This window comes from Seonamhaeicola sp. S2-3 (genome assembly GCF_001971785.1).
GTDB lineage: Bacteria > Bacteroidota > Bacteroidia > Flavobacteriales > Flavobacteriaceae > Seonamhaeicola.
The window spans coordinates 3,249,264-3,306,934 of sequence record NZ_CP019389.1 but is presented as its reverse complement, the minus strand read 5'-3'; the positions used below and the strand labels follow the sequence as shown (position 1 = coordinate 3,306,934).

56 protein-coding genes (2 of these 56 cut by a window edge) are annotated in these 57,671 nt (G+C 30.8%); 31 read left to right on the top strand and 25 right to left on the bottom strand.

Annotation, left to right across the window (positions count from 1 at the left end; translation table 11 throughout):
• On the bottom strand, positions 1–114 hold the 5' end (the start) of the coding sequence (locus tag BWZ22_RS14455; RefSeq protein ID WP_076701244.1) for a DUF3817 domain-containing protein. 177 nt of this gene lie to the left of the window's left edge; 114 of the gene's 291 nt are visible here — the first part of the coding sequence; it begins with the start codon at positions 112–114; its stop codon lies off the left edge, out of view.
• Between the two features lie 239 nt (positions 115–353).
• Between BWZ22_RS14455 and BWZ22_RS14450 the strand changes: the two genes are divergently transcribed.
• The 3 genes from BWZ22_RS14450 (at position 354) to BWZ22_RS14440 (ending at position 3,531) form a co-directional block, all read left to right on the top strand.
• Complete coding sequence (locus BWZ22_RS14450) at positions 354–2,462, top strand: translation factor GTPase family protein (RefSeq protein ID WP_076701242.1); 2,109 nt, start codon at positions 354–356, stop codon at positions 2,460–2,462.
• Positions 2,463–2,479: 17 nt separating this feature from the next.
• On the top strand, positions 2,480–2,860 hold the full coding sequence (locus BWZ22_RS14445) for a hypothetical protein (RefSeq protein WP_076701241.1): 381 nt from the start codon (positions 2,480–2,482) through the stop codon (positions 2,858–2,860).
• Positions 2,861–2,988: 128 nt separating this feature from the next.
• Positions 2,989–3,531, top strand: a complete 543-nt coding sequence (locus BWZ22_RS14440; RefSeq protein WP_076701239.1) for a DUF4251 domain-containing protein — start codon at positions 2,989–2,991, stop codon at positions 3,529–3,531.
• Positions 3,532–3,548: 17 nt separating this feature from the next.
• Here BWZ22_RS14440 and BWZ22_RS14435 read toward each other — a convergent pair whose 3' ends face one another.
• From BWZ22_RS14435 to BWZ22_RS14425, 3 genes are all read right to left on the bottom strand, one after another.
• The gene (locus BWZ22_RS14435; RefSeq protein ID WP_076701236.1) at positions 3,549–4,169 is read right to left on the bottom strand and encodes a YqaA family protein; all 621 of its coding nucleotides are present in this window, start codon (positions 4,167–4,169) and stop codon (positions 3,549–3,551) included.
• 475 nt (positions 4,170–4,644) lie between these two features.
• Positions 4,645–5,283 (bottom strand): RloB family protein, encoded by a 639-nt coding sequence (locus tag BWZ22_RS14430; protein ID WP_076701234.1) that lies wholly within the window; start codon positions 5,281–5,283, stop codon positions 4,645–4,647.
• Positions 5,270–6,613: an ATP/GTP-binding protein gene (locus tag BWZ22_RS14425; protein ID WP_076701231.1), complete on the bottom strand. Its 1,344-nt coding sequence runs from the start codon at positions 6,611–6,613 to the stop codon at positions 5,270–5,272. The genes BWZ22_RS14430 and BWZ22_RS14425 overlap by 14 nt, the downstream gene beginning before the upstream one ends.
• Positions 6,614–7,094: 481 nt before the next feature.
• Here BWZ22_RS14425 and BWZ22_RS14420 point away from each other — a divergent pair, with 481 nt between their 5' ends.
• The 13 genes from BWZ22_RS14420 (at position 7,095) to BWZ22_RS14360 (ending at position 19,516) form a co-directional block, all read left to right on the top strand.
• Entirely contained in the window at positions 7,095–7,952 is an 858-nt protein-coding gene (locus tag BWZ22_RS14420; protein WP_076701230.1) for an outer membrane beta-barrel protein, read from the top strand.
• A 179-nt stretch (positions 7,953–8,131) separates the two neighbouring features.
• Positions 8,132–8,716: a TetR/AcrR family transcriptional regulator gene (locus BWZ22_RS14415; RefSeq protein ID WP_076701227.1), complete on the top strand. Its 585-nt coding sequence runs from the start codon at positions 8,132–8,134 to the stop codon at positions 8,714–8,716.
• A 1-nt stretch (position 8,717) separates the two neighbouring features.
• Positions 8,718–9,383 (top strand): NAD(P)H-binding protein, encoded by a 666-nt coding sequence (locus tag BWZ22_RS14410; RefSeq protein ID WP_076701225.1) that lies wholly within the window; start codon positions 8,718–8,720, stop codon positions 9,381–9,383.
• Positions 9,384–9,408: 25 nt separating this feature from the next.
• Complete coding sequence (locus BWZ22_RS14405; protein ID WP_076702540.1) at positions 9,409–10,407, top strand: NADP-dependent oxidoreductase; 999 nt, start codon at positions 9,409–9,411, stop codon at positions 10,405–10,407.
• 13 nt (positions 10,408–10,420) lie between these two features.
• Entirely contained in the window at positions 10,421–11,581 is a 1,161-nt protein-coding gene (locus BWZ22_RS14400; protein ID WP_076701222.1) for an iron-containing alcohol dehydrogenase, read from the top strand.
• Between the two features lie 125 nt (positions 11,582–11,706).
• Positions 11,707–12,381 carry a type 1 glutamine amidotransferase domain-containing protein gene (locus BWZ22_RS14395; RefSeq protein WP_076701219.1) on the top strand — a complete coding sequence of 225 codons (675 nt, stop codon included), beginning with the start codon at positions 11,707–11,709 and terminating at the stop codon, positions 12,379–12,381.
• 371 nt (positions 12,382–12,752) lie between these two features.
• Positions 12,753–13,367, top strand: coding sequence for a TetR/AcrR family transcriptional regulator (locus BWZ22_RS14390; RefSeq protein ID WP_076701217.1), 615 nt, complete (start codon positions 12,753–12,755; stop codon positions 13,365–13,367).
• A 1-nt stretch (position 13,368) separates the two neighbouring features.
• Complete coding sequence (locus BWZ22_RS14385; protein ID WP_076701214.1) at positions 13,369–14,613, top strand: TolC family protein; 1,245 nt, start codon at positions 13,369–13,371, stop codon at positions 14,611–14,613.
• A 10-nt stretch (positions 14,614–14,623) separates the two neighbouring features.
• Entirely contained in the window at positions 14,624–15,511 is an 888-nt protein-coding gene (locus BWZ22_RS14380) for an HlyD family secretion protein (RefSeq protein ID WP_076701212.1), read from the top strand.
• 10 nt (positions 15,512–15,521) lie between these two features.
• The gene (locus BWZ22_RS14375) at positions 15,522–16,424 is read left to right on the top strand and encodes an ABC transporter ATP-binding protein (protein ID WP_076701209.1); all 903 of its coding nucleotides are present in this window, start codon (positions 15,522–15,524) and stop codon (positions 16,422–16,424) included.
• A complete protein-coding gene (locus tag BWZ22_RS14370; protein ID WP_076701207.1) occupies positions 16,424–17,149 on the top strand; it encodes an ABC transporter ATP-binding protein in 726 nt (241 codons plus the stop codon). Before BWZ22_RS14375 ends, BWZ22_RS14370 begins: the two co-directional genes overlap by 1 nt.
• A 136-nt stretch (positions 17,150–17,285) precedes the next feature.
• The gene (locus BWZ22_RS14365; RefSeq protein ID WP_076702537.1) at positions 17,286–18,392 is read left to right on the top strand and encodes an ABC transporter permease; all 1,107 of its coding nucleotides are present in this window, start codon (positions 17,286–17,288) and stop codon (positions 18,390–18,392) included.
• Between the two features lie 2 nt (positions 18,393–18,394).
• A complete protein-coding gene (locus tag BWZ22_RS14360) occupies positions 18,395–19,516 on the top strand; it encodes an ABC transporter permease (RefSeq protein WP_076701204.1) in 1,122 nt (373 codons plus the stop codon).
• 61 nt (positions 19,517–19,577) lie between these two features.
• Here BWZ22_RS14360 and BWZ22_RS14355 read toward each other — a convergent pair whose 3' ends face one another.
• Entirely contained in the window at positions 19,578–20,087 is a 510-nt protein-coding gene (locus BWZ22_RS14355; protein WP_076701201.1) for a hypothetical protein, read from the bottom strand.
• Positions 20,088–20,369: 282 nt separating this feature from the next.
• Here BWZ22_RS14355 and BWZ22_RS14350 point away from each other — a divergent pair, with 282 nt between their 5' ends.
• Entirely contained in the window at positions 20,370–21,158 is a 789-nt protein-coding gene (locus BWZ22_RS14350; RefSeq protein WP_076701198.1) for a patatin-like phospholipase family protein, read from the top strand.
• Here the strand turns inward: BWZ22_RS14350 and BWZ22_RS14345 are convergent.
• On the bottom strand, positions 21,155–21,778 hold the full coding sequence (locus tag BWZ22_RS14345) for a hypothetical protein (protein WP_076701196.1): 624 nt from the start codon (positions 21,776–21,778) through the stop codon (positions 21,155–21,157). The genes BWZ22_RS14350 and BWZ22_RS14345 overlap by 4 nt on opposite strands.
• Before the next feature lie 227 nt (positions 21,779–22,005).
• Here BWZ22_RS14345 and BWZ22_RS14340 point away from each other — a divergent pair, with 227 nt between their 5' ends.
• Positions 22,006–22,527: a 5'(3')-deoxyribonucleotidase gene (locus tag BWZ22_RS14340; RefSeq protein ID WP_076701193.1), complete on the top strand. Its 522-nt coding sequence runs from the start codon at positions 22,006–22,008 to the stop codon at positions 22,525–22,527.
• Between the two features lie 3 nt (positions 22,528–22,530).
• Here the strand turns inward: BWZ22_RS14340 and BWZ22_RS14335 are convergent, their stop codons facing one another.
• The 11 genes from BWZ22_RS14335 to nfsB form a co-directional block, all read right to left on the bottom strand.
• A complete protein-coding gene (locus BWZ22_RS14335) occupies positions 22,531–22,794 on the bottom strand; it encodes a YgjV family protein (protein ID WP_076701191.1) in 264 nt (87 codons plus the stop codon).
• On the bottom strand, positions 22,794–23,273 hold the full coding sequence (locus BWZ22_RS14330) for a MarR family transcriptional regulator (RefSeq protein WP_076701188.1): 480 nt from the start codon (positions 23,271–23,273) through the stop codon (positions 22,794–22,796). The genes BWZ22_RS14335 and BWZ22_RS14330 overlap by 1 nt, the downstream gene beginning before the upstream one ends.
• 208 nt (positions 23,274–23,481) lie before the next feature.
• On the bottom strand, positions 23,482–24,336 hold the full coding sequence (locus BWZ22_RS14325; RefSeq protein ID WP_076701185.1) for an NAD(P)H-binding protein: 855 nt from the start codon (positions 24,334–24,336) through the stop codon (positions 23,482–23,484).
• 106 nt (positions 24,337–24,442) lie between these two features.
• Positions 24,443–25,108 carry an aspartate/glutamate racemase family protein gene (locus BWZ22_RS14320; protein ID WP_076701184.1) on the bottom strand — a complete coding sequence of 222 codons (666 nt, stop codon included), beginning with the start codon at positions 25,106–25,108 and terminating at the stop codon, positions 24,443–24,445.
• Entirely contained in the window at positions 25,105–26,058 is a 954-nt protein-coding gene (gene egtD / locus BWZ22_RS14315) for an L-histidine N(alpha)-methyltransferase (RefSeq protein ID WP_076701181.1), read from the bottom strand. The genes BWZ22_RS14320 and egtD overlap by 4 nt, the downstream gene beginning before the upstream one ends.
• On the bottom strand, positions 26,059–27,207 hold the full coding sequence (gene egtB / locus BWZ22_RS14310; RefSeq protein WP_076701179.1) for an ergothioneine biosynthesis protein EgtB: 1,149 nt from the start codon (positions 27,205–27,207) through the stop codon (positions 26,059–26,061).
• 29 nt (positions 27,208–27,236) lie between these two features.
• Positions 27,237–27,434, bottom strand: a complete 198-nt coding sequence (locus BWZ22_RS14305; RefSeq protein WP_076701177.1) for a hypothetical protein — start codon at positions 27,432–27,434, stop codon at positions 27,237–27,239.
• Between the two features lie 91 nt (positions 27,435–27,525).
• Positions 27,526–28,407, bottom strand: coding sequence for an AraC family transcriptional regulator (locus BWZ22_RS14300; RefSeq protein WP_076701174.1), 882 nt, complete (start codon positions 28,405–28,407; stop codon positions 27,526–27,528).
• Positions 28,408–28,543: 136 nt separating this feature from the next.
• Positions 28,544–29,374 carry an SDR family NAD(P)-dependent oxidoreductase gene (locus BWZ22_RS14295; RefSeq protein ID WP_076701173.1) on the bottom strand — a complete coding sequence of 277 codons (831 nt, stop codon included), beginning with the start codon at positions 29,372–29,374 and terminating at the stop codon, positions 28,544–28,546.
• 113 nt (positions 29,375–29,487) lie between these two features.
• Positions 29,488–30,324 (bottom strand): DUF4437 domain-containing protein, encoded by an 837-nt coding sequence (locus tag BWZ22_RS14290; RefSeq protein ID WP_076701170.1) that lies wholly within the window; start codon positions 30,322–30,324, stop codon positions 29,488–29,490.
• Between the two features lie 20 nt (positions 30,325–30,344).
• Positions 30,345–31,004: an oxygen-insensitive NAD(P)H nitroreductase gene (gene nfsB, locus BWZ22_RS14285; protein ID WP_076701168.1), complete on the bottom strand. Its 660-nt coding sequence runs from the start codon at positions 31,002–31,004 to the stop codon at positions 30,345–30,347.
• A 239-nt stretch (positions 31,005–31,243) separates the two neighbouring features.
• Here nfsB and BWZ22_RS14280 point away from each other — a divergent pair, with 239 nt between their 5' ends.
• Positions 31,244–31,576 carry a helix-turn-helix domain-containing protein gene (locus tag BWZ22_RS14280; protein ID WP_076701165.1) on the top strand — a complete coding sequence of 111 codons (333 nt, stop codon included), beginning with the start codon at positions 31,244–31,246 and terminating at the stop codon, positions 31,574–31,576.
• A gap of 1,081 nt (positions 31,577–32,657) precedes the next feature.
• Here the strand turns inward: BWZ22_RS14280 and BWZ22_RS14270 are convergent.
• From BWZ22_RS14270 to BWZ22_RS14255, 4 genes are all read right to left on the bottom strand, one after another.
• The gene (locus BWZ22_RS14270) at positions 32,658–33,662 is read right to left on the bottom strand and encodes a glycosyltransferase family 9 protein (RefSeq protein WP_232225186.1); all 1,005 of its coding nucleotides are present in this window, start codon (positions 33,660–33,662) and stop codon (positions 32,658–32,660) included.
• A gap of 128 nt (positions 33,663–33,790) precedes the next feature.
• On the bottom strand, positions 33,791–35,092 hold the full coding sequence (locus BWZ22_RS14265; protein ID WP_076701159.1) for an MFS transporter: 1,302 nt from the start codon (positions 35,090–35,092) through the stop codon (positions 33,791–33,793).
• Positions 35,085–35,945: a DMT family transporter gene (locus BWZ22_RS14260; protein WP_371326806.1), complete on the bottom strand. Its 861-nt coding sequence runs from the start codon at positions 35,943–35,945 to the stop codon at positions 35,085–35,087. The genes BWZ22_RS14265 and BWZ22_RS14260 overlap by 8 nt, the downstream gene beginning before the upstream one ends.
• Before the next feature lie 26 nt (positions 35,946–35,971).
• Positions 35,972–37,525 (bottom strand): DEAD/DEAH box helicase, encoded by a 1,554-nt coding sequence (locus tag BWZ22_RS14255; protein WP_076701154.1) that lies wholly within the window; start codon positions 37,523–37,525, stop codon positions 35,972–35,974.
• A 303-nt stretch (positions 37,526–37,828) separates the two neighbouring features.
• Between BWZ22_RS14255 and BWZ22_RS14250 the strand changes: the two genes are divergently transcribed.
• Entirely contained in the window at positions 37,829–40,135 is a 2,307-nt protein-coding gene (locus BWZ22_RS14250; protein WP_083692377.1) for a S9 family peptidase, read from the top strand.
• 109 nt (positions 40,136–40,244) lie between these two features.
• Entirely contained in the window at positions 40,245–41,258 is a 1,014-nt protein-coding gene (mgrA, locus tag BWZ22_RS14245; RefSeq protein WP_076701151.1) for an L-glyceraldehyde 3-phosphate reductase, read from the top strand.
• Position 41,259: 1 nt separating this feature from the next.
• Here the strand turns inward: mgrA and BWZ22_RS14240 are convergent, their stop codons facing one another.
• The 3 genes from BWZ22_RS14240 to BWZ22_RS14230 all read right to left on the bottom strand — a co-directional run bounded on the left by BWZ22_RS14240 (position 41,260) and on the right by BWZ22_RS14230 (position 45,340).
• Positions 41,260–41,946: a hypothetical protein gene (locus BWZ22_RS14240; RefSeq protein ID WP_076701148.1), complete on the bottom strand. Its 687-nt coding sequence runs from the start codon at positions 41,944–41,946 to the stop codon at positions 41,260–41,262.
• A gap of 597 nt (positions 41,947–42,543) precedes the next feature.
• Positions 42,544–43,419, bottom strand: a complete 876-nt coding sequence (locus BWZ22_RS14235; protein ID WP_076701146.1) for a sterol desaturase family protein — start codon at positions 43,417–43,419, stop codon at positions 42,544–42,546.
• Position 43,420: 1 nt separating this feature from the next.
• Positions 43,421–45,340, bottom strand: a complete 1,920-nt coding sequence (locus BWZ22_RS14230; protein ID WP_232225276.1) for a thiamine pyrophosphate-dependent enzyme — start codon at positions 45,338–45,340, stop codon at positions 43,421–43,423.
• Positions 45,341–45,555: 215 nt separating this feature from the next.
• Here BWZ22_RS14230 and BWZ22_RS14225 point away from each other — a divergent pair, with 215 nt between their 5' ends.
• From BWZ22_RS14225 to BWZ22_RS14200, 6 genes are all read left to right on the top strand, one after another.
• Positions 45,556–46,506 (top strand): isopenicillin N synthase family oxygenase, encoded by a 951-nt coding sequence (locus BWZ22_RS14225; RefSeq protein ID WP_076701141.1) that lies wholly within the window; start codon positions 45,556–45,558, stop codon positions 46,504–46,506.
• A 73-nt stretch (positions 46,507–46,579) separates the two neighbouring features.
• Positions 46,580–46,909: a translation initiation factor gene (locus BWZ22_RS14220; RefSeq protein ID WP_076701138.1), complete on the top strand. Its 330-nt coding sequence runs from the start codon at positions 46,580–46,582 to the stop codon at positions 46,907–46,909.
• 2 nt (positions 46,910–46,911) lie between these two features.
• Positions 46,912–47,853 carry a DUF1835 domain-containing protein gene (locus BWZ22_RS14215; RefSeq protein WP_076701135.1) on the top strand — a complete coding sequence of 314 codons (942 nt, stop codon included), beginning with the start codon at positions 46,912–46,914 and terminating at the stop codon, positions 47,851–47,853.
• A complete protein-coding gene (locus tag BWZ22_RS14210; RefSeq protein WP_076701133.1) occupies positions 47,843–48,712 on the top strand; it encodes a nucleoside phosphorylase in 870 nt (289 codons plus the stop codon). Before BWZ22_RS14215 ends, BWZ22_RS14210 begins: the two co-directional genes overlap by 11 nt.
• Before the next feature lie 10 nt (positions 48,713–48,722).
• Positions 48,723–49,577, top strand: a complete 855-nt coding sequence (locus BWZ22_RS14205; protein WP_076701130.1) for a substrate-binding domain-containing protein — start codon at positions 48,723–48,725, stop codon at positions 49,575–49,577.
• A 105-nt stretch (positions 49,578–49,682) separates the two neighbouring features.
• Positions 49,683–50,732 carry a TlpA disulfide reductase family protein gene (locus tag BWZ22_RS14200; protein ID WP_076701126.1) on the top strand — a complete coding sequence of 350 codons (1,050 nt, stop codon included), beginning with the start codon at positions 49,683–49,685 and terminating at the stop codon, positions 50,730–50,732.
• Between the two features lie 78 nt (positions 50,733–50,810).
• Here the strand turns inward: BWZ22_RS14200 and BWZ22_RS14195 are convergent, their stop codons facing one another.
• Positions 50,811–52,370, bottom strand: coding sequence for an NAD(P)H-hydrate dehydratase (locus BWZ22_RS14195; RefSeq protein WP_076701123.1), 1,560 nt, complete (start codon positions 52,368–52,370; stop codon positions 50,811–50,813).
• Between the two features lie 343 nt (positions 52,371–52,713).
• Here BWZ22_RS14195 and thrA point away from each other — a divergent pair, with 343 nt between their 5' ends.
• The 4 genes from thrA to BWZ22_RS16520 form a co-directional block, all read left to right on the top strand.
• Positions 52,714–55,158: a bifunctional aspartate kinase/homoserine dehydrogenase I gene (gene thrA / locus BWZ22_RS14185; protein ID WP_076701117.1), complete on the top strand. Its 2,445-nt coding sequence runs from the start codon at positions 52,714–52,716 to the stop codon at positions 55,156–55,158.
• Positions 55,159–55,227: 69 nt separating this feature from the next.
• A complete protein-coding gene (locus BWZ22_RS14180; RefSeq protein WP_076702532.1) occupies positions 55,228–56,151 on the top strand; it encodes a homoserine kinase in 924 nt (307 codons plus the stop codon).
• Positions 56,152–56,154: 3 nt separating this feature from the next.
• Complete coding sequence (gene thrC / locus BWZ22_RS14175; protein ID WP_076701114.1) at positions 56,155–57,447, top strand: threonine synthase; 1,293 nt, start codon at positions 56,155–56,157, stop codon at positions 57,445–57,447.
• Positions 57,448–57,663: 216 nt separating this feature from the next.
• A protein-coding gene (locus BWZ22_RS16520) for an MBL fold metallo-hydrolase (protein ID WP_083692375.1) crosses the window boundary here: on the top strand, positions 57,664–57,671 show its 5' end (the start). 391 nt of this gene lie beyond the right edge of the window; 8 of the gene's 399 nt are visible here — the first part of the coding sequence; it begins with the start codon at positions 57,664–57,666; its stop codon lies beyond the right edge, outside the window.

Sequence of the window (57,671 nt, the reverse complement as noted above, 5' to 3'; positions counted from 1 at the left end):
ATACTGTGGGTCATGTGCTAAGTACTTTATTGGTGTAGCAATAAACAGTAATAGAATATAAGATACTCCTTCTAGAAAAGCCACTATTTTAAAAATATTATTTAATGAAAACATAAATTGAAATTTTTAGCAAAAATAAGGTAGTCTAAGCAAATTACAGGCTTAGTAACTACAATTTTGTAATAACTTTAAGAACTTAGCTAAATTTCATTCTACTAACACCTAACTAGCTGATATTAATCATATTTTTTTACAAATATTGAAGTTAGCTTTATATCATCTATAAAATCTGTAAGAGTTTCTTAAACAGAACGTATAGGTTAATTACCAATTTAAATTAAACCATAAGACGTATGAAAGTATTTGATGATAAGCACATTAAAAATGTAGTTTTTGTGGGTGCACACAATAGTGGCAAAACTACGTTAGCTGAGACTATGCTTTTTGAAGCAGGACTAATTAATAGACGTGGCACTATTGAAGATCAAAATACCGTATCTGACTATCATGACATTGAACACCAGCGGCAGGCATCGGTGTTTGCAACACCCTTGCATACAGAGTGGCGTAATTACAAAATTAATATTATTGACACTCCCGGGTTAGATGATTTTATTGGTGAAATTATTTCATCTATCAGAATGGGAGACACCATAGCCACCGTTATTAACGGAAGAAATGGCGTAGAGGTTGGCACTGAAATTATCTGGAATTACATAGATAAATACAACAAGCCAACCTTATTTATTATAAACCAAATAGATCATCCAGATTGTAATGTTGATGATGCCTTTAACAGTATTAAAACGTTGGTAGGTAATAATGCGGTTCAAATTCAATATCCTATTAAAATTGATGGTGCATTATGCATTATAGATGTACTAAAAATGAAATGCTACAAATTTGGATCAGAAGGAGGGAAGCCCGAAAAAATTCCTATTCCAGATAGCGAAAAAGAAAAAGTTAACCACTTACACAATGAACTTGTTGAAAAAGCGGCAGAAAATGATGAAGAACTTATGGAGCTTTATTTTGATAAAGGCACACTTAACGAAGATGAAATGCGCCAAGGTATAAAAGCTGGTATGCTTAACCACGATTTGTTTCCTGTTTTTTGTATATCGGCATTACAAGACATGGGTAGTGGTCGCCTTATGGGATTTATAGATAATGTAGCCCCTGCAGCAGCCGATTTAAAACCCGTGCAAAGTTTAGAAGGTGAGGAGGTGGTTCCTAAAAAAGAATCGCCAACATCACTGTTTGTTTTTAAAACATTACACCAACCTAATTTAGGACAAATTACATTCTTTAAAGTAAAATCTGGTGAGGTAAATATTAATGATAAGTTTACCAACTCCAGAACCAACGAAACCGAGATTATCAACCAACTTTTTATAATGGACGGTAAAAAAAGAGAGCCTGTAAATAGACTTACAGTTGGTGATATTGGTGCTACACTAAAACTTAAAGACACAGAAACAAACGACACTTTATACAGCGGTAACAAGCCTATTACCATTAAACCAATTCAATATCCAGACCCTCGAATTAACAAATCGGTATCTGCAGAAAATAAAGCAGATGAAGAAAAATTAAGTGAAGCATTAAAACGTATTCATGAGCAAGATCCAACGGTGGTAATAACGTATTCAAAAGAATCTAAAGAACAATTGTTAGGTTGCCAAGGCGAATTACACTTAGCTATAATAGATTGGACATTAAAAAACAATTACAATATTAAAGCCAATTACAGCAAACCAAAAATTAAGTACAGAGAAACCATACAGCGCTCTTCTACTGCAAATTACAGGCATAAAAAACAATCTGGTGGCTCTGGACAATTTGCACAGGTACACCTTAAAATAGAACCTTGGTATGAAGGTATGCCAGAGCCCGAAGGTTTTAATATAAGAGGTAAAGAAGAGGTAGATTTACCCTGGGGAGGTAAACTGGTATTTTACAATTGTATTGTAGGCGGGGTTATTGATGCGCGCTATATTCCATCTATTATGAAAGGCGTTTTAGAAGTTATGGAAGAAGGTCCGCTAACGGGTTCCTTTATTAGAGATGTTCGTGTTATGGTTTACGATGGCAAAATGCACTCGGTAGACTCTAACGATATTTCCTTTAAAATAGCCGGAGCACACGCTTTTAAAGAAGCATTTTTAAATGCAAATCCTAAGTTATTAGAACCTACAAACGAGCTCACCGTAAAAGTTCCTGAAGATATGGTAGGGAATGTGATGACCGATTTACAAAGTAGGCGCTCTATTATTCAGGGCTTTGATAACCTAGATAATTACCAAATACTTAAATGTACCATTCCTGCAGCAGAATTATTTGGATATTCAACAGATTTGCGCTCTTTAACTCAAGGAAAAGCAACATTTAGCTCTAAATTTTCATCCTACCAACCAGTACCTAGTAACATTCAAAAACAACTAGCAAAAGAAGAAGTATAATTTAACGCATAGAAATCATGATAACGAAAGCAAATTATTTAAGCGACCTAAAATTTAATTTAGAAACTTGGAAAAGAGAATTGCGTTTTCATTTTAATGAAATGGACACGTTTCAAGAAAAATTAGAAGAAATAGCAAAACGTGAATTTGGTAAAAGAGCCACCGTTCCTTTAGAAAATTTTCAAAATAGAATTATGATTGAAAAAGATGCTATTTCTAAATTAAAACACCGCATTAGAAATAAAATGGCTAATATTAATAAGACAGATTATAATGAAAATATAGATGGTAAACTTCAAAATGAACAGCATACTCTTAAAGAAGATATGCGTACATACATTAGAATGCATTACGATTTAAAAGAAGAGATGATGGACTATTTTAGAGAATGGTTATAAAAATACCACATTACCCACTAAACTATCCGAAAAGGCTGAAATATTAATTTGTTTCGGCTTTTTCATGTTTTTAACACTTTTAAAGCATTATTTTAATTAATTTTAAAGAACGCACTAAATAAAATAATATGGGAACTAGAATTTTTATAATGCTATTATTTATAGTTTCAATAACAAGTTGCAAATCAGGCAAAATGCCTACGGCCGAAGAGCTAGAAAAGCTAAATACCATAGCAGAAATGGATACTCTAACTATTGAATTTGATTCTGCTTATCCTCTAAGTGCTTCAATAATCAATAATAGTAGTGTTTTGTTACCACAAGACAGTAGAGGAGGAACTATTAATTTAATTGGTAACTACAATCATTTTAAAATATTAGGAGATAGTTTATCTATTAGTTTACCTTATTTTGGTGAAAGACAAATGGGAGGCGGCTATAATTTAGATGATGCTGGTATAAAGTTTGAAGGGAAACCTTTGGTTTCTAAGCAGTCCTTTGATTCAAAAAAGTATAAACAAACGTATTATTTTGAAGTTAAAAAAGGTTCAGAAACATTTCAGATAAACCTTAGTGTTTTTTCAAATTTAAATACAGATTTAAGGGTTACAAGCACGCATAGATCTGCTATTTCATACAGAGGTAATGTGTTACTAAACAAAAAAGAATAAGACTTTAAAACACTTATTTATAGCACGTTAAAAATAACTAAACCATAAATAACAAAGCGTAACAACCGTAAAGAGCCAAACATAACAACACCTCTAAATTTAAAATCTATTATACCTGCTGCAATACAAGAAATTGAAAAGGGTAAGGGTAGTAGAGCACCAGCTACAATTAATAAACCACCCCATTTTTTAGAGTTTTTTAGTTGCTTTTGCATTTTATACTGCAAATAATTATGCACTCTAGGAATTCTGGTGATAGATTTCCCAATAAAATAAGACAATAATCCACCAAAATAAGATAAAAAAGCCAAAGACATTAAGTAAAGCCACGGACGATTTAATTTAGAAGCCCAAGCTATAAAGAGTTCTGGCGGTATTAAACCCATAAAAGTTTCTGAAACAAAAAAGAAAATTAAAACCCCGTAAATAGGCAATGTTTCGGTAAGCCTAACCAAAGCTTCATTAATATTAAAAAATGAATTTAATACGTAAACACCAACAACAATTAGAATAATATATGGTAAAGCCTTTAAAATACTTTTACCAACAAAGCTGTAAAAACCAGTATAACTGTAATACTGATGCAGCAATCGCAAACGCGACTTTGAAGATTTTGTTCTTTCTTTTGATGGTTTCATAATAGGTTTTAAGGCGAATGCAAATATACCGCCAAATTTTAGTAATAAAAAACCATACTCATTTATTTAAAAGTAATTTAACAAGTTATACGGTAGAATAGTTGTTTTAAAAACTTCTATTTTACATAATATAAATTATAGTACATTTATAGCAAATTAACTAATTGCAGATATAATAACACGCTAGTGTTTTATATCGATAGCAATTATGTGAAAGTTAATTTGCGGCATGTATTGCCAATTGTAACAAATTGCCATTACCAAACGGACGATTGTTTTAAAAAATCAAATTGCTTTGGCAATTTATTTTTACTCACAAATTCGTAGCATTAAACCTTGCGAATAATTATCCAATACAGATATCGAAGTATTTTAGCAAAGAACGAGGACCGAACTCGTGATATAGTTTCCCGTATTACAGATTTTCAGTATAAGTCCTTACCACTCGACCATATTTATTTTAAATATTTTAAAATTATACTAGTTTAATAATTCCATTGTCAACTTTTAAAAGACCTACAATCTCTTCTCCTAATTTGTATACTTTGGTAACTCCAATATCTGGAAAATATCCAGCCTCATTTTGGTCTATATTCTTTGCGTTTACTGTTGCAGTTCCAATATTTGGTGCATAATCCTCTAATTTATAGCCCCCCTTTACTTGAGTATTTAATAGTTGTTTCATTTGAGCAGAACTATTTGGATTTACTTTGATATCACTTTTATGATAAAAGAGCCAAACTTCGAAACATTGATTACTTATAGCTATATACCAATTAGAAGTTTGTTGAGTTAATTGAAAAAGAGAATCAATACTTGTTCTATCCCATCTATCCACATCTAAAACAAACCATAATTGATCCTCATATTTTTCATCCCAACCATTTTCATCTATATACTCTGAAGCTCTATCTTTAAGATGATTTGGAGCAGATTCACCTTGATTTTCACCAACAGGAGCAATAGTTTCAATAATTAACTTTTGAGATTGTTTATCAAAATAACTAAAATATTCAGATTCTCTTTCTCCTTCACAAATTATAATAAATTTTCTAGCATCTCTAAAGGGCTCTCCCTTCTTATAGCTTCTATTTGGTCCTTTAATTGGTGGCATATTCTGTCCAATTTAAATCATCAAAATTTGCAAGTATTGGTATTCCTCCAAACCTTCCATCCAAATACCCTTTTCTAATATTCAAATCTGGCCTAATTTTTTTATACTCAGCTAAAGTTTTGAATTCAGTATTCCCTTTTTGTCTGTTTTTTTCTGCAAACCAAATTTCATCTGGTCTTAAAATATTTAAATCTAAAAGATTAGATTCATGAGTCGTGAATATCAATTGGCCATTAATGTTTTTTTCTTTTGATAATTTTGATAAAAATTCTTTAAGTAAATATGGATGAATACTTCTACCTATTTCATCAATTATATAAATACTATTCTCAAAATCTTTTGCAACTAAGTTATATAGCATAGACATAAATTCTATTAACCTTTTTGTTCCATCTGATTCTTCAAAAAATGAGAACAAATTATCCTCACCAAAACCAACATGCTCAACATATAGTCTTTTTATTATAGGTTTATCTTCTTTAAGAGTGGCAATCATATCTATTGCTAAAGGAATATCTTCATCGTCATTGTTCTCTAAATCTTTCGTTAATTTACTAACAATATCTTTATCATCTTCTCCGAAATAATCTTTTAAACTAAACTCTTTTATGTGCAATTTTTTTATGCCAGTATCAAAACTGCGCAACATATCAGTAGTGAATTCCATAAAAGATGGTTCATTTATTAGATTAGAAACTAGGTATTTAGGCTTTGATGTAGGAAAAATAATTTGAAGTCGTAAAATCCACCTGACAACTTTCTCTATTTCGATGGATAAATCTCCCAAATCAACATCTCCAATTAAATTAAGAAACAATTGATTAGCTTCTACCTTTTCTTCATAATGCTCCTTTAAAATTTGATATTTCTTTAATTTTAGAAATTTTTTATTAATATTTATAAGGCTATTACCCTCTTTATTTACTTCTCTATCAAAGATTAGAATATCCTTCTTTCCCATTCCTGAAAAATATAAGTATTCAGTTTTCACCTTGTCTTTTAGAACTTCAAATCCATAAATGTAAACACTTTCCTGAGCAACAAACTCAATTTCAAAATTAGAAGTTTTTTTTTCATTTCCTTTAAATGCAGATAAACCTAATTTTGATAAATCATCACTAATAATGGCGTCTCTAATGTAAACTAGTGCCTCAATTAAGTTTGATTTTCCAGTTGCATTGGCTCCATAAACTGCACATATCTTTAATATGTCTAAATCTTTATGTTTAAAGACGTGATTATCAAATCTTCTATAATCACCAATAAAAGAATTGAATTCAGTTATTTCGTTAAAAGATAGATAATTAGAAACATTGAATCGAAGTAACATTGTATCGTGTTTATCGTTGTTAATTTGTATAAAAGTATGTAAAAATATATAAAACACCTATTCTGTAACGATATTTTCGTTTTTAATTAACATTTTACACACATTCTACTACTATCTTATTTGTCGTTACTTTATCGAAGAAAACTTTTAAAAGAAAAATCAGGAAATGAAACTTTCGTTTTTAACCACAGTATAGTACATTTATATCAAGTTAACGAATTACAAGCTAGTGTTTTTATATGTCATTAACGGTTCATTAAGCTATATTTTAGGAAACAATGTAACTAAAGAAAATCTCTCAAAACACAGAAATACTAAGATAAATAATTATTAAACCCCTAAATAATCCCCCCACTCACCTACTGTTTTAACCAAAATAATTAAGTTAAACTAAACACAAAAAATATTAAATAAAGTACCTTTGTAATTATTGTTATTTGAAGTTTAAATCTTCATTTATTATTAATCGAAATCTTAAAACATGAAGCATTCAATTATTATAGTTTTAACGTTATTTCTAAGCACAACGTTATATGCGCAATTTCAAATCTCTGCAAGTGGTGGTTATGCCATAGGAAGTGCAGGTATGAAATTAGGTGAAACTCAAACCGCTAGCGGAACAGAAAATTCTTATGGTAGTTATGGTGAAGGTTTAAACGCTCAATTACGAGGCATTTATTTCTTTAATGATAAAATTGGTATGGATTTGAGTGTTGGTTATTTACATGGTTCAGATCAAACGGTATCTAAAGTCAATTTAACAGGCTATGAAGTTGATGCTATTGCACGAGCTCGTGCTTTTGGAGCCGCTACATCTCTTGTGTATAAATTCAACCCTAATGTTTATGGTCGTATAGGGGCTTTGGTGAAATTAGGCGGAAAAACCGAAGCTGTTGTATATCAAAAAGCTACGTTTTCGCAAGCTGAAGCAGATGCTTTTGGGGTGCCATTAGGCTCGTATTCTGAAACTAATTATATTGAAGATTATCACGGACAATTCCCTTTAGGGTTTATTGCTGCTATTGGTTATGAATATCCTTTAAATGATAATTTTAGTCTTTTTGCTGAGGCTGAATATTACGGTATAAGTTTAAAACGAAAAGATTCTGAAATTACAGAATTTAATACCAATGTGGTTTTACCAGATGGTACAGTTGCCGTTCAAGGTCTTTATTCTTTAGATAATTTACCAGAAGGAACCAATAGAAATACAACTTATGTAGATGAGCTACCTAGTGGCAATACGGATACATCAAAAGAATTAGCGGTGAAAGTACCCTATTCATCTTTCGGAATTAATTTTGGAGTGATTTACAAATTTAAAAAATCTAGAAGCTAGAATGAGCGCTAAGTTCTTATTAGCATGATTATAAACTCAAAAAAACTCCTATTGTAATGATAGGAGTTTTTTATTGCAATTCATTCTTGATTTCAGCAATCCCAATATTGTATTAAACCTTTGTTAAAAAAAAGAATGAACATTCATTTTTATATAACTTTGTACCAATAATTAATACCATGGCAAAACTTCAAAAAAGCATAGACAAGCGTAACAGATTAATTAAAGCAACCATACAATTGGTTAATAACAATGGGTTTCATGCTACACCAATGAGTAAAATTGCTAAAATGGCCAATGTATCGCCTGCTACAATCTATTTGTATTTTAAAAACAAACAAGATTTAGTCAATCAAACATACATAGAAGTAAAAGCTAAATACACAGCCTATGCTTTTGAAACTTATCAAGATGATATGCCTATTGAAGCTGGTTTTAAACTCATTTGGTATCGTATCGCAGATTTTAAACTTAAAGAATGTGAAAACGCTATGTTTTTGGCACAATGTGACAATACTCCTATAATTGATGAAGCTAGTAGAAAAGAAGGTATTAAACATTTACAACCGCTACTAGATCTTTGGGCTCGTGGCAAAAAGGAAGGCATCATTAAACCTCTATCTGATTATTTGTTATATGCCTATGCAATAAATCCCTTATCATTTTTAATGATTACTCAAAAACGTGGTGATTTTCAGTTAGATGAAACTCATTTAGAAGAAGCGTATCAATCTGCTTGGAGCAGTATAAAAGTATGTAAGTAAAATGAAGAAAACAGCAATCATATTAGGCGCAACAGGATTAACTGGCAGTCATTTACTTAAAAAATTAATTGAAGACAACCGGTATGACAATATCAAATTGTTTTCACGTTCTAAAATAGAAGGCTTACCTGCTAAGGTTTCTCAATATATTGGCAATTTATTAAACTTAGAACAATTTAAGTCTCAGTTTAAAGCTAATGAAGTTTACTGTTGCATAGGTACAACTAAAGCCAAAACGCCAAATAAAGATACCTATAAACAAATAGATTACGGAATTCCTGTAGCTGCTGCAAAACTATCAAAAGCTAATAACATAAATACATTTTTAGTGGTTTCGGCTTTAGGTGCCAATGTAAATAGTACCGTGTTTTATAATAAAACTAAAGGTGAAATGGAACGCGATGTTTTAAAGCAAAATATAAAAAACACTTTCATTTTTAGACCATCATTAATTGGCGGACAACGTAAAGAACATCGTACGCTAGAAAAAATTGGATTAGCCGTTTTTAAAGTAATACAACCTTTATTTATTGGGGGACTTAAAAAATATAAAATCACCGCTTCTGAAGATATTGCTCAGGCCATGATAAATGTAGCCAATAGCACTAGTGTAGCTAATGTTATTATCAATTCTAACGCTATTAAAAAAATATCAAAAAACACTTAAATATAAACTTGAATTAAAAGAAATCATGATAAAAACAATTTTATTAAATAATAGACCCAAAGGAAAGCCTATAGTTTCAAATTTTGAATTTGTTACTGAAGATTCTGAACTTACAATTTCTAAAGGAGAAATTCTTTTAGAAGCCGCTTATGTTTCTGTAGATCCGTATTTAAGAGGACGCATGAGCGATGCTAAATCTTACATCCCTCCTTTTGAGCTAAACCAACCTATTCAATCTGGTGTGGTTGCAAAAGTAGTGGCTTCAAAAAACGAAAAATTTAATACTGGCGATTATGTTTCAGGTATGCTAAATTGGGCAACTCAACAAATTTCAAATGGTGAAGGTTTAAATAAAGTAGATGGCTCTAAAGCACCGTTAAGCGCTTACTTAGGTGTTTTAGGAATGACCGGACTTACCGCCTACTTAGGTTTAACGCAAATAGGAAAACCTAAACCTGGTGAAACCATTGTAGTTTCTGGTGCTGCTGGTGCTGTTGGTAGTGTTGTTGGACAAATAGCTAAAATATTAGGCTTACGAGTTATTGGTATTGCTGGTACTGATGAAAAAGTTGAGATTCTTAAAAGTAAATTCGGCTTTGATGAAGGTATCAATTACAATACCACTAAAGATATGAAAGCTGCTATTGCAGAAGCTGCGCCAAATGGTGTAGATATTTATTTTGATAATGTTGGTGGACCAATATCAGATGCTGTATTGTTTAATATTAATCGTTTTGCTCGTATTATTATTTGTGGTGCTATTTCTGTTTATAATGAAACGGAAATCCCAAAAAGTATGAGTGTACAACCATTTTTAGTTAAAAATAGTGCCTTAATGCAAGGCTTTATTGTTTCTAATTACGCCGATAAATTCCCAGAAGCTATTCAGAAATTATCTGGTTGGTTAACAGATGGAACATTAAAATATAAAGAAACTATAGTAGAAGGTTTTGATAACATTCCAAATGCTTTTATCGATTTATTTGAAGGTAAAAACAAAGGAAAAATGATAGTAAAAATTTAAAAAACAAAACAAGATGAACAATTTTGAATTTAAAAATCCTACAAAAATTATTTTTGGAAAGGATACCATAAAACAAGTAAAAGAAGAAATTCCAACCAATGCAAAAGTATTATTGCTTTATGGTGGCGGAAGTATCAAGAAAAACGGTATTTATAACCAAGTTAAAACAGCTTTAGCAGATGTAGATGTAACGGAGTTTGGCGGTATTCCTGCTAACCCAGAATATGCTATTTTAATGGAAGCGCTTAAGGTTATTAAAGATAAAAATATCAACTATTTATTAGCCGTAGGTGGTGGCTCTGTAATAGATGGAACAAAATTTTTATCTGCAGCAGCAGTTTACAAAGGAGACACCCCTTGGGATATTTTAACAAACCATATTAGAACCGAAAAAGGCATGCCTTTTGGAACTGTTTTAACTCTACCTGCAACAGGGTCTGAAATGAATTCTGGAGCCGTAATTTCTAGAGCAGAAACTGAAGAAAAATTAGCCATGGGTGGCCCTGGTTTATTCCCAGAATTTTCTGTTTTAGATCCTCAAGTAATAAGTTCTATTCCAAAACGTCAACTAGCAAATGGTTTAACAGATGCTTTTACCCATGTTTTAGAACAATACATGACCTACCCTATTGGTGCTTTATTGCAAGATCGTTTTGCAGAAAGCATTTTACAAACTTTAATTGAAGTAGCGCCAACAGTTTTAAAAGATCCAACCAATTACAAAGCAGCTTCTAACTTTATGTGGAGTTGTACTATGGCTTTAAATGGATTAATTCAAAAAGGCGTTCCAGGAGATTGGGCTATTCATGCAATGGGACATGAATTAACGGCTTTATTTGGTATTGACCACGCGCGCACATTGGCTGTAATTGCTCCTAGTCATTACAAATATAATTTTGAAGCTAAAAAAGAAAAACTAGCGCAATATGCAGAACGTGTTTGGAATGTTACTGAAGGAAGTACAGACGATAAAGCCTATGCTGCCATTGAAAAAACAGAAGCATTTTTCCATGAATTAGGAATAGATACTAAACTATCAGACTATACTAAAGACTATGAAGGTACTGCCGAAGAAATTGCAAAACGATTTACAGACCGTGGATGGACAGGATTAGGTGAACACCAATCTTTATCGCCAGAAAAAGTAGAAAGTATTGTAAAAATGGCATACTAGTTTTAGTAAAGTATATTAAAACATTGGTTAATACATAATCTGTTATTGCAATGTGTTAACCATAAAATTAAATAGCTTCTAAAGAAGGTTTAAGGAGCTAAACAACATTTAAAAAATAAATTGAAATGAACGTATTATTTGTATTAACATCTCATGATAAATTAGGAGATACAGGGAAAAAAACAGGATTTTGGGTAGAAGAGTTTGCAAGTCCTTATTACACCTTATTAGATAAAGGCGCAACCATTACTTTGGCCACACCAAAAGGCGGTGCTGCACCAATTGATCCAAGTAGTGAAATGCCTGATGCAGCCACAGAAGCTACTAAACGTTTTAATAATGATGCTGAAACTAAAGCACTTATAGCAAACACAAAGCAATTAACCGATATAAATCCAGATCATTTTGATGCAGTGTTTTATCCAGGTGGTCATGGACCATTATGGGATTTAGCAAACGATAAAAATTCAATAAATTTAATTGAAAAATTTAATGCTCAAAACAAACCCATTGCTTTTGTTTGTCACGCACCAGCGGCTTTAAAAGATGTAAAAAACGAAGACGGTACACGCTTAGTAAAAGGTAAAAATGTAACTGGATTTTCAAATCATGAAGAAGCACAAGTTGGTTTAACCGAAGTTGTACCCATTTTAGTAGAAAATATGTTGATTGAACATGGTGGCTTCTACTCCAACGCCGATGCTTGGCAACCTTATGTTCTTGAAGATGGTAATTTAATTACAGGACAAAATCCTGCATCATCGCAATTAGTAGCCGAAACATTATTAAATAAACTCTAGTAGAAATCATTTAAAGGATAAAAAAAGAGACTGTCTGAAAAGCCGTTTGTTTTCCGTTTGTCAGGTTAAGCTTGTCGAAACCAATATTGGTTATCTTACTATGTTAATAATTTCGATATGCTCATTTTGACAAAAAATTTGACTTTTCAGACAGTCTCTTTTTATTTTACGCCATATACACTTATACGTAATAAACCCAATTAGGTAACTTTCCGCAATATATCACGCTTTACCTTTTTTGATTTTCAATTTTATAAAGCACACTTCACATTATTTCAGTAGTCATTCTTGATAAAAAATTAGCTCATATTTCTTTTATTAAAATTTTAATATTACATTTGTTAACCAAATGGTTAAACTGTTTAGTTAATATGACGAGGATAAAAGATAAAAACACAGAGCAACAAATACTTACGGCAGCAAAAGAGGTGTTTCAAACTAAAGGAATGGATGGCGCACGTATGCAAGAAATAGCAGATAAAGCGGGTATTAATAAAGCTATGCTTCATTATTATTATAGAAGTAAACAGATGTTATTTGAGGCTGTTTTTAAAAATGCCTTTTCTTTATTAGCACCTCAATTAAATGCTATTTTAAATGATGATTCTACTATTGAAGATAAGATTAGAAACTTCACTTCAAACTATATCGCGTTCATTATTAAACATCCATATTTACCAAATTTCATCATTCAAGAGCTCAATAGAAATCAAGATTTTATTCTAAAACTAAAAGACAATAAAAGTTTTCCCAATTTAGAAAACTTTAAAAAGCAAGTAGAAGAAGAAGTTAGTAAAGGGATTATAAAACCTATAAGTGGAGAGCAATTATTCATAAATATTATTTCGCTTAATGTTTTTCCGTTTGTGGGCAAACCTTTGGTAATGGCATTAGCCAATGTAAGTAATGATACCTACAAACAGCTTATGGAAGACCGAAAAACAGAAGTGGCCAATTTTATTATCAATTCAATAAAGCATTCATAAAATGAAATTTTTACTAGTCATTTTAATTAGCATAATAACCGGTTCTGCTTATGCCCAAAAAGCAATCACATTAGAGGAATGTTACAACTTGGTAACTAAAAACTACCCTTTAGCTAAACAGACGCAATTATTAGAAAATCAGTATCAATTAGATGCAGAAGCCATTGCAGCAACAAAACTACCACAATTAAATCTTGGTGCGCAAGCAACCTATCAATCCGATGTTATTGAAATACCAGTTTCATCTGTAGCCCCCTTAAATAAAGACCAATACCGCGCTACATTATCGGCAAATCAACTAATTTATAATGGCGGATTAACAAATGCCTCATTACATCTAAAATCTGCTCAACTTAAAACAAAACAAAAACAGATTGAGGTGAGTTTGTACCAATTAAAACAACAAATAAACCAACTGTATTTCTCTATTTTATTAGCTCAGGAATCAGAATTGTTGCTAAAAGCCAAACAATCGCAATTAGAAGCAAAACTAAAAGAAGTGGTTTCTGGTATTAAATATGGTGTTATTTTACCAGCTTCTGATAACGTTTTAAAAGCCGAATTATTAAAAATTAGTCAACAATTACTTGAACTGAAAAGCAATAAAACAGCTCTCATTGAAACGCTTTCAAGTTTAATAAATAAACCGTTACCATCTTCCACCCTATTTCAAAATCCTAGTATTGAAACACAATTACAAGATGATTTAAACAGACCTGAATTAGAATTATTTCAGCTTAAAAAAGAAGAAATTGCACAATCTGAAACATTAATTTCTAAACAAAATGCGCCACAGCTATCAGGTTTTGCAACTGGTGGATATGGTAATCCAGGGTTGAATATGTTAGATAATTCCTTTCAAACATTTTATACCGTTGGGGTTAAATTAAATTGGAATGTCTTTGATTGGAACTCAAAGAAAAAGCAGCGTCAATCTTTAGCCATTAATAAAGAAATTGTAGATACCGAAACAGAAACATTTAAACTCAATACCAACATAGAACTTAACAAACAACAAAAAGAGATAGAGAAAATACAAGCCATTATAACATCAGACGAAGCTATAATCAACCTTAGAAAAGAGGTACTACAAACCGCCGATTCGCAACTTAAAAATGGTGTAATTACGTCTTCAGATTACATAACAGAACTTACCAATTTATACCAAGATGAAAACACTTTGGTTAGGCATAAAATACAATTACAACTCGCTAAAGCGAATTACAATATTATTAAAGGACAATAACTATTAAAAGATGAAAAACCACACATATATACTAGCAATGGCGCTATTAACTATTACGCTATTTTCTTGCGGAAATGGCAATGATAAAGCTGATGGTTATGGCAATTTTGAAGCCACAGAAGTTACAATTTCAGCCGAAAATAACGGAAAGCTAATGCAGTTTAATATTAATGAAGGTGATGTACTTAAAAAGAACCAGTTTATAGGTTATATTGACACCATTCCATTGGCTTTAAAACGCGAACAACTACAAGTGTCTAAAGCTATCATTAGCTCTAAATCTAAAGGTGTTTTGTCTCAGATTTCGGTATTAAATTCAAAATTAAAAACAGCTAACATCAACAAAAATAGAGTTGAAAATTTAATAAAAGAAAATGCTGGAACGCAAAAGCAATTAGATGATGTTGAGGGTGAAATTGATGTAATTAAAAATCAAATTCGAAGTGTAGAAATTCAAAACGCTCCTGTGGTTAATGAATTAAAATCAATTGACGTTCAGCTAAAACAGATTGATGACCAAATTCAAAAGAGTAAAATTATAAATCCTATAAACGGTACGGTGTTAACCAAATATGCCGAACCAAATGAAATTACCGCTTTTGGAAAACCACTTTATAAAATAGCTAATTTAAATATCATGCAACTACGTGTTTATGTGAGTGAAACCCAATTGGTAAATATAAAAATAGGACAAAAAGTAACTGTAAAAGTTGATGATGGAGACGCTATGAAATCTTATAGTGGTACAATTAGTTGGATAGCATCAGAAGCTGAATTTACGCCAAAAATTATTCAAACTAAAGAAGAACGTGTTGCTTTGGTTTATGCTGTAAAAATAGATGTTAAAAACGATGGTAGCCTAAAAATTGGCATGCCAGCAGAATTGTGGCTAAACTAAATACACGCTAATGAGTATTTCTGTAAAACATATTAGTAAATCTTATAAAAGTGTAAATGCCTTACAAGATATCTCTTTTGAAGTTAAAAAAGGTGAACTCTTTGGGCTTATTGGTCCTGATGGCGCAGGAAAAACTACGTTATTTAGGATATTGACTACCCTGTTATTTGCAGATAAGGGTACAGCAACTGTTGCTGGTTACAATGTGGTTTCAGAATACAAAAACATAAGAAACAGTGTTGGCTATATGCCTGGGAAATTTTCATTGTATCAAGATTTAACGGTTGAAGAAAACTTAAACTTTTTTGCAACCATTTTTGGAACTACTATAGAAGAAAATTACGATTTAATAAAAGACATCTATGTTCAAATAGAACCGTTTAAAGACCGTCGTGCAGGAAAGCTATCAGGTGGTATGAAACAAAAACTCGCCTTAAGTTGTGCATTAATACATAAACCTAAAGTACTTTTTTTAGACGAGCCTACCACTGGAGTTGATCCCGTATCGCGTAAAGAATTTTGGGACATGCTTAAGCGCTTACAGCAAAAAGAAATTACCATTTTGGTTTCAACACCTTATATGGATGAAGCAGCTTTATGTGATAGAATAGCACTTATTCAAGACGGAAAAATTTTGGAAATAGATACGCCTAAAGCCATTGTTAAGCACTATCAAAAGCCAATTTACAATGTTAGTGCCAATAATATGTATAGGCTCATCAATAGTTTAAATGAATATGAACACAATCATAGTGTGTACCCTTTTGGCGAGTTTGTGCATTATACAGATAGTAGAGCTGATTTTAATCCTAAACAATTACAACTGTATTTAGAAAGCAAAAACTTATCAAATATACATATAGAAAAAACCAAAGCCACTATTGAAGATACCTTTATGGAATTAGCAAAATGATGAATAGTAATAACGTTATACAAGTAGAAGAGTTAACCAAAATGTTTGGTGATTTTACGGCAGTAAATGCCATCTCTTTTGAAGTTAAAAAAGGTGAGATTTTTGGATTTTTAGGAGCCAATGGCGCAGGAAAAACTACCGCAATGAAAATGCTAATTGGCATTTCTAATCCAACTTCTGGTAAGGCTAATGTAGCTGGATTTGATGTGTATTCTAATGCCGAAGACATTAAGAAAAATATTGGCTATATGAGCCAGAAATTTGCTTTGTATGACGATTTAACGGTGAGAGAAAATATTATTTTTTTTGGAGGTATTTACGGGTTGTCTAGAAAGCTAATTAAGGAAAAATCAGATGTCTTAATTGAAGAATTAGGCTTGCAAAGTGTTTCTAATAAATTGGTTGGGGCTTTACCATTGGGATGGAAACAGAAACTATCCTTTTCAGTGTCCTTAATTCATAATCCTAAAATTGTGTTTTTAGATGAGCCTACTGGAGGCGTAGATCCAATAACCAGACGTCAGTTTTGGGAGTTAATATATAAAGCCGCCAACCAAGGAACAACCGTTTTCGTTACTACTCATTACATGGATGAAGCCGAATATTGCGACCGTGTTTCCATTATGGTAAACGGAAAAATTGAAGCTCTAGATACACCAAAAAAATTGAAGGTACAGTTTAATGTAGATAATATGAATGATGTGTTTTTGAAATTGGCGAGATAGCCCATCTCTAACCTTTTCCATAAGGAAGGGAATTAAAAAAGCTTTAAAAATCTGATAGTTAAAGAAATGAATAATTTTTACATACACGATTTAAGTAACACGTTTTTCCCTTTTGGGGAAATTAAAAGGGGCTAATATGAAAAGATTCATAGGTTTTATAAAAAAAGAGTACTACCATATTTTTAGAGACAGACGTTCGTTGTTTATTCTCTTTGGTATGCCTATTGCCCAAATTTTACTCTTTGGTTTCGCCATTACCAATGAAATCAATAATGTTGATATTGCTATTTTAGACCATTCTAAAGACGCTACTACAACAGAAATCATCAATAAAATATCAGCCTCAAAGTATTTCAGTGTTAAACAAATCATTGATAAAGAATCTGATATAGAATCGGTGTTTCAAAAAGGACATGTAAAGGCTGTTTTAAATTTTGAAAAAAATTTTAGTAAACATATTATTAAAGAAAATAAAGCAACAGTTCAAATTATAACAGATGCCACAGACCCAAATACTGCAAACACTATAAGTAATTATGTGAATGCTATTTTACAGCACTATCAAAAACATCTAAATAAAGATATCACAATAGCTTACCAAATTATTCCAGAAACACGCATGGTTTATAATCCAGAATTAAAAAGCGTGTACATGTTTGTTCCTGGAGTAATGACTATTATTTTGATGTTGGTTTCTGCAATGATGACTTCAATTTCTATTACAAGAGAAAAGGAATTAGGCACTATGGAAATCCTTTTGGTATCGCCATTAAAACCCATTCAGGTAATTGTTGGTAAAGTGTTTCCTTATATTTTTCTATCAATTATTAATGCTATAGTAATTGTAGTATTAGGTATTTTTATTTTTAAAATGCCCGTTCAAGGAAGTTTATTTTTATTAGCGCTAGAGAGTATTTTATTTATTATTACGGCATTAGCGCTAGGTATTTTAATATCAACAGTTTCTGCAACGCAACAAACGGCTATGATGATTTCGTTAATGGGGCTCATGCTTCCGGTGATATTATTGTCTGGATTTATTTTCCCTATTTCTAGTATGCCTATACCTTTACAAATTATAAGCAACATAATACCTGCAAAATGGTTCATCATCATTATTAAAGGTATTATGCTAAAAGGTGTTGGCATGCAATTTATATGGAAAGAAACCTTGATTTTATTGGGTATGACTGTGTTTTTTATTGCTTTGAGTGTGAAGAAATATAAAATTAGATTGGAATAATAATGAAAACCATTTTATACATCATACAAAAAGAGTTTAAGCAAATCTTTAGAAATAAAGGGATGCTGCCAATTATTTTTGTAATGCCACTACTCCAACTACTTATTTTATCTAATGCAGCTACGTTTGAGATTAAAAACATCAAATTTGGATATATAGATAACAATCATACATCAACATCAAGAGCATTAGTGGAAAAATTTAATGCCTCAACGTATTTTAATGTTTTAAAAAACTTTTCGTCGGAAACTCTAGCTAATTCCGCCATGTTAAAAGGTGAAGTAGATGTTGTTTTAGAAATTCCACCTTATTTTGAACGCGATTTACAAAACGACAAACACAATAGTTTAGGTGTAACTATTAATGCCATTGATGGTGCTGCAGCTGGTGTAATAAACGTTTATGTTTCGCAAATCATTCAACAATTTAATCAACAAATAAAAGTAGACTTATTTCAAGTTTCTGATAAACAAATACAGGTTTCAAACATAAATACCATTCCGTTATTTTGGTACAATAAAACACTTAACTATAAAACCTATATGGTTCCTGGTATATTGGTTTTATTAGTAACCATGATTACTTTGTTTTTATCAGGAATGAATATTGTAAGAGAAAAAGAAATAGGCACTTTAGAGCAAATTAATGTAACGCCAATTAAAAAAAGCCAGTTTATTATTGGTAAACTTTTTCCATTTTGGGTAATTGGTATGGGATTGTTAACCATAGGTTTAACTATTGCAAAACTCATTTTTAATGTACCAATGCTTGGTAGCTTATCTCTAATGTATTTATACACCTCTATCTATATTTTGGTGGTTTTAGGTATTGGTTTGTTTATCTCAAATTTTACAGAAACCCAACAGCAGGCCATGTTTATTTCTTGGTTTTTTACCGTGATTTTTATTTTAATGAGTGGTTTATTTACACCTATTGAAAGTATGCCAAAATGGGCTCAAATGATTACCGAATTTAACCCTATAAAATACTTTGTAGAAGTGATGCGTATGGTAATGTTAAAAGGTTCTGGACTTATAGATATTCTTCCTCAGTTATTAAAAACCTTGCTGTATGCATTAATTATGAATGGGTTAGCCGTTTGGAGCTACAAGAAAACAACATGATTTTGTGCCTGTTTTAACACTATTTACTACTCACCTACTCTTTAATTAAACAATAATGATATTAATACGGAGGCCTTATTGGTTTAAAGCTATTTTTGTTTAAAATCATTCTGGTATTAATTTGTCGCATCCAGTTTTGAAAGCCTAAAAGCCAATTTTTAATTTGTTTGGCTTTATCTAAGTTTTCTTTTGAAGAAAAAAAACTGCCATCTTGCTTTTCAATCCAAACAGAAACCAAAATCCCTGTTAAACTACTGTTTGGAGAAAATCTTGTGTGCAAGTTAACAATTTGATTGTTTAAGATAGGAAATTTAATATTTTTAACTGTAGTATCTATAACACCTTTATATACAGAGTTAAGGTATGTTAAACCATTTAACTCGTTAATATAGTTTTCCCATTCTGCCATCACAAAATCCTGATTGTAACCAATAATATTTATGGTAAAACTACTAAGGTTTTTGGTATTTGGAATAGGCCCTTCTAACACCTCATAAAAATTTTGTCCAAATCCATTTAATAAGCTAAAAAACAATAACATTTTAAAAACAATCAATTTTTTAATCTTCATAACCTTTTACATTTATTAGTTTAAAAAATATTTTAATTTGAATAGCTTACTAGTTTCTTTCAAAAAAAATACCAAGCTATTTTTATTAGGTTTTAACTAAAAACTTTTAACTATTATGAATAAACAATAAAGGATAACTGTGTCATTATGACATTGAATACTAAGCTTTTAATGTCATAGTAACATTTAACAAGTTGGATGTTTTTTGAAATTGTATTAAAATTGAAAAAACATTGAAATAAAAACAACTTCTTATTTTTTTTTGAATAATTTTATAAACCTATGAGTTTAAGTTCAATATTATCCGGAAAAAAAGTAGGTTTGGTGTTATCTGGCGGTGGTGTAAAAGGGGTGGCACACGTTGGTATTATTAAAGCTTTATTAGAAAGAGATATACACCCAGATATTGTTTCTGGAGCTAGTGCTGGAGCTATTGTTGGTGCACTTTATGCTAATGGCACTAGCCCATCAGATATGATTTCTTTTTTTAAAGACACCCCTTTATTTAAATACAGCCATTTTACTATATACAAACCAGGACTTTTTGATACCGATAAATACTTTACATCATTTAAAAAATATTTTCCAATAAATGAGTTTGAAGGTTTAAAAAAGCAATTATATGTGGTTGCTACCAATTTACAAACCGGACAATCTCAGTTTTTTCATAAAGGCGAATTATTACAAAAAGTACTAGCCTCTGCTGCGCTACCTCCTGTTTTTAGTCCGGTTAATATAGACGGACAACTTTATGCAGATGGAGGTATTATGAATAATTTCCCTATTGAGCCATTAATTGATACATCTAATTTTATAATTGGTGCCTATACAACAGCTTTTAAAGAAGTTGAAAAAGGAATGCTTAAAAATTCATTGCAATTATCTCAAAGAGCTAACCTATTAATGCTTCACGCCAATGTTAAAAGTAAGTTACACATTCCAAATCTTCTTTTTATGCCAGAAAATCTCGATTCTATTGGAGTTTTAGATAAACGTGGTATTGAAAAGTCCTATAATATTGGATATGACTATGCCTCAAAATTACTTGACAATGCGTTTAATAATTTTTAGTAAGACTCTATTTCTTTACCAAGAATAATATCTCTAGTAGCAACCCATAAACCTTCTTTTTTATCAAGTTTTAGTATTCTTTGTGGGTCTACTTCTTCTACTTTTGTTCTACATTTATCTGTTAATAAAGGATCGTTATCAAAAAGAAACGTTTCAATTTTATATTCTGGTTTATTAGGTTCTTTAACTATTGGATAAATTTGTTTTAATTCTTTACCATAAATATAACTACCAGGAACAAACGTATAAAGCGTGTATTTACCATTTTCATCGGTTCTTACCCAACCTCTATGGTACACATAGCGTTTTTTGTTTTCCCTTTTTAATTCAAAATTCCCATCTTCATCGGGTTGGTGTACAAACAATAATACATTTTTTGCTGGTGTTACACCATCGCTTTCATAAATAGTTCCAGTAATTTTAAGTTTGTTTTTCTTTGAAACAAAATCAGGAATTGTGTCAACACTATTTAGCTTTTTTTCTGAAAAATCGTAAATAGGACTACGTTTTTTATAATCTTGAGGAATATCTGATAAAATATCAGAAGTTTCTTGAGCAACTACTGTAAAACAGCTTGCCATAAAAACAAATAAGCCTAGGGATTTTATTAAATATTTCATGGATTAAAAAATTAATTTGCTTAAAATTAGAACATTAAATAGTTCTTTAATAAAAAATCTTATGAAGGTTAAAAATTTACGATGAATAGAAAGGTGCTAATTATGAAACTCAAAAATCATCGATAAATTGACTTGTTAAGCATTAAAATAAAATTATTAAACCGTTAAATGTGAAAAATAGCTTTTGTAAAAAATAAAAAATAACGTAATTAGTTTAAAACTTTTTTATGACAATATTTGTAGATATGGACGATGTACTTACCGACACTTATGGTAAGCACATAGAGTTATATAATAAAGAGCACCAACAAAAACTTTCACTTGCTCATATTGAATCTGGCGAAGTATGGCAAAACGTACCAGAAACACATAAAGAAAGCATCTTACAACATGCATATAAAAAAGGCTTTTTTAGAGATTTAAAACCTATTAAAGATGCTATTCAGGTTATGGAAGCGCTATACAAAAAACATGAGGTTTATATAGCTACTGCGGCTACACAATTCCCTAATTCATTACAAGAAAAAAGTGATTGGTTAGACCAGTATATGCCTTTTATTACTTGGGAACATCGCATCATGTGTGGTCATAAATTCATCTTAAGAGGTGATTTATTAATTGATGATAGAACCTACAATCTTGAAAAATTTGAAGGCGACACCCTACTCTTTAATTCGCCTCATAATGTTGGCGAAACAGGCTACACCAGAGTTTCTAGTTGGTTAGAAATAGCCGAACGTTTATTGTAAATTTTAACAAGACGAACATTTTGAATTTGGCCCAAAGTTTTTTGGGTCTTTTTTTTGTTTCATTTTTCGTAAGTGATGAATATGAATAACACAAAATATAGCACCAGAAATAATTAAGGGACCAGAATACAAAAACACACCATAAATAACATAAAAGAAACTTGAAATTAAATGCCACAATCTAAATCCTGACATTTCCTTTTTTGTTACAGCGTAAAATCCTGCTGCAATTGCAAGGTAACCTAAAGTTTCAGCGAGTATATTCATCACTTTTCTAATTTTAATAATACACGTTGTTTATAATCTAATTGGTTTACTTTTTCTTCAATTTTGGTTAATTCGTCTAGCAAATTAGGGCTGTCGGCTAAAAGATCTTCTACCACTTCTGTACCTGCAGTCCAATAGGCTTCAAACGTTTTTATATGTTGATGCGCTTTATCGGTTAACGATAATACCTGCTTACGTTTATCGTCTTTATCTGCATAAGAATTTATGTAACCACGTTTTTTCATCTTCTTAACAATCTTAATTACTGCTGGATGCGAAAATTGTAAAGTATCTGCCATTTCTGTTATGGTTAATTCACTATGTTCTTGTAGAAGTCTAAATATTAAATTCCAGTTTGGATCTATATCTAAACCTTCAGATTTGTATAAGTCTTTAGTGCTGTATAGTAAAGTATCACTTAAGCGTTTTAATCTACTTGTAATGCCTTCATACTCTAATGCTATTAAAAAATCATTCATAATTACGTAACTAGTTACACAAATGTAAGAATAAAAACGTAACTAGTTACGTTTATTTATAAATTTTAACAAAAAAAATAGTTAGATGTATGTTTCTGTTACCTGTATAAGTTTAAGAAAGACTACCGTTTAGGTAGCCTTTCCTGCTATTAACCATCAAACACAATTGATTTCTGCTTCTAAAGAAACAAAACCATTTATTTTTATCTTAATTTGAAGTTGCTTTATACGCTTTAATCAGTTCTAAAGCACTTGGATGTGGTTCACCTACAACTTTTTGGTAATCACTTTTAACATCATAAGCACCATTGCGCATACTTTCATAAATACCACCAATTACAGTGCCTAAAAATTCACCCAATGCTTCTTGGCGTTCTTTAGTATAAGCATCAACAGAAATAGCGTTATAGCTTAAATTAGTGCCATATACTGTATTGATATAATTTGCAAGTTCTGCTTGCGTAATGGCTTCGCCTGCTAAATTATAAGTGTTTCCGTTATGTTTTTCTTCTGTAAGCATTTTGGTATAAGCTACTGCTAAAGCCTCTCTGCTAGTGTAGGTACACTTGCCTGTTCCGGCAGAATTTCTTATTTCTCCTTCTTTTACATAAGTATCAATGTATTCTAAATCGGGTTCAATGTAAATGCTATTTCTTCCAATAACAAAGTCTAAACCAGAGTTTTTAATGTCTGTTTCTGTTTGGCGGTTACTTTGTACTATTGGGCTAAACGCTGAACCTTTTTCGGCACCAATAATACTGGTATAAACAATTTTAGCTACTTTGTTTTGTTTAGCCGCTTCAATAACATTGCGGTGTTGTTCAATACGTTTATCTGGTGCATCCATACCAGAAACTAGCAACACAGCATCCATACCAACTAAGGCTTCGTTAAATTGTTCGCGACTGTTGTAATCGCCTTTTCTAATTTCAATTCCTAAATGCTGCGCTTTTTCTGGTGTACGTGCAATTCCTACCACATTAGCTTTTCCTATGGTTTTAATTAATTGATTTGCTATGGCTGCGCCTAATTGTCCGCTTACCGATGTGACTGCTATTTTCATAATATTTTAAAATTTTTATTTATATCGTTTATTATGAATACAAAGTTCTGTAATAACTGGTCTAAAAATAAGATGAATACATTCCTAAAAATGGTAAATATATAACCTATTTAGACAGCAGTTTAATAGTGTTTTCTATTTGCAGTTGTGCCATATCAATAATAGCGTTGTTTTTCGCTTTAAGAATTGATAGTTCTGTACATGCCAAAATAATGGTATGCTTTAATGCGTAAGTACGGCATAACTTGTAATATGAATCCATTAATGTTTTTGTTTCGGTATGATTATAAACTGCTTGTCTTACAGAATCAATCAAGTGCATTTCTGATGCATCTGGTAGAATAACATCTATATTATGAGCATTAAAAGCATCTTTAATATAATGCGATGTCATGGTATATATAGAACCAAACACCACAACTTTTTTTAATTGTTTAGCCTTAATAGCATTTATTGTTAGATGGATAGGGTGGATAATTTGTTCTGGAATTAACAAACCATCTATTGTTTCGTGTAATGTAATATTAGGTATTAATACATGCGAAGCTTGAAATGATTGAATAGATTTAAACACGGGTTGCAATACCGTTTCTAAAGCTTTTGAAGGTTTAGGTAGTAAAGTGTTTATAGCATGAAAATTAGTGTTATATAATACTAACGGACAGGTGCTATAACCACCAAATTTGGTGTTGTATTCTTGGTTAAGTGCTTGTAAATAAAAGGCTGTTGACCGACTTCCTAATCCTAAAACCACTAGTTTGCTATCACTCATAGTTGATGGCGTTTTAAGATATAATCGGCAAAATAGGCTTTGCTGTCTAAAATTTTATGTTCTATGGTAAAATCGGTATTTGCAATAATACTCTTAATTAAGTTGTCGTTATATTTTCTAGATATTTCGGTGTGAATTTTTTCACCTTCATTAAAATTATACGACGCATTTATAGCTTTAATAGTTACAGTTTGTGCTTTTGTACTCTTAATGTAGCTTTTAGCAATACCTATATTTTCATCATATTCTGGATGATGTACAAAATGATTTAAATTAAAATTGGCATCTAATTCGTTATTAATTCGCTCTAAAATATTTAAATTGAATTGCGCCGTAATGCCTTTAGAATCGTTATAAGCTGGCAATACAATGTCTTCAGGTTTTATTAAATCCACGCCTAATAAAAGCATATCATTTTTTTGAAGATTAGCACCTAAATTATAAATAAATTGTTGCGCTACAACATCTTCCATATTACCAATATTAGAGCCTAAAAACAAAATGACCTTTGGCTTGTTATTGTGTTTTAATGATGCTAAAACCTCAAAATAATCACCTTGTTTTGGTGTCACAGCAACATCTGGCAAAGTTTTATTTAAATCTTGTTGTAATAACTGTAACGCATTTGTCGAAATATCAATAGGAATATATTCAAAATTAAATTGTTGATTTTTTAAGGCTTTTAGCAAGTGTTTGGTTTTTAATCCATCGCCAGCACCAAGTTCAATAAGTTCAAAATGTGTATTGGTTTTTAACTGTAAAGCCTCAATTAAGGCGTTTGTTTTGTTTTGAAAAATCTCTAACTCACATCGTGTTAAATAGTACTCTGGCAAGTTCATGATTTCCACAAAAAGCGCATCGCCCTTTTTATCATAAAAATATTTTGAAGGCAATGTTTTAAGAGTTTGCTCTAAACCTTGCCTAACATCTTCTTTAAATGTATTTGTCATTTATTTTACGAGTCTAATTCCTGTATATTGCCAGCGTTGTGTTGGGTTAAAAAAATTACGATACGTTGGTCTGCTATGGTTTTTAGACGTTGCAACAGATGCACCTCTTAACACCATTTTACTGCTCATAAATTTTCCGTTATACTCGCCTACTGCCCCATTTTCTTTTACAAAGTTTGGGTATGGTAAATAGGCGCTGTTTGTCCATTCCCAACGTTTACCCCAATCAAATTTTTGCGAAGCAATTTCCCACTCAAATTCTGTAGGCAATCGCATACCTTTCCATTCTGCAAACGCTTGAGCTTCAAAAAAACTAACATGACTTACCAATGCTAACGGATCTATCTTTTGCAATCCAGCTAAGGTATATTGGTACCATTCACCATCTTTTTTATGCCAATATAAAGGTGCTTTAATGTTGTTTTGGTTTATCCATGTCCAACCTTCATCTAACCAAAGATTAAAGTCTGAATACGCACCAGAATTCATAAATTCTAAGTACTCACCATTAGTCACCAAATGGTTATTTATTTCAAAATCATTTAAGTATACTTGATGCACACCTAATTCATTATCATAACAAAAATCATTACCTTGATAACCAATAGTATAATTACCTGCTTTTATGTTTACTGAGGTGTTACTTGCATTGTAATCTTTTACTAAATTATAATCAGCATTAAATACAGGAAATAACGGATTATGACCAAGCATGTATTTAACATCAGTTACCAAAAGTTCTTGATGTTGTTGCTCATGATTTAAACCAAGGATGACCAAACTTAACAGCTTTTTATCGGTTGCCTCACTTAAAAGCCTCATCATGTGTTTATCTACGTAGTTTCTGTATTCAAACACTCTATCAATACTTGGTCTAGACATATTACCTCTGTTGGCTTGCAATATGCGATCACCAACATTATTGTAATAACTATTAAATAAAAAGTTGAAATCGGCATCAAAAACCTTATAATTATCACTGTAAGTTTTAAGAATGAACGTTTCAAAAAACCAAGTGGTATGCGCTAAATGCCATTTAGCAGGACTTGCAAATTGCACTACTTGAATTGAAAAATCTTCAATAGCTAAATGTTTACAAAATGCTAGTGTTTGTTGTCTTATTTGCTGATATGTTGTGCTTAATGCCATTATTCTAATCCTTTTTTTTTAACGTCATGCTATTGTTGAGACTTTAGTTGATTTAACTCTTTCTCTAAAGCTTCTGCTTTGGCTTTGAACTTTTCCATGGCTTTTTTCATCTGTCCTATTTTTTTAAAAGCCTCTTCATCTTGAACTGCTGTAAAAGTTTCTAAACCCTCTTTTACTTTGTACTTTGCTTTTGCACCACAAGTTGGGCACGTTCTTACATCTGACATATTTTTGAAATTTTTAATCAAAACTATTAACGAACGTGACCTAGCTAAAGATAAATATTGATATAAAAATGGTAAATATCGAACCTAAATGCTAAATATATTGTTTTTTGAATGAATTTGGGGTAAATCCTGTATGTTTTTTAAAGTACTTTACAAAGTTTGTTGGTTCTTCAAAACCTAAATTATAGGCCAATTCGGTACTTTTTATATCTGAATTTACAAGTAAGCGTTTGGCTTCTAAAACCAAAAACTGATCTATAAATTGTTTAGCTGTAATACCAATAATAGACTTACAAATGGTATTAAGATGTTTGTAGGTTATGTTTAGTTTTTCAGCATAAAAATCGGCATTCCTACTGGTTTTGTAATGTGTTTCTAACAACGATTTAAAATTTAAAAACGTATGAAGTTGATTAGAATGTTTTAAATGAAACGTTTGGTATTGCTTTAAGCGTTCTAACTTCGAAAATATGATAGAATGTAACGATTTGTATGTGTTTTCTTGACTGTAATCTTCTTTTGAATTGGTATATTCTTCAAATAATAAATGAAAATACTGCAATACATTAGAATCGTCTGGCACCTGTATTATTGGTGAAAATAAATGCGCATTGAACAGTCTTTCAATTTCATTTTTAGGCAAGGCATTGATTTGCTTTTGAAGATATGAAGCAGTAAACAATAATATGTATCCTTTTAAACCTTTGGTAAACTGAAAGGCATTTATTTGTCCTTTTGAAATATGAATAATAGTATTCTTTTTCACCGGATGCCATACAAAATCTACCAGTTGCTTGCTTTCTCCTTCGGTATAATACACAATCATATTAAATGCTACCTGATGTGCTTTTTCTGGATGATGATCTTTTGCAAGATCTTTTCTAGCCGCTAAATTTTCAATGGTAAGAATTTCTATACCAGAATTGTTAGGCTTTTTAGCATTAAACTCAATATTTGGGATATCTTTTTGCATTATACTTTACTTAATTTTCCTAATTGTTTTCTAATATATTCACTATCCCTATGATTATTATTGTAAGCTACAATGCCGCGTTTACAATCATTTTTCTAGTAATTTTTTCTGGTGTTCTATTTCATTTCTAGCCATATTAATAAATATAAATAAGTATTTTAAAACGTTGATTACTTATAATGGTTCGGGTTAAAGTTAGTAATAATTTAATTTTATCGTCATTATAAGCATCAGGATGTGCATTATTATAACTTCCTTTATCGTTGTCAAAATACTTGCCTGATTCGTTTTTATTTGCTTCAGACATGGTTAAATCATAAAGAATATCTACACCTTTTTCAGCTGGCGACCAGTGTTGTCCGTAGGCTTCTTTAGCCATTTTGGTGTTTAATAACGACCCTGGATTAACAGCAATGGTTGTAATACTGGGGTGTTGTTTTGCAAAATGAAACGACCACATGGTTAATGCCAACTTACTTTGTGCGTAGCTTTCACTGGCGTTTACAGTTGCATTGCCTGTTAATACTCCTTTTTGAACTGTAGATTGTGCTGCCGAACTTAAATTTACAATCCTGGGTTCTAATCCTTTTTCTAAAACGGAAATAATATTTTCTGTTAAGATAAATGGCGCCAAATAATTTACAGCCATTCTTATATCTAAACTGTCTTTAGTTTTACTTGATGACGTTTTATAAATACCAGCATTATTGATAAGAACATCTAGTTTTTCAATATCATTTTTAATGTTTTCAGCCATTTGTGTTACAGCTTTCAAATTTGAAAAATCAGCTACAAAACCTTTGATGTTTGGGTTGTTTGAAACTTCTTTTAGTTCGTTAATGACTGCATTTAATTTTTCTTCACTTCTACCGTGAAGGTATATATCATGTCCTTCTTTGGCTAGTTTTAAAGCCGTAAGTTTCCCGATACCGTCGGTACTTCCTGTAATTAATATGGTTTTCTTCATTATTTATTTCTTATGTTAAAAAAAAAGCCACAAATACTATTTACATATTTGGTGGCTTTTTCTACTATTAACAATCAATCAAACTAAACTTTAATTAAATATTTCATTAGGTTTCAGCTACATTTTATTTTGAATTTACCATTAGAACGCATGTAAATCACTGTTTCAACATCTGTACTTAAACGAGGTGAAGCACCTTCTTCTACACCAAAATAAGAACCTGATTCTAACACATTTTCGTCATCTTTTTTAGAAAATTGATGGGTTACTTTACCAGAAATAACAACTGCTCTAAAATTCGGACTCAAATTTTTAATTTTTCCTTTAAAACCAGCTGATAATTTTAATAATGTTGCACGTAGTTGATTCTTTTCGTGACTTCCCCATAAAAAGGCAGTTTCTACATTACTTTTTGAAGCTACCCATTCTATATCGTTAGCATTTAACCAAACCATATTGGATTTATCCACATTAATTGGACGCTCACCATTATCAAAAGCTTCCGACGTTGGTTTTACTAAATATGGCCCTTCTTGAATATCTAAAAAAGCCATATTATCTTCAGCGTCTGCTGCTGTTATATGCGCTTCTCCTGCTGGTTGCTGCCAGTACGAACCGGCTGGCAACCATTGTTTTTCGGCGTTTTCATCATCATTATGTAACAATCCTTTAATCACGACACCACGATAGGTAATGTTGTGAATATGTGGTGGCGATGAAAATCCTTTTTTAAATTTCACTAAAAAGCCTGCTGGCTCGTTTTTTGTACGGTCGCCCCAAAGTTTTCCTGCAGCTGGACTTTTATCACCTCTCAACGGATTTAGCCAGCCCCATTCTACATTGTCTGTAGTAACAACTTCGTTTTTGGATTTTGTATGGTCTGTTGTTGGTGTTTGAGCATTTACTCCAATTGCTAAGAATAACAAAACAACCATTATAATTTTTTTCATCACTATGGTTTTAATATGATTTATATTTCAGTGAATATTTCACTTTCTGGCAATCTAGATTTTGGTGTTTTATCGGTTGAGTTAAAATCAGATGCTGCTCTATATCCAATAGAAACGGCAACTAAAGCAGTGAAACCTTTTTCTCTTAACCCGAATTCTTCATCTAATGCTTTTACATCAATACCTTCCATTGGTGTAGCATCTATACCCAAACTTGCTACTCCTAGTAAAAAGCTTCCAATATTAAGATAAACTTGCTTTTCCATCCAATGTTGTAAGTCTTTTAAATCATATTTATGAATATCTGCAAATGTTTTAACAGCACCTATAAATCCGTTTTTTATGTCTTCATTTGGGAATCGTCCATTTTTATCATCTACATCTGCAATGTGTTTGTAATATTCTTCATCTGCATCTGTTTTTGCACAAAAAAGCACAACAGCTGAAGCATTAGTTACTTTAGGTTCGTTAAAATGAAAAAAACCTTGTGTTCCTTTTGCTATACGTGCTTTACCTTCTTCAGTTTCAGCAATAATAAAATGCCAAGGTTGTAAGTTTACACTTGATGCACTCATTCTTAACAAGCTTTTAACTTGAGCCATATCTTCCTTAGATATTTTTTTTGTTGGGTCAAATTCTTTAGTAGTGTATCTCCAATTTAATGTTTCTTTTAAATTCATTTTTAATTGATTTTTATTATGGTTTTAATTGATACTATCAAAAGTATAGTTACAAAAGTATTGGTAGTTTACATTCTGTGCAATAACGGTCATAAATGATAGTATAAAATTTAATGGTTATAACATCTGATAATACCAGTAATAATAGGTGTTTATACAAAATGTTAAATAAACTATAAAAAGTATAGTTGTATAATTAATGATAGTATAATACCTTTGTATAAGTTAAAATTAAGTTTATGTATAAATTTAAAGGTAAAGAATACCCTTGTTGTGCCAGTTTAACAATGGGACTTATTGGTGGAAAATGGAAAACTGTTATCATATTTCATCTTATTGATAAGACATTACGGTACAATGAGCTTAGAAAAGAAATGCCTACAGTAACTGAGCGTACGTTAAGTTTACAACTTAAAAATTTAGAAGAAGATGGTATTATAAAACGTAAAGTTTATACTTCTAAACCACCATTAAAAGTAGAATACTCTTTAACAGATTTTGGAAAGACGTTAATTCCAGTTGTACAATCTATTGCAGATTGGGGTGTTTATGCTGTTAGTAAAAAGGTTTAAAATTGAATAAAATATATGTATCTTTAATTTATTATTATATTCTTAATGATGACAACCAATCATATGAAACAATTAAAAAGCGGTTTGAATATTTTCGACCTGCTTTTTTTTGTGTTCTTATTTATTTCTGTCATTGTTAGCATAATTTCTATAAAAAGAGATTTAGTGTATGTAATGCCTCTTACAATTGTGTGTGTTTGTTTAAGCTATATTTACCAAAAGAAAAATAATTCTAATTTTGTGTACATTTTTGGACTATTAGTTTTATTAGTGTCGGACGTACTAGCTTCTCTAGATTTTCAAACTCATTTTATTTACATAACCATACTTACAACTATATACCTTATTTGTAGTACATATGCAATACGTGGTTATGTAACTAAAGAAAAGTTAAAATCTATATTATCTTTTACAACTTTTTTAACCGTAGGTTTATTAAGTTATATTATTTATATATTAATTGATTTACTATTTTCTGTATTACCAGGAAATACTATGTTTTTAGTTTTTACAGCTACAATATGCTTAATAGTTTTTCTTATTACAATAGCTTTTATTTATATTGGATACAATTACAAGACTGGTACCATGTTATTAACATCGGGTTTGTTTTGTTTTTTTCAAGTAAGCCTGAGTATTATTAATGAGTTTCTTCATTATAATAAAACATTTGTAACCATAATCATGATATGTCACACACTTGCAGTTTATTTACTTAAATCTTTTTTAGTTTCAACTAATCCTTTAAAAAAAGAAGAAATTATAAATAAGTTTATATAATATTATTTAAAAAAAAATCATCTCTCATTTCTTAAAATCATTAATAATTGTTTTCATTACTAATATCATAAAACAAGTTTTACTTATCATTTAGATTATATTCTGTAAATAATACTAACCTTTAAAAAGTTTGTAGCATTTTTTTAAAAGAATACATACTATCTAAATTCTAAACTTAAAAAACCTCCATTTAAGGTTGTTTATGAAATAACTCATTTTAGAAAAACATCAAGCCCCATTTAAAAATCTATTGCAAATTAGGGAGCTTAAGTAGTAAATGAAAAGGCGAAATAATAGAAGGTTAAGCTAAAATTTCATGAATAGCCTTAAACCAATCGTCAATATTAGTATTATTAGTATTTAGCGCAAAGCTATCATTACCGTAGGGTTGATATTTATTTTCGTTGGTTACGGAAAAAAAGCCGACCGTTGGCACTAAAGAAGCACTTGCTAAATGCATAACACCATTATCTGCAGCAATAAAAATAGCTGTATTACGTAAAACACTACCCATTTCTCTAATATCTTTACTGTAAAAATGCGGCGCTTTAAAATTTATTTTTGAAATATTTTCAATAGGAAGCATTTCTATAATATTATAATTTGGGTACTCCTTTTTTAAACGGTTGTAAAAAGTTTCCCACCATGCTTCAGAATAACACTTATTACCCGTGGCATTGGTATAAATGCAAATAGTTTTTTTATTGTTTTTAATTAAATTATCTAATATTATTTTACCGTTTTCAATTTCAGCATCAGTAAGTTTTATGTCTAATAAAGGTAATTTAGTTTTGGGAATTTCAACACCTAATTTCTCTAAAAAATATCGTAAATTATAAATGGGATATTTAGAAATATGCTCATAATCAGAGTATTTATTTTCAATTTCAGGAGTTGATTCTCCAAATAATTTAAATTTTGCTTTAGCAGATTGGGTTAATAATCTTCCTGAAGAAGAATTTTTATCACCATTAATAACTAAATCGTATGTTTTATTTTTAACAGACACCCAACTTTTAGCATATTTAAATAAGTTATTAAAAGGCTTTCTGGGTAGTTTAATAATTTTATCAACTCTTTTATAATTTTGAAAAACAGGATGTGCTACGCCTCCTTTCACAAATAAATCTACCGTACAATTTGGAAAAGTGTTTAAAACCTCTTGAACTATGGGTGTTAAAAGAAGTTGATTACCTAAACGATGATTGGGCCTGATAATTAAAACATTTTTAATGTCTTCTACTTTTAAATCACCCTGTTGGGGATTTGTATAAGAGCTGCCAACATGTTTTGTTATACAGCCCATTATTTTTCTTCTGAAATTATTGATTCGAGTCTTAAAAATCATAGTCTATTTCCTGTAAAATAAGATGTTAAAAGTACAAATATAGTAGTGCTAAATCAAACTTACTTTATAATTAAAAATAGTTACATTTATTGGGGGTTTTTAAACTTAATAAAGCCAATACCTAGTACTATTAAATATGCTATAGTTATATAACTCATAAAGCTATAAGAACCCAAAGTAGTGTAGCAATAACTAAAAATAGTAGGTGCTATGGCACTGGCAATTACCAAAAAGCTCATAGATTTACCTGTTATAGCTCCTAAATGTTTTCGTCCAAAGTACCTTGGCCATGTAACGGCATTTACCACTGCAAACAACCCACCTAAAACGCCTAAACCACTAATTAAAAGGTATATACCCATAGATTTTGATAATAATAACAAGCCAATGGATGCTAAAAACCCACTAAAAATCATGATTAGGACATAGATGTTATGTTTAATGTAGTCGCTTAAAATGTTAGCTATAGTAGAAATAATAATAGCAATAATTGAAATAGGTACAAATATGGCTATGGCTTGTGATTTTTCAAACCCCTGACTTTCAAAAATAGATACTACATGAAAGGTAAAACCGGTGATAAAAAAGCTATTAAAAGCTAGAATTAAACCAATAATCCAAAAAGCTCTTGTTTTTTTTGCTTCGGTAAGTGTAAAATCTTTTACAGTACTTACAATGTTTGTTTTAGAATTATTAACACTGTGTCCATCGGGTTTTAAATTAAAATCTTCTGGTTTATCTCTATAAAATTGAATAATAAAAAAACTAAACACTACCAATACTAAAGCTAGAATTTGCCAACTTTTTTCCCAACCATAATTTTCAATTAAATAATTAAAAACTAATGGAGACATAGAAAACCCTAACGAAACTCCTATACTACTTATTGAATTGACCTTTCCTCTGTTTTTATCAAACCAAAGCATAATCATGTTTCTAGAAGACATAGTAATTACTCCTTGCCCGCTAAATCTTATTAAAAAGAATAAAATAGTTATTACTAGAAATGGTACTACCCAAGATTTGGTATTTAAAAGCTCTGAAAAAACACTACTTATTTTAGCAGAAAATGAGCATAAAAGTAATGAAACACTTAAAAGTAATGCCGCAAAAAATGCTACATAACGTGCTCCAAATTTATCAAACCACTTCCCTGCTCTACTTATAAAAAAAGAACTCAAAAAAGTACCAAACATATAGGCATTACTAAACTCATTTCTAGTAAGCCCCAAAGCATCTTTAACAGGGTCTGTAAAAACAGATACTCCTACAGTTTGCCCTGGAATACTGGCTAACACCCCTAAACTACCAAAAAAAAGTACAATATAACCGTAAAATACTGGCGACTTTGCAGGATTTACAATAGAAAACTTATTGGGGTTACTCATTATTTAGTTTTTTTGATCGTTCCTTAAAACGAGCGTTTAATACCAATCCAATAATTATTAATCCAATACCTAAAATGCTCCAAAACGAATAAACTTCGGCAAATATAAATACCCCAAAAAGCACTGTGAAAATAGTTTCAAGGTATTTTAAAGGAGCTATTTGACTGGTTGATACTGCTGTTTGAAAGGCTTTAGTCATATAAATTTGTCCAAAATAACCAAATATACCTAAGCCAAGTAGCATAGGCCACTCTATACCTACAGGATTTACCCAATTTTTAATAGAAAGCACACCGCCAACCAAAACAGAAATAATCATAAAATAGTTTACAACTACAACGGGGTGTTCACTTTTTCCTATTTTACTTAAAACTACATAAACTAATCCGCTAAATATTGCAGAACAAATAATAAGTAAAAGACCATAGGTGTCTATATTTGTATCAAACCCTTTTAAAATAACAACCCCACTAAAAGCCATGGTAAAAAACAACCACTGAATGGGTTTTACTTTTTCTTTTAAAAAGAAAATTGCAAAAACAGCAGCAAATATAGGTGCTAAATACCGTAAGGAAACTGCTGTACCTATAGGTAAATATTTTGTTGACATAAAAAATAAAGTCATAGAAGTTACTCCTACCAAACCTCTAATAATCAATAACTTTTTATTATTTCCTAAAATGGATATGTTATATTTTAATAGAATAGAAGTTGTAATAACTAACGTAGAGATAGACCTAAAAAAAACTATTTGATAAGCACTAATATGAACTAAATCTTTTACAATACTATTCATGCATGCAAATGATAATGTACTTATCAGCATGAATTTTAAAGCTTTTTTTATATCCAAAATTTAAGTTTTAGCCAGTAATAACTTTAATCTTCTGGAGGATATCCATGAATTTCCTCAAAGACTTTATCAAAATTTGTACGCAAGTAAGAATTTAGTTTTTTTCGATACTCACCTTTTAACCATTCTACAAAATTAAAGGTGCTTTTACTTATACATTTTGTATAACGCCCTATTCTAAAATCTATATCATCACCCAATTTTTTGGCTAATGCAAGCGCATCATAAACATCTTCACTGTTTTCAATACAAATTTTAGCATGTTGAGCAATGGAGCGTTCTAAAACTACTTTTGAAGACTCTCCTGCTCTAATAGAATCTACGTAGGTTTTTTGAATATCAAAATAAACTTCTTCCGATTTACCAAACTCAGCTCTTAAATCGTCTGGCATTTCATATCTAAAATTGCTTTCTAATTCTTCATCACTTAATAAAGTATCTAAGTAATAATTTGGAGATTTGAAAATACGTTGCCAATCTAAATTATCTCCCCAAGGGCCAAATCTGTGAAAATTGTTACCTAAATCAATTACTTGGAAGGTTTTTTTATTTTCTAAAACACGAGAGCCTCTACCAATCATTTGATAGTAAAGTGTTAAAGATTTAGTTGCTCTATTAAGAATAATACTTTCTACAGTAGGTTCATCAAAACCAGTGGTTAATATGCTTACCGAGGTTAAAATAGCATCTGGTGTTTCTTTAAACCATTTTAAAATATGGGCTCTTTCTTTTTTAGAGTGTGTATTATCTAAGTGTGCAATAGGGTAACCTGCTCTTCTAAAGGTATCATAAACATGTAAAGAAGTATTAATACCATTATTAAATATTAAGGTTTTCTTTCCTTTTGACCGTTCTTCATAGGCTCTTAAAAGCTTTGAGAGCATGTTGTCATCGGTATATAAATCTTCTGATGATTTTACCGTGTAATCTCCGTTAGCTCCAACAACTAAAGACGTTAAGCCCACATTATAACTAAACATTTCGGCTCTAGCTAAAAATCCGTTTTCAATTAAGGATTCTATACTTTCTCCAACAATTAATTCATCATAATTATCGGTCATTGGTAATTCAATACTAGAACTTAGTGGTGTAGCTGTAACTCCTAAAATAAATGACTGACTAAAAAATTTAAATAGCTTTGTAAAGGAATTATAATGAGCTTCATCAATAATAACAAGTCCAATATCAGAAATATCTAATTTATTATCATTTAACCGGTTATTTAAGGTTTCAACCATTGCTACAAAGCAGCTATAATCTGCTTGATCACTTAAATCTGCCTTACTATCTACCACCTTATTTATTACACCAAATTCTGTAAGCATTTTTGAAGTTTGCTTACACAACTCAATACGGTGTGTCATTACTAAAACCTTTTTTTTATGGGTTTTTAGATATTGCCTAACTATTTCAGAGAAAATAACTGTTTTTCCTCCCCCTGTTGGCAATTGATATAATAAATGATAATCTGGAGGCGATTCATCAAAACTTTTAAAAATTTTATCAATAGCACCTTTTTGATAACTATAAAGGTCTTTACCGGTTTTTCTTTCTGCTAATTCTATTTGAGATACGGACATGCAAACAATTTTGACGCCTGCAAAAATAACACCTTAAAGCGTTTATACCGAATGTTTAGCCTAAAAAATATAAAAGATTATTAACGGCTAGTTAAATTTTGTAATAATTGTATGTTATTAAGCTGATACCTAAACAATACAAACAACATGATAAAAAGGTAAATTGATTACTTAATTAAATGAAACTTACAGCTAAACAACAAAAAACAATGATTTTTAAGTAAATTCTGTAACAAAATTTACTATTTTTCATCTAACTAATAACAGCTTTATTTTTTAACTTAATTAAATGAATTTAATATAATGAAACGTATTACATTAAAATTAACTATTCTTGCGGTTTTATTTTTAGCTATGGCAACACAAGTAAACGCACAAGACATTACAGGCTCTTGGAAAGGAAAACTATCTGTACAAGGAACGGAGATTCCTTTAGTTTTTGATATAACAACCACTGATGACGGATTCACTTCCACTATGGATAGTCCATCTCAAGGAGCTACCGGAATCCCTATGGATGAAACAACCTTTGTAAATGACACACTAACTATTAAATTCACTAAAGCAGGCATTAAATATGTAGCCACTTTAAAACAAACTAGTTTAAGTGGTACTTTTTATCAAAGCGGTATGGAATTTCCTCTAACACTTACTAAAACAGAGAAAACACTTCCAGGAGACACATCGTTACCTACTTCAGATGAAGAATTAGAAAAATTGTCTAATTGGAATGCTACCAACTACAAATACTCTGTTGAAGATTATTTTGCAAGACCTAAAGCAAGATCATTCAATTTATCTCCCAATGGAAATTATATGTCCTACAGAGAAAAAGATGAAAATGCCAAAAACCATGTCTATGTAAAAAACTTAAAAACAGGTGAAATTAAAAGGGTTATTGAAGAAAAAGAAGAATTAATTAGAGGTTTTGGATGGGCAAATGAAAATAGATTGGTATATGTTATGGATAAAGGCGGAAATGAAGATTATCATTTATTTGCTGTAAACATAGATGGTTCAAACCAAAAAGAATTAACGCCTTTTGATGGTGTAAAAGTAAATATTCTTAATGGTTTAAAAGAAGATAAAGACCATATGATTATTTCAATGAACCAAAACAATCCTCAAATATTTGAACCCTATAAAATAAACATTGTAACAGGAGAGCTTAAACAACTATATAAAAATGAAGATGCAGCAAACCCCATAAACAGTTATATTTTTGATAAAGACGGAAACCTACGTGGCTTTGTTAAAATGAGAGATGGTGTTAATATGGATTTTTATTATACAGTTGATGGCGAAAATTATGAACTAAAAAAACAATTAAACTGGAAAGATAGTTTTAGTATTGCTTCTTTTAATTATGCTTCAAACAATCCGCATGAAGCTTACGTTGTTTCTAATTTAGAAACAGATAAAACACAGATTTTTTTATATGATTTAAAAGAAGATAAAGTCATTAAAAAACTATTTTCTCATGAAGAATACGATGTTTCTGGACTAAGTTTATCAAGGCATAGAGGCTATGAATTAGATTATTTTTCTTATGAAGGTGAAAAAAAAGTTATAGTACCTGTTAGTGATTACGCAAAAAAACTTTACAAAAAATTAAATAATAAATTCCCTGGTTACAACATTTCAGTAGCCGATGTTACTGATGATGAAAGTAAATACTTGTTTTTTATTCAAAGTGATAAATTATATGGTACCTACTACTCTTATGATCCTGCTAAAGATAAATTTGAGTTGCTATATAATTTAATGCCAAATCTTAAAGAAAGTGATATGGCCGAAATGCGTCCTATTACTTTTAAAAGTAGAGACGGCTTAACTTTACACGGTTATATAACCTTACCTAAAGAAGCACTAAACGGTGAAAAAGTACCGCTTATTGTTAATCCTCATGGTGGGCCACAAGGAATTAGAGATTCTTGGGGATTCAATCCAGAAGTACAGTTATTTGCTAGTAGAGGTTATGCTACCCTACAGGTAAATTTTAGAATTTCAGGAGGATATGGTAAAACATTTTTAGAATCTGGTTTTAAACAAATTGGAAGAAAAGCTATGGATGATGTAGAAGATGGAATTCAATATGTAATAGACCAAGGTTGGGTAGATAAAGACAATATAGCTATTTACGGAGCAAGTCATGGCGGTTACGCAGTATTACGTGGTTTAACTAAAACACCTGATTTATATGCCTGTGGAGTTGATTATGTTGGCGTGTCTAATATTTTCACTTTTATGAAAACTATCCCTCCTTACTGGAAACCCTATTTAAAAATAATTAAAGAAATTTGGTATGATGAAGATGTTCCTGAAGAAAAAGCAATTATGAAAGAAGTGTCTCCTGCATTTCAAATTGATAAAATTAAAAAACCACTTTTTGTAGCACAAGGAGCTAATGATCCCAGAGTTAACATTGACGAATCTGACCAAATAGTTAAAGCGCTTAGAGCTAAAGGGTTTGATGTACCCTATATGGTTAAATACAACGAAGGTCATGGGTTTGCCAAAGAAGAAAACAGTATAGCTTTATACAAAGCAATGATGGGCTTTTTTGCAAAACATTTAAATAAAAACATGAAACAACCCATTAAAGATTAGCATTATTATTTTTTAAAATTATTTAAAAGCCTTTAAAGTTAACTTTAAAGGCTTTTTTTATTTTTCAATTTTAAACTAATTAATACATTAGTACTCTAAATTTAAAGTTATGCAAATCAACGATAAATCTGGTGTAACAGAATACAAAGCATCACAAAACAGATATAACACCATGAAATACAACCGTACAGGAAAAAGCGGTGTATTACTCCCTGCCATTTCTTTGGGGTTATGGCATAATTTTGGGTTTATAGACAGTCTTCAAAACGCTAGAGAAATTATGCGTTGTGCCTTTAATTTAGGTATTACTCACTTTGATTTGGCTAACAATTACGGTCCACCATATGGTTCAGCAGAAGAAAATTTTGGCACTATTTTTAAACAAGATTTTAAGAGTTATAGAGACGAATTGTTTATAGCTACAAAAGCAGGTTTTGATATGTGGCCGGGGCCTTACGGCAACTGGGGCTCAAGAAAATACCTAATTGCAAGTTTAGACCAAAGTTTAAAACGAATGGGATTAGATTATGTTGATATTTTTTATCACCACAGACCAGACCCTGATACCCCTTTAGAAGAAACTATGGGAGCTTTAGCCGATATTGTTCGTCAAGGAAAAGCTTTGTACGTTGGTATTTCTAATTACCAGCCTAAAGAAACTCAAGAAGCTGCTATTATTCTTAAAAATTTAAATGTGCCTTTTATTTTACATCAAGCGCGCTATTCTATATTTGACCGTTGGGTTGAAAACGGACTTTTAGATACTCTTGATAAGAATGGTGTGGGCTGTATTGCTTTTTCACCATTAGCACAAGGCATGTTAACCGATAAGTATTTAAAAGGCATACCAGCGGGTTCTAGAGCTTCTAAAAACATGTCTTATTTAAATAGTGATACTGTAAACAGCAACCTTGAAAAGATTGTAAAACTAAATACTATTGCACAAGAGCGTGGTCAAAAATTATCTCAAATGGCCATTGGTTGGATTTTAAGGCAACCACAAGTAGCATCGGTACTTTTAGGAGCAAGTTCGGCTAATCAATTAAAAGAAAATTTAAAAGCTTTAGATAATTTAGAATTTTCTACAGAAGAACTTAATTTAATTGATAAAATTGTAAGTTAAATTATTCTTTAATTACATGTACTGTTCCTTTAACATTTACAGATAAAGCCCAAAGATCTGAAGCTACAAGGTTATTATTATCATCAACTATTCTAAAATGTGCTGTGTTTGGAAGTGCATAACCTTCGTTTATAGCTAAAAATTCTATAACATTAATGCCTTCTTTTAGTTCTATTTTAAAACCTTTAAATGAGTTGGTTAAAGACACTCTGTACTCTATAATTTCATCATTTACAGAAACTCTTACTAAATCACCATCTTCTAAGCCATAATCTCTATATAAAACACGTACATGCTTAGACTTGGTACGATGGTTTCCAAAAAACACATCAACTTTACTACCCTTGGTTCCTAAACCTTCAGACTGTTTAATACTATTTTCATGTTTTTTTAATCTGTCAACATATAATTCTCCGGGATTACCAAATTCTTCTTGCTCAAACATAGAGAACTCCTTTTTGGGCATTTTTAAACTTGGTGTTTCCTTTGGTGTACCTAATCCACCCAAATCACCACTAAAAAGCGGTTTAGAAGGTATAGTTGGAGAAGCATCTAAAGAGTCATTTTCATTTTCTTCAGCTTGTATTAATACTGTTTTTTTCTTTGAATCAATTTGAGCAAACATTGACATTGAAAAAACTAATACAACAAAAATTGATAAATATGTTTTTAAATGTTTTGGATTCATAACAATGATAATCTATCATCAATAACGTTTCAAAGATATTTTATTCTCTTAAAAACTAATAAATATTTGTATTCATTTAACACAAAAACCATTCCTAAGCTTATTTTAAACGTCACTTCTACCCTGTTTATGCATGTAAAATTGTTAAAATCTGTTAAATTACTACTTTGTTATACATAGTACTGTAACAAATTTAATTCATGGTCGTCTACTTGGTATAATCAATAAAAAAACAAACAATTATGAGAACTTTAAACAACAATCAAATTTCAGGAACTTTAGGTAACACTAAAAGTAACCATTGGAACAGTAAAAGACGTTACAGATAAGTAGCGTCTTTAAAAAAAAACAATCAATTAATCAATCAAAATAAAATGCGAACAGTTATTAAGATATCAAACCATTTAAATAACCTTACTCAAGAAAACCTATTACCTTCCAGAAGATATATTAACTTTAAATATTCTAATGATACACTATGGAAAGGTTCTAAGCGATACGCGCACTAGTTTATAATTTATTTATAAGGATTTATTAAAGCCCCTTATAGAAGCGTAGCTCTTTTATACTTTCTGAAGCTGAAAAAAGGTAAAACACTTAGTCTTTTTTTCTAAAACCATAAAAAAGTTGTCCTAAAAAGCTTTTAGGCATCTTATAATCATCAGAATAGCCTAATTTAATTTTACCACTATTTTCTGGTACGTAGTTGGTTTTAAAAATGTAATCCCACAGGCTGAGACTAATTCCAAAATTTACACCATGTTTATGCGATTTAGGTAACGTGTAAGCATGGTGATATAAATGCATTACAGGATTATTAAAAATATACTTTAACGGACCATAAGTTAACTTTATGTTAGCATGGTTTAAATGCCCAATTGAAATAGCTACAAAGTGAATAATGAATGCCTGTTGGGGTTCAAAACCACCAATTAACATTACAGCAAATACTTTTAAAGGTTTGTATAAAACATTCTCCATCCAATGGTAACGTAAATGCGCCGCAAATCCCATTTCTTTTACAGAGTGGTGTACTTTATGAAACCGCCAAAGAAACTCAAACCTATGTAACATAACGTGGGTAAACCACTGCACAAAATCTAAGATTAAAAAGAAAATAAGTAACTCTAAAAAAACTGGTAAAGAAGCAAGGTCTATTAATTGAAAAGATGCCATTGTAAGGCCTATTTTGGAAAATAATATTTCTAAAATACCATAAACCCCACTTATAATAATAGTAAAAATGAAAAAGTTGAAAAACATATAAAACCCATCTAGCCAAAAATCTTTTCTAAAAATAGCTTGTTCCTCTCTCCAAGGAAATGCAATTTCAAGCAGCCATACAGCTATTGAAATAACAATTAAACCCCAAAAGAAATTATTGTACCAAGGCACATTAAAAATTATTGAATTCCATGTCCAATTCACAGAATTAAAAAATGCTTTTATAAAAGCTTCTAAATATATATTCATTTTAATATGCTAAAAGTAATTTTAACTCAGTTTCAAACCTATCTTTTGGTAGAAATTGATTTTCCAGAGCTTTTGCAAAAGGAACTGGTGTATCTAAACTAGCTACCCGTTTAACTGGTGCATCTAAAAACTCAAAACAATGCTCATTAATTAAAGCCGATATATCACTAGCTATTCCACCAAATAACGTATCTTCTTGCAAAATAATGACTTTTCCTGTTTTTTTAACGGAATTATAGATAGTTTCAGTATCTAAGGGCTTAAGCGTTCTTAAATCAATTACATCTGCTGAAATATTGGGATTTTTATCCAAAGTTTCTAAAGCCCAATGTATAGCTGCTCCAAAGGAAATAATGGTAATGTCATATCCTTCCTTCAAAAGAGAAGCTTTACCAAAAGGTAATGTGTAATAATCTGTTGGAACTTCCTGACGAATACTCCTATAAAGTGCTTTATGTTCAAAAAATAACACCGGATTAGGGTCATTAATAGCTGTTGCTAATAAGCCTTTTGCATCATAAGGAAATGCTGGATAAACCACTTTTAAACCAGGTGTTTTTGTAAACCAAGCTTCATTAGTTTGTGAATGAAACGGTCCTGCTCCAACATCTCCTCCACAAGGCATTCGTAAAACTACATCTGCGTTTTGAGACCATCTATAATAAGATTTTGCTAAATAATTCACCACCGGATTAAATCCAGAACTCACAAAGTCTGCAAACTGAAGTTCAACAACAGCTTTCATACCTGCAATAGATAAACCCATAGCTGTTTCAATTATAGCAGATTCGCAAATAGGCGTATTTCTTACTCTATCTTTACCAAATTGATTAACAAAACCTTCGGTAATTTTAAAAACACCGCCATATTCTGCAATATCTTGCCCCATAATTATTAAATCATTATGGCGCTCCATACTTTGTTTTAAACTTTCAGATATAGCATCAACAAATCTAACATTACAAGTTTTTAACTTATTATTAATCTCTTGATAATCAAATGGTTTAAATACATCATTCAACTCATTAGTTATATTAGGTATAATATCACCTTCATTTAAAGCAGTCTCTAAATGTTCATTGATTTCATTAGTAATTTCAGTTTTAAATTGTACTTCTAATGTTTCATTAATAACATCGGTTTCCTTTAAAAAATTCAGATAGTTTTCAATAGGATCTTTTTTGGTCCAAGTATCTAATAAATCTTCAGGCACATATTTTGTACCACTAGCCTCTTCGTGTCCACGCACTCTAAAAGTTTTAAATTCTATTAAAATTGGTCGTGGATTTTTACGAATACTTTCGGCTAATTCACATATAGATTTATAAACTTCAATAATATTATTACCATCAATAATATGAGATTCCATTCCATAACCCAAACCTCTATCAGCAATATCCTTACAATTATACTGTTGGCTAGTAGGTGTAGAAAGACCATAACCATTATTTTCAACACAAAACAATACAGGAAGTTGCCATACCGAGGCTATGTTTAAAGCTTCATGAAAATCGCCTTCGCTTGTACCTCCTTCGCCAGTAAATACAGCCGTAACCTGACTTTTATTTTTTAACTTACTAGCAAGTGCAATGCCATCAGCCACACCTAGTTGCGGACCCAAATGCGAAATCATACCTACAATTTTATACTGTTGAGTGCCAAAATGAAAAGACCTATCTCTACCTTTAGTAAACCCAAACACTTTTCCTTGCCATTGGGCAAATAACCTGTATAAAGGAATACCTCTAGTTGTAAAAACACCTAAATTTCTATGCATTGGCAAAATATATTCATCTTTATGCAACGCCATAGTAACACCAACCGAAATGGCTTCTTGACCAATTCCAGAAAACCATTTACTTATTTTACCTTGCCTAAGTAACACCAACATTTTTTCTTCAATTAGCCTTGGTTTTAGCATATTTTTATATAACTGTATTAATATTTTTTTATCAATATTATCAGTATGATATTCTAAAGCCCTAAAAGAAAAATTGTGGTTCATATTTAATTAAAGAGTAACTATCAAATATACCATAAAAAGTAAACTTAACTTAAAACGAAGCCTTAATTAATAGCTGTAAACTTTTCTATGTTTTTGTACATTTGTAAAACTCACTATTAAAATTATATAGCATGAATATTATTCCAAGTGTTAATTTAGAAGATTTTGTTTCTGGTGATGCCGTTAGAAAACAAAGCTTTGTAAATGCAATAGGAAAAGCCTATGAGGAAATAGGTTTTGTAGCTTTAAAGGGGCATTTTTTAGATGATGCTTTGGTTGAAAAATTATATGAAGAGGTTAAAAAATTTTTTGACTTACCATTAGAAACAAAACAGAAATATGAAATCCCTGGTATTGGTGGACAACGTGGTTATGTTTCATTTGGAAAAGAAAGTGCTAAAGGTAAAAAAGAAGGTGATTTAAAAGAGTTTTGGCATTTTGGGCAATACGTAGAAAACAATGAGAAACTAAAAAAAGAATACCCAGATAATGTTATTGTTGAAGAATTACCAGAGTTTAACAAGGTTGGTAAAGAGGCCTATAAAATGCTTGAAAAAACAGCAAAATACGTTTTAAGAGCTTTAGCATTACACCTTAAGTTAGAAGAAACCTATTTTGACGAATATATTTTTAACGGAAACTCTATTTTAAGACCCATTCATTACCCGCCTATAACCAAAGAGCCTAAAGAAGCTGTAAGAGCAGCAGCTCATGGAGACATTAATTTAATCACGCTTTTAATGGGCGCTCAAGGAAGAGGTTTACAGGTTCAAAATCATAAAGGTGAATGGATTGACGCCATAGCACAACCCGATGAATTAATGATTAATGTTGGTGATATGTTATCAAGACATACCAATAACAAATTAAAGTCTACTATTCACCGTGTTGTAAATCCGCCAAAAGAACTTTGGGGCACATCAAGATATTCTATTCCATTTTTTATGCACCCAATTAGCGATATGAAATTAGATGTTTTAGAAGGCTGTATTAATGAAAATAACCCAAAACAATTTGAAGACATTACTGCTGGCGAGTTTTTAACAGAGCGTTTAATTGAATTAGGCTTAATTAAAAAGTAAAAAGGATTGCAGTCTCTAATATCAAACAAAATAAACATCACTGCTTGCTTGCTTTAAAAATACTACCGAAAAAATGGATTTACAAGATCAACTTAAAAATTTATTTCCAGACCATGTTTCTGAAAACACTTCAGAAGATATTAATGAAAGTGACAACCTCTGGATTCAAGATGATCCAATTATTTGCAAATACGAAAAACGTAAAGGCAAACCCATTACTATTTTAGAAGGCTATACTGGTGCTACAGAAGATTTTAAACTATTAGCCAAAGATTTAAAAAAGCAATTAAGCGTTGGTGGTAGTTTTAAAGATGATAAAATTATTATTCAAGGAGATTACCGAGATAAAATAATGGATATTTTAAAAAACAAAGGGTTTAAAGTAAAACGTGTTGGTGGCTAAGCATGAAAAAAAGTCAACTGCATATTACTAACGGTAGTGTTTTAACTAATTACCTTAATGATTATGGCTACAAAGGAAATATTATCACATGGCATGAAATGCTTTGTGAAGGGCCAACTCATGTAAATATCTTATCTAAAGAGTTTTTTAAAGCTAGAACTAATTTTTTTAGCGCAACTTATAATGTATATTTAGATGTTGATGCTTTTAAAACTGAAATAAATAAACTAGATAATCTTGAAGATGTTTCTGAAATAATTCTTTGGTTTGAATACGATTTATTTTGCCATATTAACCTTATTGCAGTAATAAGTCTTATTAAGCAAAAGCATATTAACCTTCCGCTTTATTTGGTTTGCAGTGGTTTTGTTAAAGGTAGTAAAAACTTAAAAGCGTTATCAGAGTTAAATGCTGAACAATTAAAAAACCATTATAACAACAGGATTAGGTTAAGTGAAGATGATATTGAATTAGCCGAAACACTTTGGCAAATATACAATGGTAAAGATCATAATTTATTTAAACCCTTTATTGTTAAAAGTTCGTCGTTTGATTATTTAAGTAATTGTTTAAAAGCACACTTAGAACGATTTCCAGATAGTAAAAGTGGATTAAGTACCTTAGAGAAAAATATTCTAGGAATAATTAATAAAAACACCATTAAATCTAAGCACCACTTATTGGGTTATGCGCTTAACTATCAAGGGTTTTACGGGTTTAGCGATATGCAACTAGGTAGAATTATAGACCAGCTATCTATATTTTACCATGAAGATGAAAAAAGCATTAAACTAAACAGAAAAGGGTATGAAGCCTTGTTAGAGCAATATAATTTTTCTGCCGAAATAAATGATAAAACCATTTTTGGTGGTGTAAAAAAATTAGATTTCCAATTCAATGCAAAAGAAAATAAACTGGTAAAAACCATAATAAATGCCCATTAAAGAATCTGAACTCATTTTAAATCCAGACGGGAGTGTCTATCATTTAAACTTAAAACCCGAAAACATTGCTAACACTATCATTTTTGTTGGCGATCAAAACCGCGTAGATAAAATTTCAAAACATTTTGATTCCGTTGAGTTTAAAACTCAAAAACGTGAGTTCAAAACACATACAGGATATTATAAAGGCAAGCATATTTCTGTAATATCAACAGGTATTGGTCCAGATAATATAGATATTGTTTTAAATGAACTAGATGCGCTAGTTAATATTAATTTGGAAACTAGACAGCCAAAAGAGAAACTCACAAGTCTTGATATAATTAGAGTTGGTACTTCAGGTTCACTTCAAAAAGAAATTCCTGTAGATGCATTTGTTTTAAGTCAATACGGACTAGACTTAAACGGTATGCTACATTATTATCAAATAAATGACATAAAAAACCCCGATATTGAAGATGCCTTTATAAAACAAACTAATTGGGATAGCAATAAAGCAAAACCAATTGTAGTTAAAAATAGTAGCACTCTTGAAAAAAGACTGGAAAGTGATGAAACTCACAAAGGAATGACAGCTACTGCGGGTGGTTTTTATGGCCCGCAAGGGCGTGTACTAAGATTACCTGTTCATGACCCTGAGTTAAATCATAATATGGATACTTTTAACTACAACGGTCTCAAAATTACTAACCTTGAAATGGAAACTTCAGCCATTTTTGGTTTATCAAAATTATTGGGGCATCATGCTGTTTCTCTCAATGCTATAATTGCAAATAGAGCTACAGGTAATTTTAGTAAAAATCCATCTAAAGCAGTTGAAGAGCTCATTACTTATACACTAAACAAAATTGTAGAATAGATAAATTAATATGAAGAACGTAAATATAGGTGGTGTACCAGAACACTTCAATTTAGCTTGGTATTTAACCTTGAAAAATGGCGAATATAAAGACCAAGGTATTAACTTAAGGTGGCATGATTATTATGGAGGCACAGGTGCAATGTGTAAAGCATTAAGAGAAAAGGATATTGATATAGCCGTTATTCTTACCGAAGGTATCATAAAAGATATTATAGCAGGAAACCCTAGTAAAATAGTACAAACATTTGTTAAATCGCCATTAATATGGGGCATACACGTAGCTGCAAACTCAAAATATAATTCTATTGCAAGTTTAAAAGGAACCAAAGCAGCCATTAGTAGATATGGATCTGGTTCTCATTTAATGGCTTACATAAATGCCAAAAACAATAATTGGAATTTAGAAAAAGATTTAAATTTTGAAGTTATTAAAAACTTAGATGGTGCAGTTGAAGGTTTAAAAAACGGTACTGCCGATTATTTTATGTGGGAAAAATTCACCACAAAACCTTTAGTTGATAATGGCACCTTTAGAAGTGTAGGTGATTGCCCTACTCCATGGCCTTGTTTTGTAATTGCTGTTAGAGAAGATTTTATTGAAAACGAAAAAGACACTTTAAAAACTATTCTCAATATTATAAACAATACCACTAAAGACTTTAAACACATACCTAGTATAGATAAAACCATAGCTAACAGATATGAACAAAAACTAGAAGATGTTCAAGAATGGTTAGGCTTAACAGAATGGTCTCAAAACGTTATTGATGAAAAAACCGTAAATAAAATACAAAAAGAGTTATTATCTTTAAATATTATTCCAAAAACTGTAGAATACAACAAATTAGTTTTTAAATTATAAAAATCATCAATTTTGTTTTAACATAACCAAATGTTAATTATAAACAAAAATTGATGTTATAAGTACAATAAATAGTTATTTTTGGTAAAAATTAAAATTTTATTAATGAAAAATCTACTTTCAGTATTATTTGTGTTAGCGCTTGTTTCTTGTAAACAAGAACCTAAAGATTATGTAACATTATCTGGTAAAATAACAAATAAAAACAGTGACTCTTTAGTTGTAAGATCTAGAGATTACTCAAAAACAATTAAAGTTAATGAAGATGGCACTTTTAAAGATACCTTAAAAGTTAAAGCTGGAATTTTTAATCTTTTTGATGGTAAAGAGTCTACCAATTTATTTCTTGAAAATGATGCCAACATTAATTTAACTCTAGACACAAAAGAGTTTGATGAAACTATAACCTATACAGGAAAAGGTTCTGAAACTAGTAACTATTTAGCTAAAAAAGCACTTTTACAAGAAAAACTATTAACGCCTGATTTATTAGATTTAGAAGAAGAAACTTTTAAAGTAAAAGTAGCAGATGCCAAAAAAAGCTTTATTGAATTATTAGAAAGTTCAAAAAAAGTAGATTCTACAGTTTTTGCAAATGAAACAGCTAGTTTTAATAAATTAGAAGAAGGTCTTTTAAATGTATATAAGCAACAAAAAGCCATGGCTAATCAGTATGCAGATTTTGTTGGCAAGCCCTCTCCTACTTTTGAGAACTATCAAAATTATAAAGGTGGCACCACATCTTTAAGTGATTTAAAAGGAAAATATGTATATGTTGATATTTGGGCTACTTGGTGTGGACCATGCAAAAGAGAAATTCCATTTTTGCAAGAAATTGAAAAAAAGTATCATAACAAAAACATTGAGTTTGTAAGTATTTCTGTTGATAATGGTAGAGGATATAAAGGAGAAACTCCCGAAGCAAAAAAAGCAGCCTCTGTTGAGGGATGGAAAAAAATGATTGCTGAAAAAAATATGGGTGGTATTCAATTATTAGCTGATAAGGATTGGAAATCAGATTTTGTTCAAGGCTATCAAATAAGAGGTATTCCCAGATTTATTTTAATTGACCCTGATGGTAATGTGGTAGATGCCAATGCACCAAGACCATCAAGCCCAAAACTTATTGAACTTTTTGATAAGTTAAAAATCTAAAAAATTATTTTTCAAATATAAAAGCCTCTTTTAAGAGGCTTTTATATTTTATAAAGTGAAACTATTTACAGCAACCACTTATTGTTCCTTTTCTTCACTATTCGCTTCGGGTGCTTGTTGTTGCTCTGGTTGTTTAAATAAATCTATATAAGCTTCACCTAAATATTCAATAATATGGCTGGCTATTAAGCTTTCATACCCATAATCTCCAACAGCTATATCTGCCGATTTTCCATGTAAATACACTCCAAAAATAGATGCCACTAAAGGATTATATCCTTGTGAAATTAGTCCTGTTATTATTCCCATTAAAACATCGCCACTACCTGCGGTTGATAACCCTGGGTTCCCGGTAGTATTTATATAAAGTTTATCTTCTAAAACAGTAATAGTATTAGCACCTTTTATAACTACAATTGTCTTATACTTTTTTGAAAACGCTTTTACTTTTTCTAATTTATCAAAGTCGTTTTTCCAAGTTCCTATTAAACGCTCAAGTTCCTTGGGGTGTGGTGTTAAAACTGTATTTTCTGGTAATAATTTTAATAAATCCTTGTTTTTAGAAAGCATATTAATACCATCTGCATCAATTACTAAAGGCGCTTTGTTTTCTTTTAAAAATGTCTCAAAAGCTTTTGCTGTTTTTTCATTAGTTCCTGCTCCTATTCCAATGCCTACTACAGTTGGCTCTATTTCAAAGTTAATATTTGTAATTATTTCTTCATCAGCATCTGTAATTACCATAGCTTCAGGAAAAGCAGATTGCATAATATTGTATCCACATTTAGGAATAAAAACCGATACTAATCCCGCCCCAGCAGACAAGGTAGCTTTACTAGCCAATGTTACTGCGCCTATTTTACCGTAGCTTCCTCCAATTATTAAACTATGTCCAAATTGCCCTTTATGTGAAAATTTATTTCTAGGGATATAATTAGGTAAAACTTCAAACTTGCCTATAAGTTCAACATCTGTAACCGTAGTGTGGAGAAACTCTTGATCTAAACCAATGTCTAAAACTTGCCATTGTGCCGTATATTTTGCAGTTTCTGGTAAAAAGAATACTAATTTAGGAGAAGCAAAACTTAGCGTAAATCCTGCCCAAACAACATCGTCTTCATTTTCAGGAACTGCATCTGTTCTTAAACCAGAAGGAATATCAACCGAAAGTGTAAACGCCTTTGTGGTTCTAAAATGTTTAAAAAGGTTTTTAACCCAATCTACCACAGGACGATTTAATCCAATACCAAAAATGGCATCTACAATAATATCATCTGGATGAATTTGAGGAAAATCTTCTTCACTTGTCATTAAAATAGGCCATTCTTTAGTAACATTTTTAATTCTATCATAATTAATTAAAAAGTCTTTTGAACGCTTATCACTATAATTAACTACATAAGTTTTAACATTATATCCGTGCAAAATTAAATGCCTTGCCAGTACTAAACCATCTCCGCCATTATTTCCTATACCACAAAATACATGAATAGGTACTTGTGCTCCTTGCATGCGCGTGTGTATCCAATTAAAAATTTGGGTAGCTGCACGTTCCATTAAATCTGTTGAAGTTATGTTTTGCCGTTCAGCGGTTAATTTATCGCCTTCATAAATCTGTTCTCTAGAGAATATTTTCATTAATTGTTAAATTATTGATTTTCTAATTGTTTTATAAATACGTTGAATTTCTTAAAAGAATATGGATTCTATTTAAGAATTTTACAAAAAAAAAGTTTTAGTTTTTTTATTAGGTTAAATGTAATACTTTTGGGTTGTATTATCATAGCATCTATGAATCATTTAGACCAAAATATAAGATTTACTTTCGCTTCTTTTACCAAAGGAACAACTTCTTTTATTGGTAATACTACAACAACTACCCTTTGGGGTTGTTAATTATATATACTTCAGGCTATATTTGTGGTTTTAATAATAATCACAATTCAAAAAAATATTTTTTCAATTATCAATTCATTAAACAATGAAAGTTTTAAAATTTGGAGGAACATCTGTAGGTTCTTCAAAAAACATAAATAACGTTATAAATATTTTAGAAGATTATTCTAAAAACGATTCTGTAATATGTGTAGTTTCTGCAGTTGGAGGCATTACAGATAAATTACTTTTAGCAGGGAAACTGGCTCAAAATAAAGATTCTGAATACTCTAAAGTTTTCACAACAATAAAAGACATTCATTTAAGCATAATAAATGAACTAATACCAAACAATAACAGCAATGTTATAGCTTTTGTTGAGGAAAATTTAAAGGCGTTAAAAAGTTTATTAGAAGGTATTTATTTAATTAATGAATTATCGCCTAAAACATCTGATAAGTTAGTAAGTTATGGAGAGTTGTTATCCTCTTTCATTATTGCTGAAACTATGAAAAGTAAAGGCTTATCGGCAGAACGTAAAAATTCTCAAGAGCTTATTATAACCAATTCTAATTTTACAAAAGCAGAAGTAAACTATAGCATTACTAATAAAAATATTCAAGATTATTTTAAATCTGCTTCACAAAAAATCACTATTTTACCTGGTTTTGTAGCAAATTCAACACTTGGAGAACAAACTACTTTAGGGCGTGGTGGCTCTGATTTTACTGCTGCTATTGTTGCTGCTGCTTTAAAAGTTAAACAGTTAGAGATTTGGACAGATGTAAGTGGTATGTTTACTACCAACCCTAAAATTGTTAAACATGCTTATCCTATAGAAGAGATTTCTTACCAAGAAGCTATGGAGTTATCGCATTTTGGTGCAAAAGTGCTATACCCACCTACTGTACAGCCCGTATTAGATTTAGAAATACCAATTTTCATTAAAAACACTTTAGATCCTAAAGCAGCTGGTACTAAAATTTCAAATGACGCTATAAACTCTAACAAACCTGTAAAGGGCATTAGCAACATTGGTAATATTGCATTATTAACTCTTGAAGGTAGTGGAATGATAGGTATTCCAGGGTTTTCAAAACGATTATTTGAAACGCTTTCTCAAGAAAAAATCAATATTATTTTAATAACTCAAGCATCTTCAGAACACTCTATTTGTTTAGGGGTTGAAGCAAAAGATGCGCAAATTGCTAAAAAAGCTATTGATACTGCTTTTGAAAATGAAATAGCTCTCCATAAAATTGAACCTATTATAATTGAAGACAAACTATCAATTGTAGCGCTTGTTGGAGATAACATGAAAAATCACCAAGGTATTAGCGGCAAATTATTTAGTGCTTTAGGTAAAAATAACGTAAATGTTAGAGCCATTGCACAGGGCGCTTCAGAAAAAAACATTTCGGTTGTTATTGCAGAAAACGATGTGAAAAAGGCTTTAAATGTATTACATGAACAATTCTTTGAGTCTAAAACCAAACAACTTAATGTATTTATTACAGGCGTTGGAAATGTAGGAGAACGTTTAGTTGAACAAATTAAGCAACAACGCAAATACTTAAAAGAAAACCTTAAAATAAACTTAAGAGTTATAGGCTTATCAAACTCCAGAAAAATGGTTTTTGATGAACATGGTTTAAATTTAAATGTATGGAAAGAGCTTTTAGCTAATGGAGAACAAGCATCTTTGCAAGGCTTCTTTGAAAAAACTAAAGCTTTTAATTTACGCAATAGCATATTTGTTGATGTTACTGCAAACAAAGATGTTGCAGACCTTTACGCACAATATTTAAGAGAAAGTATTTCTATTGTAGCTTGTAATAAAATAGCGTGTTCAAGTGATTTTGCTAATTACAAAGAATTAAAACGTTTATCTCTTAAATACAATGCACCTTTCTTATTTGAAACTAACGTTGGCGCAGGTTTACCTGTAATAGACACTTTAAATAATCTTGTGGCTTCTGGAGATAAAATTAAGTCTATTCAAGCTGTATTAAGTGGGAGTTTAAACTTTGTGTTCAATAATTTTAACGACACTACTAAATTCTACGATATTGTAAAACAAGCTGCAGCAGAAGGCTACACAGAACCAGACCCAAGAATAGATTTAAGTGGTGTAGATGTAGCAAGAAAGATATTAATTTTAGCAAGAGAAAGTGGTGTTGAAATGAATTTAGAAGATATCAAAAATGAATCTTTCCTTTCTGAAGCTGGATTAAAAAGTGATACGGTTGACGATTTCTATCAAACTTTAATTGATGATGAAGATCACTACCAAAGTTTGTACGCTTCTGCCAAAGCAAACAATTGCCAACTTAAATACGTAGCAAAATTTGATAATGGTAACGCTAGTGTAAGCTTACAAGAAATTCCTGTAGGACACCCGTTTTATAATTTAGAAGGAAGCGATAATATTGTAATGTTTTACACAGAACGCTACCCTAAACAACCTATGATTATTAAAGGTGCAGGTGCTGGAGCAGATGTAACAGCCTCTGGATTATTTGCAGATATCATAAGATTAGGAAGCGAATAAAACATGGAGTTACATAAAGAAAGTTCTTGTTTTTGCTCTAGTGCAGCCGAGAACTATTTAATAGAAAAGATGAACGAAATAAAAATATTTTCACCAGCTACAGTTGCAAATGTTTCTTGCGGGTTTGATGTTATGGGCTTTTGTTTAGACAGCATTGGTGATGAAATGGTAATAAGAAAAGTAGAAAAGAAAGGTATTCATATTACCAAAATAGAAGGTTTTGACTTGCCTTATGAAGCTGAAAAAAATGTTTCAGGAGTGTCCGCTTTAGCAATGTATAATGCTATAAATGTAGATTTTGGTTTTGAAATTGAAATCTACAAAAAAATAAAACCAGGCAGTGGTATTGGTAGTAGTGCTGCTAGTGCCGTTGGTAGTGTATTTGGAATGAATGAACTTTTGGGCAGACCTTTTAATAAAACACAATTAACAGAATTTGCTATTAAAGGAGAAGCTTTAGCCAGTAAATGTGAACATGCCGATAATTTGGCTCCTGCCATGTTTGGTGGTTTTGCTTTAGTAAAAAGTGTGTCTCCTTTAGAAATATTAGAAATTCCAGCTCCAAAAGATTTGTATGCAACTATCATTCATCCTCAAATTGAAATTAAAACATCCGAATCTAGAGCACTTTTACCTAAAGAAGTTGCTTTACAAGATGCCATTACACAATGGGCTAATTTTGGAAGTTTAATTCATGGGTTACATACAAATAATTATCAAGTAATTAAAAACGCTTTACATGATGTTATTGTAGAACCACATAGAAGTAAGCTAATTCCATGCTTTGCAGAAGTAAAAGAAGCAGCTATAAAAGCTGGGGCTTTGGGCTCTGGAATCTCTGGTTCTGGACCTTCAATTTTTTCTTTAAGTAAAGGAAAGGAAATTGCTTTAAATGTGAAAGATGCAATTAACAAAATATATTCTAAAACAGGTATTGATTACGATATACATGTTTCAAAAATAAACAGTAACGGAATTAAAATTTTGGATTAAAAAATGAATTATTACTCTTTAAATAAACAAGCTCCAGATTCTACTTTTGAAAATGCAGTTATAAAAGGATTAGCACCAGATAAAGGTCTGTACTTCCCAGAAAGCATTACACCGTTAAGTCAAGATTTTTTTAAGAACATAGATAATTTATCTAATACAGAAATTGCTTTTGAAGCTATAAAACAATTTGTTTATCCAGAAATTCCTGAAGATGTTTTAAAAACTATTGTTGAAGAAACTTTGTCGTTTGATTTTCCGGTGGTTCAATTAAATGATAGTATTTCTACTTTAGAATTATTTCATGGTCCAACAATGGCATTTAAAGATGTTGGCGCACGATTTATGGCACGTTGTTTAGGCTATTTTAATAAAGATAATAACAATGAAGTTACTGTTTTAGTAGCCACGTCTGGAGATACTGGTGGCGCCGTAGCTAACGGTTTCCTTGGAGTAAAAGGTGTTAATGTAGTTATTCTTTACCCTAGCGGAAAAGTTAGTGATATTCAAGAAAAACAACTAACTACCTTAGGTCAAAATATTAAAGCGTTAGAAGTTAATGGCACTTTTGATGATTGTCAAGCCATGGTTAAAACGGCTTTTTTAGACGAAGAATTAACTAGTAATATGCAGTTAACTTCGGCAAACTCAATAAATGTAGCTAGATGGTTGCCACAACTATTCTATTTTATGTTTGCCTTCAAACAACTTCATAAAAAATATAACAACATTGTATTCTCTGTGCCTAGTGGGAATTTTGGTAATATTTGTGCAGGTATGATGGCACAACAGTTAGGATTACCAATAAAACATTTTGTTGCTTCTAATAACGTTAATAATGTGGTAACACGTTATTTACAATCACAGTTATATGAGCCAAAACCATCTATTCAAACCATTAGTAATGCTATGGATGTAGGAGCACCTAGTAACTTTATCCGCATCCAAGAAATTTATAAAAATAAGTTTGATAATTTAAAAACAAACCTTTCTTCATATAGCTTCACAGATGATGAAACCAAAGAAGCTATGTTAGAAATGTACAATAAATACAACTATGTGGCAGACCCACATGGAGCTGTGGGATATTTAGGTAGTAAAGCATATTTAAAAGAAAACCCTAATGCGCATTGCGTATTTTTAGAAACGGCACACCCTACTAAGTTTTTAGATGTAGTTGAAGAAGTTATCAAAGTGGAACAACCATTACCAAAACAGATTCAAGCAGTTATGGGGAAAGAAAAGGAATCTACAATTATTAGTACTTACAATGATTTAAAAAGGTTTTTGTTAAGTTAATAGTACCGCAAAAAACATTAAAAAAGCCATACTTTTTGTTTTTATAAAACTTGAATTTACACAACGTTTTTAGTTTATTATAACTAAATTTTTGATGTAAAAACACCTGTACTAAACTTAGTTTAGCACTTAATCACGCATCAAATTTAATACATTTTTTATATAATCAATTAAACTTTTAAGATAATCAAGTGTCGTATAAAGAAATTATAACATATGAAAGT

What these genes read in the sequence shown, in the direction of transcription:
- BWZ22_RS14450 (WP_076701242.1), top strand. Translation starts at nt 354, where the DNA reads ATGAAAGTATTTGATGATAAGCACATTAAAAATGTAGTTTTTGTGGGT.
- BWZ22_RS14445 (WP_076701241.1), top strand. Translation starts at nt 2,480, where the DNA reads ATGATAACGAAAGCAAATTATTTAAGCGACCTAAAATTTAATTTAGAA.
- BWZ22_RS14440 (WP_076701239.1), top strand. Translation starts at nt 2,989, where the DNA reads ATGGGAACTAGAATTTTTATAATGCTATTATTTATAGTTTCAATAACA.
- BWZ22_RS14435 (WP_076701236.1), bottom strand. Translation starts at nt 4,169, where the DNA reads ATGAAACCATCAAAAGAAAGAACAAAATCTTCAAAGTCGCGTTTGCGA.
- BWZ22_RS14430 (WP_076701234.1), bottom strand. Translation starts at nt 5,283, where the DNA reads ATGCCACCAATTAAAGGACCAAATAGAAGCTATAAGAAGGGAGAGCCC.
- BWZ22_RS14425 (WP_076701231.1), bottom strand. Translation starts at nt 6,613, where the DNA reads ATGTTACTTCGATTCAATGTTTCTAATTATCTATCTTTTAACGAAATA.
- BWZ22_RS14420 (WP_076701230.1), top strand. Translation starts at nt 7,095, where the DNA reads ATGAAGCATTCAATTATTATAGTTTTAACGTTATTTCTAAGCACAACG.
- BWZ22_RS14415 (WP_076701227.1), top strand. Translation starts at nt 8,132, where the DNA reads ATGGCAAAACTTCAAAAAAGCATAGACAAGCGTAACAGATTAATTAAA.
- BWZ22_RS14410 (WP_076701225.1), top strand. Translation starts at nt 8,718, where the DNA reads ATGAAGAAAACAGCAATCATATTAGGCGCAACAGGATTAACTGGCAGT.
- BWZ22_RS14405 (WP_076702540.1), top strand. Translation starts at nt 9,409, where the DNA reads ATGATAAAAACAATTTTATTAAATAATAGACCCAAAGGAAAGCCTATA.
- BWZ22_RS14400 (WP_076701222.1), top strand. Translation starts at nt 10,421, where the DNA reads ATGAACAATTTTGAATTTAAAAATCCTACAAAAATTATTTTTGGAAAG.
- BWZ22_RS14395 (WP_076701219.1), top strand. Translation starts at nt 11,707, where the DNA reads ATGAACGTATTATTTGTATTAACATCTCATGATAAATTAGGAGATACA.
- BWZ22_RS14390 (WP_076701217.1), top strand. Translation starts at nt 12,753, where the DNA reads ATGACGAGGATAAAAGATAAAAACACAGAGCAACAAATACTTACGGCA.
- BWZ22_RS14385 (WP_076701214.1), top strand. Translation starts at nt 13,369, where the DNA reads ATGAAATTTTTACTAGTCATTTTAATTAGCATAATAACCGGTTCTGCT.
- BWZ22_RS14380 (WP_076701212.1), top strand. Translation starts at nt 14,624, where the DNA reads ATGAAAAACCACACATATATACTAGCAATGGCGCTATTAACTATTACG.
- BWZ22_RS14375 (WP_076701209.1), top strand. Translation starts at nt 15,522, where the DNA reads ATGAGTATTTCTGTAAAACATATTAGTAAATCTTATAAAAGTGTAAAT.
- BWZ22_RS14370 (WP_076701207.1), top strand. Translation starts at nt 16,424, where the DNA reads ATGAATAGTAATAACGTTATACAAGTAGAAGAGTTAACCAAAATGTTT.
- BWZ22_RS14365 (WP_076702537.1), top strand. Translation starts at nt 17,286, where the DNA reads ATGAAAAGATTCATAGGTTTTATAAAAAAAGAGTACTACCATATTTTT.
- BWZ22_RS14360 (WP_076701204.1), top strand. Translation starts at nt 18,395, where the DNA reads ATGAAAACCATTTTATACATCATACAAAAAGAGTTTAAGCAAATCTTT.
- BWZ22_RS14355 (WP_076701201.1), bottom strand. Translation starts at nt 20,087, where the DNA reads ATGAAGATTAAAAAATTGATTGTTTTTAAAATGTTATTGTTTTTTAGC.
- BWZ22_RS14350 (WP_076701198.1), top strand. Translation starts at nt 20,370, where the DNA reads ATGAGTTTAAGTTCAATATTATCCGGAAAAAAAGTAGGTTTGGTGTTA.
- BWZ22_RS14345 (WP_076701196.1), bottom strand. Translation starts at nt 21,778, where the DNA reads ATGAAATATTTAATAAAATCCCTAGGCTTATTTGTTTTTATGGCAAGC.
- BWZ22_RS14340 (WP_076701193.1), top strand. Translation starts at nt 22,006, where the DNA reads ATGACAATATTTGTAGATATGGACGATGTACTTACCGACACTTATGGT.
- BWZ22_RS14335 (WP_076701191.1), bottom strand. Translation starts at nt 22,794, where the DNA reads ATGAATATACTCGCTGAAACTTTAGGTTACCTTGCAATTGCAGCAGGA.
- BWZ22_RS14330 (WP_076701188.1), bottom strand. Translation starts at nt 23,273, where the DNA reads ATGAATGATTTTTTAATAGCATTAGAGTATGAAGGCATTACAAGTAGA.
- BWZ22_RS14325 (WP_076701185.1), bottom strand. Translation starts at nt 24,336, where the DNA reads ATGAAAATAGCAGTCACATCGGTAAGCGGACAATTAGGCGCAGCCATA.
- BWZ22_RS14320 (WP_076701184.1), bottom strand. Translation starts at nt 25,108, where the DNA reads ATGAGTGATAGCAAACTAGTGGTTTTAGGATTAGGAAGTCGGTCAACA.
- egtD (WP_076701181.1), bottom strand. Translation starts at nt 26,058, where the DNA reads ATGACAAATACATTTAAAGAAGATGTTAGGCAAGGTTTAGAGCAAACT.
- egtB (WP_076701179.1), bottom strand. Translation starts at nt 27,207, where the DNA reads ATGGCATTAAGCACAACATATCAGCAAATAAGACAACAAACACTAGCA.
- BWZ22_RS14305 (WP_076701177.1), bottom strand. Translation starts at nt 27,434, where the DNA reads ATGTCAGATGTAAGAACGTGCCCAACTTGTGGTGCAAAAGCAAAGTAC.
- BWZ22_RS14300 (WP_076701174.1), bottom strand. Translation starts at nt 28,407, where the DNA reads ATGCAAAAAGATATCCCAAATATTGAGTTTAATGCTAAAAAGCCTAAC.
- BWZ22_RS14295 (WP_076701173.1), bottom strand. Translation starts at nt 29,374, where the DNA reads ATGAAGAAAACCATATTAATTACAGGAAGTACCGACGGTATCGGGAAA.
- BWZ22_RS14290 (WP_076701170.1), bottom strand. Translation starts at nt 30,324, where the DNA reads ATGAAAAAAATTATAATGGTTGTTTTGTTATTCTTAGCAATTGGAGTA.
- nfsB (WP_076701168.1), bottom strand. Translation starts at nt 31,004, where the DNA reads ATGAATTTAAAAGAAACATTAAATTGGAGATACACTACTAAAGAATTT.
- BWZ22_RS14280 (WP_076701165.1), top strand. Translation starts at nt 31,244, where the DNA reads ATGTATAAATTTAAAGGTAAAGAATACCCTTGTTGTGCCAGTTTAACA.
- BWZ22_RS14270 (WP_232225186.1), bottom strand. Translation starts at nt 33,662, where the DNA reads ATGGGCTGTATAACAAAACATGTTGGCAGCTCTTATACAAATCCCCAA.
- BWZ22_RS14265 (WP_076701159.1), bottom strand. Translation starts at nt 35,092, where the DNA reads ATGAGTAACCCCAATAAGTTTTCTATTGTAAATCCTGCAAAGTCGCCA.
- BWZ22_RS14255 (WP_076701154.1), bottom strand. Translation starts at nt 37,525, where the DNA reads ATGTCCGTATCTCAAATAGAATTAGCAGAAAGAAAAACCGGTAAAGAC.
- BWZ22_RS14250 (WP_083692377.1), top strand. Translation starts at nt 37,829, where the DNA reads ATGAAACGTATTACATTAAAATTAACTATTCTTGCGGTTTTATTTTTA.
- mgrA (WP_076701151.1), top strand. Translation starts at nt 40,245, where the DNA reads ATGCAAATCAACGATAAATCTGGTGTAACAGAATACAAAGCATCACAA.
- BWZ22_RS14240 (WP_076701148.1), bottom strand. Translation starts at nt 41,946, where the DNA reads ATGAATCCAAAACATTTAAAAACATATTTATCAATTTTTGTTGTATTA.
- BWZ22_RS14235 (WP_076701146.1), bottom strand. Translation starts at nt 43,419, where the DNA reads ATGAATATATATTTAGAAGCTTTTATAAAAGCATTTTTTAATTCTGTG.
- BWZ22_RS14230 (WP_232225276.1), bottom strand. Translation starts at nt 45,340, where the DNA reads ATGCTAAAACCAAGGCTAATTGAAGAAAAAATGTTGGTGTTACTTAGG.
- BWZ22_RS14225 (WP_076701141.1), top strand. Translation starts at nt 45,556, where the DNA reads ATGAATATTATTCCAAGTGTTAATTTAGAAGATTTTGTTTCTGGTGAT.
- BWZ22_RS14220 (WP_076701138.1), top strand. Translation starts at nt 46,580, where the DNA reads ATGGATTTACAAGATCAACTTAAAAATTTATTTCCAGACCATGTTTCT.
- BWZ22_RS14215 (WP_076701135.1), top strand. Translation starts at nt 46,912, where the DNA reads ATGAAAAAAAGTCAACTGCATATTACTAACGGTAGTGTTTTAACTAAT.
- BWZ22_RS14210 (WP_076701133.1), top strand. Translation starts at nt 47,843, where the DNA reads ATGCCCATTAAAGAATCTGAACTCATTTTAAATCCAGACGGGAGTGTC.
- BWZ22_RS14205 (WP_076701130.1), top strand. Translation starts at nt 48,723, where the DNA reads ATGAAGAACGTAAATATAGGTGGTGTACCAGAACACTTCAATTTAGCT.
- BWZ22_RS14200 (WP_076701126.1), top strand. Translation starts at nt 49,683, where the DNA reads ATGAAAAATCTACTTTCAGTATTATTTGTGTTAGCGCTTGTTTCTTGT.
- BWZ22_RS14195 (WP_076701123.1), bottom strand. Translation starts at nt 52,370, where the DNA reads ATGAAAATATTCTCTAGAGAACAGATTTATGAAGGCGATAAATTAACC.
- thrA (WP_076701117.1), top strand. Translation starts at nt 52,714, where the DNA reads ATGAAAGTTTTAAAATTTGGAGGAACATCTGTAGGTTCTTCAAAAAAC.
- BWZ22_RS14180 (WP_076702532.1), top strand. Translation starts at nt 55,228, where the DNA reads ATGAACGAAATAAAAATATTTTCACCAGCTACAGTTGCAAATGTTTCT.
- thrC (WP_076701114.1), top strand. Translation starts at nt 56,155, where the DNA reads ATGAATTATTACTCTTTAAATAAACAAGCTCCAGATTCTACTTTTGAA.